The organism is Streptomyces sp. NPDC056231, from assembly GCF_048270745.1.
Classification (GTDB): domain Bacteria; phylum Actinomycetota; class Actinomycetes; order Streptomycetales; family Streptomycetaceae; genus Streptomyces.
Window position 1 is genome coordinate 1 of sequence record NZ_JBLVKW010000028.1, and the last position, 55932, is coordinate 55932.

General features: G+C 69.4%; 51 protein-coding genes and 10 pseudogenes (1 of these 61 only partly in view). 34 read left to right on the forward strand and 27 right to left on the reverse strand.

What is annotated here, in order from left to right; genetic code table 11:
• Window positions 1–425: 425 nt before the first annotated feature.
• From ACNPQM_RS21705 to ACNPQM_RS21730, 6 genes and pseudogenes are all read left to right on the forward strand, one after another.
• A complete protein-coding gene (locus tag ACNPQM_RS21705; RefSeq protein WP_418085361.1) occupies window positions 426–1559 on the forward strand; it encodes a PP2C family protein-serine/threonine phosphatase in 1134 nt (377 codons plus the stop codon).
• A gap of 119 nt (window positions 1560–1678) precedes the next feature.
• Window positions 1679–1936, forward strand: a complete 258-nt coding sequence (locus tag ACNPQM_RS21710; protein WP_418085362.1) for a hypothetical protein — start codon at window positions 1679–1681, stop codon at window positions 1934–1936.
• Between the two features lie 8 nt (window positions 1937–1944).
• Complete coding sequence (locus ACNPQM_RS21715) at window positions 1945–2313, forward strand: hypothetical protein (protein ID WP_418085363.1); 369 nt, start codon at window positions 1945–1947, stop codon at window positions 2311–2313.
• Between the two features lie 355 nt (window positions 2314–2668).
• Window positions 2669–3052, forward strand: a pseudogene (locus ACNPQM_RS21720) (transposase family protein); the annotation flags it as partial.
• Window positions 3053–3403: 351 nt separating this feature from the next.
• A complete protein-coding gene (locus ACNPQM_RS21725) occupies window positions 3404–3742 on the forward strand; it encodes a hypothetical protein (protein WP_418085364.1) in 339 nt (112 codons plus the stop codon).
• 186 nt (window positions 3743–3928) lie between these two features.
• Window positions 3929–5749, forward strand: a complete 1821-nt coding sequence (locus ACNPQM_RS21730; protein WP_418085365.1) for a phosphatidylglycerol lysyltransferase domain-containing protein — start codon at window positions 3929–3931, stop codon at window positions 5747–5749.
• A gap of 176 nt (window positions 5750–5925) precedes the next feature.
• Here the strand turns inward: ACNPQM_RS21730 and ACNPQM_RS21735 are convergent, their stop codons facing one another.
• The 3 genes from ACNPQM_RS21735 to ACNPQM_RS21745 all read right to left on the reverse strand — a co-directional run bounded on the left by ACNPQM_RS21735 (window position 5926) and on the right by ACNPQM_RS21745 (window position 7033).
• Window positions 5926–6369: an ISAs1 family transposase gene (locus ACNPQM_RS21735; RefSeq protein WP_418085366.1), complete on the reverse strand. Its 444-nt coding sequence runs from the start codon at window positions 6367–6369 to the stop codon at window positions 5926–5928.
• Window positions 6370–6478: 109 nt separating this feature from the next.
• Complete coding sequence (locus ACNPQM_RS21740; protein WP_418085367.1) at window positions 6479–6745, reverse strand: ester cyclase; 267 nt, start codon at window positions 6743–6745, stop codon at window positions 6479–6481.
• A 48-nt stretch (window positions 6746–6793) separates the two neighbouring features.
• On the reverse strand, window positions 6794–7033 hold the full coding sequence (locus ACNPQM_RS21745; protein ID WP_418085368.1) for a hypothetical protein: 240 nt from the start codon (window positions 7031–7033) through the stop codon (window positions 6794–6796).
• 184 nt (window positions 7034–7217) lie between these two features.
• Here ACNPQM_RS21745 and ACNPQM_RS21750 point away from each other — a divergent pair, with 184 nt between their 5' ends.
• Window positions 7218–7502, forward strand: coding sequence for a helix-turn-helix domain-containing protein (locus ACNPQM_RS21750; protein ID WP_418085369.1), 285 nt, complete (start codon window positions 7218–7220; stop codon window positions 7500–7502).
• Between the two features lie 81 nt (window positions 7503–7583).
• On the opposite strand, the pseudogene ACNPQM_RS21755 reads toward ACNPQM_RS21750, so the two are convergent.
• The 4 genes and pseudogenes from ACNPQM_RS21755 to ACNPQM_RS21770 form a co-directional block, all read right to left on the reverse strand.
• Window positions 7584–7769 (reverse strand): annotated as a pseudogene (locus ACNPQM_RS21755) (transposase); the annotation flags it as partial.
• A 98-nt stretch (window positions 7770–7867) separates the two neighbouring features.
• On the reverse strand, window positions 7868–8368 hold the full coding sequence (locus tag ACNPQM_RS21760; protein ID WP_418085370.1) for a DinB family protein: 501 nt from the start codon (window positions 8366–8368) through the stop codon (window positions 7868–7870).
• Between the two features lie 230 nt (window positions 8369–8598).
• Entirely contained in the window at window positions 8599–8847 is a 249-nt protein-coding gene (locus ACNPQM_RS21765) for a hypothetical protein (protein WP_418085371.1), read from the reverse strand.
• Between the two features lie 44 nt (window positions 8848–8891).
• Window positions 8892–9667 (reverse strand): annotated as a pseudogene (locus ACNPQM_RS21770) (integrase); the annotation flags it as partial.
• A 161-nt stretch (window positions 9668–9828) separates the two neighbouring features.
• On the opposite strand from ACNPQM_RS21770, the gene ACNPQM_RS21775 reads away from it, so the two are divergent.
• Window positions 9829–11919, forward strand: a complete 2091-nt coding sequence (locus ACNPQM_RS21775) for a pentapeptide repeat-containing protein (RefSeq protein ID WP_418085372.1) — start codon at window positions 9829–9831, stop codon at window positions 11917–11919.
• A gap of 71 nt (window positions 11920–11990) precedes the next feature.
• Here the strand turns inward: ACNPQM_RS21775 and ACNPQM_RS21780 are convergent.
• Window positions 11991–12488, reverse strand: a pseudogene (locus tag ACNPQM_RS21780) (integrase); the annotation flags it as partial.
• Window positions 12489–12787: 299 nt separating this feature from the next.
• On the opposite strand from ACNPQM_RS21780, the gene ACNPQM_RS21785 reads away from it, so the two are divergent.
• Window positions 12788–13141 (forward strand): hypothetical protein, encoded by a 354-nt coding sequence (locus ACNPQM_RS21785; RefSeq protein ID WP_418085373.1) that lies wholly within the window; start codon window positions 12788–12790, stop codon window positions 13139–13141.
• On the opposite strand, the gene ACNPQM_RS21790 is transcribed toward ACNPQM_RS21785, so the two are convergent.
• A complete protein-coding gene (locus tag ACNPQM_RS21790; protein WP_418085434.1) occupies window positions 13045–13281 on the reverse strand; it encodes a tyrosine-type recombinase/integrase in 237 nt (78 codons plus the stop codon). The genes ACNPQM_RS21785 and ACNPQM_RS21790 overlap by 97 nt on opposite strands.
• A complete protein-coding gene (locus ACNPQM_RS21795; RefSeq protein WP_418085374.1) occupies window positions 13282–13590 on the reverse strand; it encodes a hypothetical protein in 309 nt (102 codons plus the stop codon).
• A 125-nt stretch (window positions 13591–13715) separates the two neighbouring features.
• On the opposite strand from ACNPQM_RS21795, the gene ACNPQM_RS21800 reads away from it, so the two are divergent.
• The 4 genes from ACNPQM_RS21800 (at window position 13716) to ACNPQM_RS21815 (ending at window position 17664) form a co-directional block, all read left to right on the forward strand.
• Window positions 13716–14021 carry a hypothetical protein gene (locus ACNPQM_RS21800; protein WP_418085375.1) on the forward strand — a complete coding sequence of 102 codons (306 nt, stop codon included), beginning with the start codon at window positions 13716–13718 and terminating at the stop codon, window positions 14019–14021.
• A 324-nt stretch (window positions 14022–14345) separates the two neighbouring features.
• Window positions 14346–15089: an IclR family transcriptional regulator gene (locus ACNPQM_RS21805; protein ID WP_418085376.1), complete on the forward strand. Its 744-nt coding sequence runs from the start codon at window positions 14346–14348 to the stop codon at window positions 15087–15089.
• On the forward strand, window positions 15086–16123 hold the full coding sequence (gene hisC / locus ACNPQM_RS21810; RefSeq protein ID WP_418085377.1) for a histidinol-phosphate transaminase: 1038 nt from the start codon (window positions 15086–15088) through the stop codon (window positions 16121–16123). The genes ACNPQM_RS21805 and hisC overlap by 4 nt, the downstream gene beginning before the upstream one ends.
• A gap of 74 nt (window positions 16124–16197) precedes the next feature.
• Window positions 16198–17664 carry a purine-cytosine permease family protein gene (locus ACNPQM_RS21815; RefSeq protein WP_418085378.1) on the forward strand — a complete coding sequence of 489 codons (1467 nt, stop codon included), beginning with the start codon at window positions 16198–16200 and terminating at the stop codon, window positions 17662–17664.
• Between the two features lie 223 nt (window positions 17665–17887).
• Here the strand turns inward: ACNPQM_RS21815 and ACNPQM_RS21820 are convergent, their stop codons facing one another.
• Window positions 17888–18598 carry an IS6 family transposase gene (locus ACNPQM_RS21820; protein ID WP_418085435.1) on the reverse strand — a complete coding sequence of 237 codons (711 nt, stop codon included), beginning with the start codon at window positions 18596–18598 and terminating at the stop codon, window positions 17888–17890.
• A gap of 77 nt (window positions 18599–18675) precedes the next feature.
• On the opposite strand from ACNPQM_RS21820, the pseudogene ACNPQM_RS21825 reads away from it, so the two are divergent.
• Together ACNPQM_RS21825 and ACNPQM_RS21830 are read left to right on the forward strand one after the other, a co-directional pair.
• Window positions 18676–18849, forward strand: a pseudogene (locus ACNPQM_RS21825) (IS701 family transposase); the annotation flags it as partial.
• 294 nt (window positions 18850–19143) lie between these two features.
• Complete coding sequence (locus ACNPQM_RS21830; RefSeq protein ID WP_418085379.1) at window positions 19144–19377, forward strand: hypothetical protein; 234 nt, start codon at window positions 19144–19146, stop codon at window positions 19375–19377.
• A gap of 55 nt (window positions 19378–19432) precedes the next feature.
• Here the strand turns inward: ACNPQM_RS21830 and ACNPQM_RS21835 are convergent, their stop codons facing one another.
• Complete coding sequence (locus tag ACNPQM_RS21835; protein ID WP_418085380.1) at window positions 19433–20212, reverse strand: TetR/AcrR family transcriptional regulator; 780 nt, start codon at window positions 20210–20212, stop codon at window positions 19433–19435.
• An 88-nt stretch (window positions 20213–20300) separates the two neighbouring features.
• Here ACNPQM_RS21835 and ACNPQM_RS21840 point away from each other — a divergent pair.
• Window positions 20301–21155, forward strand: a pseudogene (locus tag ACNPQM_RS21840) (alpha/beta fold hydrolase); the annotation flags it as partial.
• Between the two features lie 15 nt (window positions 21156–21170).
• Here ACNPQM_RS21840 and ACNPQM_RS21845 read toward each other — a convergent pair.
• The 7 genes and pseudogenes from ACNPQM_RS21845 to ACNPQM_RS21875 form a co-directional block, all read right to left on the reverse strand.
• Window positions 21171–21482: pseudogene (locus ACNPQM_RS21845) on the reverse strand (alpha/beta fold hydrolase); the annotation flags it as partial.
• Between the two features lie 252 nt (window positions 21483–21734).
• Window positions 21735–23450 (reverse strand): ABC transporter substrate-binding protein, encoded by a 1716-nt coding sequence (locus ACNPQM_RS21850; RefSeq protein WP_418085381.1) that lies wholly within the window; start codon window positions 23448–23450, stop codon window positions 21735–21737.
• Window positions 23451–23545: 95 nt separating this feature from the next.
• A complete protein-coding gene (locus ACNPQM_RS21855) occupies window positions 23546–24379 on the reverse strand; it encodes an ATP-binding cassette domain-containing protein (RefSeq protein ID WP_418085382.1) in 834 nt (277 codons plus the stop codon).
• Window positions 24376–25416, reverse strand: coding sequence for an ABC transporter ATP-binding protein (locus ACNPQM_RS21860; RefSeq protein WP_418085383.1), 1041 nt, complete (start codon window positions 25414–25416; stop codon window positions 24376–24378). The genes ACNPQM_RS21855 and ACNPQM_RS21860 overlap by 4 nt, the downstream gene beginning before the upstream one ends.
• Before the next feature lie 76 nt (window positions 25417–25492).
• The gene (locus ACNPQM_RS21865) at window positions 25493–26419 is read right to left on the reverse strand and encodes an ABC transporter permease (protein WP_418085384.1); all 927 of its coding nucleotides are present in this window, start codon (window positions 26417–26419) and stop codon (window positions 25493–25495) included.
• On the reverse strand, window positions 26419–27477 hold the full coding sequence (locus ACNPQM_RS21870) for an ABC transporter permease (RefSeq protein WP_418085385.1): 1059 nt from the start codon (window positions 27475–27477) through the stop codon (window positions 26419–26421). The genes ACNPQM_RS21865 and ACNPQM_RS21870 overlap by 1 nt, the downstream gene beginning before the upstream one ends.
• The gene (locus ACNPQM_RS21875) at window positions 27474–29120 is read right to left on the reverse strand and encodes an ABC transporter substrate-binding protein (protein WP_418085386.1); all 1647 of its coding nucleotides are present in this window, start codon (window positions 29118–29120) and stop codon (window positions 27474–27476) included. Before ACNPQM_RS21875 ends, ACNPQM_RS21870 begins: the two co-directional genes overlap by 4 nt.
• Window positions 29121–29568: 448 nt before the next feature.
• Here ACNPQM_RS21875 and ACNPQM_RS21880 point away from each other — a divergent pair, with 448 nt between their 5' ends.
• The 7 genes from ACNPQM_RS21880 to ACNPQM_RS21910 all read left to right on the forward strand — a co-directional run bounded on the left by ACNPQM_RS21880 (window position 29569) and on the right by ACNPQM_RS21910 (window position 37699).
• Window positions 29569–30261, forward strand: a complete 693-nt coding sequence (locus tag ACNPQM_RS21880) for a pyroglutamyl-peptidase I (RefSeq protein ID WP_418085387.1) — start codon at window positions 29569–29571, stop codon at window positions 30259–30261.
• Window positions 30262–30268: 7 nt separating this feature from the next.
• On the forward strand, window positions 30269–31639 hold the full coding sequence (locus ACNPQM_RS21885; protein WP_418085388.1) for an amidohydrolase family protein: 1371 nt from the start codon (window positions 30269–30271) through the stop codon (window positions 31637–31639).
• 74 nt (window positions 31640–31713) lie between these two features.
• Window positions 31714–33309 (forward strand): dihydroorotase, encoded by a 1596-nt coding sequence (locus ACNPQM_RS21890; RefSeq protein ID WP_418085389.1) that lies wholly within the window; start codon window positions 31714–31716, stop codon window positions 33307–33309.
• Window positions 33297–34346, forward strand: a complete 1050-nt coding sequence (locus ACNPQM_RS21895; protein ID WP_418085390.1) for an aminopeptidase — start codon at window positions 33297–33299, stop codon at window positions 34344–34346. Before ACNPQM_RS21890 ends, ACNPQM_RS21895 begins: the two co-directional genes overlap by 13 nt.
• Window positions 34343–35113: a (S)-ureidoglycine aminohydrolase gene (allE, locus tag ACNPQM_RS21900; protein WP_418085391.1), complete on the forward strand. Its 771-nt coding sequence runs from the start codon at window positions 34343–34345 to the stop codon at window positions 35111–35113. The genes ACNPQM_RS21895 and allE overlap by 4 nt, the downstream gene beginning before the upstream one ends.
• Window positions 35100–36425 carry an amidohydrolase family protein gene (locus ACNPQM_RS21905; RefSeq protein WP_418085392.1) on the forward strand — a complete coding sequence of 442 codons (1326 nt, stop codon included), beginning with the start codon at window positions 35100–35102 and terminating at the stop codon, window positions 36423–36425. The genes allE and ACNPQM_RS21905 overlap by 14 nt, the downstream gene beginning before the upstream one ends.
• Before the next feature lie 236 nt (window positions 36426–36661).
• Entirely contained in the window at window positions 36662–37699 is a 1038-nt protein-coding gene (locus tag ACNPQM_RS21910; protein WP_418085393.1) for a LacI family DNA-binding transcriptional regulator, read from the forward strand.
• A 385-nt stretch (window positions 37700–38084) separates the two neighbouring features.
• Here the strand turns inward: ACNPQM_RS21910 and ACNPQM_RS21915 are convergent.
• Window positions 38085–38216: pseudogene (locus ACNPQM_RS21915) on the reverse strand (IS701 family transposase); the annotation flags it as partial.
• Window positions 38217–38402: 186 nt separating this feature from the next.
• Between ACNPQM_RS21915 and ACNPQM_RS21920 the strand changes: the two are divergent.
• The 5 genes and pseudogenes from ACNPQM_RS21920 to ACNPQM_RS21940 all read left to right on the forward strand — a co-directional run.
• Window positions 38403–38570 (forward strand): annotated as a pseudogene (locus ACNPQM_RS21920) (IS6 family transposase); the annotation flags it as partial.
• 320 nt (window positions 38571–38890) lie between these two features.
• Window positions 38891–39793: an IS5 family transposase gene (locus tag ACNPQM_RS21925; RefSeq protein ID WP_418085394.1), complete on the forward strand. Its 903-nt coding sequence runs from the start codon at window positions 38891–38893 to the stop codon at window positions 39791–39793.
• Between the two features lie 60 nt (window positions 39794–39853).
• Window positions 39854–41506: an IS1182 family transposase gene (locus ACNPQM_RS21930; protein WP_418085395.1), complete on the forward strand. Its 1653-nt coding sequence runs from the start codon at window positions 39854–39856 to the stop codon at window positions 41504–41506.
• Window positions 41507–41790: 284 nt separating this feature from the next.
• The gene (locus ACNPQM_RS21935) at window positions 41791–42927 is read left to right on the forward strand and encodes a BTAD domain-containing putative transcriptional regulator (protein WP_418085396.1); all 1137 of its coding nucleotides are present in this window, start codon (window positions 41791–41793) and stop codon (window positions 42925–42927) included.
• Window positions 42928–43103: 176 nt separating this feature from the next.
• Window positions 43104–43607, forward strand: a complete 504-nt coding sequence (locus ACNPQM_RS21940; RefSeq protein ID WP_418085397.1) for an NUDIX hydrolase — start codon at window positions 43104–43106, stop codon at window positions 43605–43607.
• 143 nt (window positions 43608–43750) lie between these two features.
• On the opposite strand, the gene ACNPQM_RS21945 is transcribed toward ACNPQM_RS21940, so the two are convergent.
• The 3 genes from ACNPQM_RS21945 to ACNPQM_RS21955 all read right to left on the reverse strand — a co-directional run bounded on the left by ACNPQM_RS21945 (window position 43751) and on the right by ACNPQM_RS21955 (window position 46946).
• A complete protein-coding gene (locus ACNPQM_RS21945) occupies window positions 43751–44128 on the reverse strand; it encodes a hypothetical protein (protein WP_418085398.1) in 378 nt (125 codons plus the stop codon).
• A complete protein-coding gene (locus tag ACNPQM_RS21950) occupies window positions 44125–46143 on the reverse strand; it encodes a hypothetical protein (protein ID WP_418085399.1) in 2019 nt (672 codons plus the stop codon). Before ACNPQM_RS21950 ends, ACNPQM_RS21945 begins: the two co-directional genes overlap by 4 nt.
• A 101-nt stretch (window positions 46144–46244) precedes the next feature.
• Complete coding sequence (locus ACNPQM_RS21955) at window positions 46245–46946, reverse strand: hypothetical protein (RefSeq protein ID WP_418085400.1); 702 nt, start codon at window positions 46944–46946, stop codon at window positions 46245–46247.
• 332 nt (window positions 46947–47278) lie between these two features.
• Here ACNPQM_RS21955 and ACNPQM_RS21960 point away from each other — a divergent pair, with 332 nt between their 5' ends.
• Window positions 47279–48460 (forward strand): alpha/beta hydrolase, encoded by a 1182-nt coding sequence (locus ACNPQM_RS21960; protein WP_418085401.1) that lies wholly within the window; start codon window positions 47279–47281, stop codon window positions 48458–48460.
• Window positions 48461–48502: 42 nt separating this feature from the next.
• Here the strand turns inward: ACNPQM_RS21960 and ACNPQM_RS21965 are convergent, their stop codons facing one another.
• Window positions 48503–48712, reverse strand: coding sequence for a hypothetical protein (locus ACNPQM_RS21965; protein ID WP_418085402.1), 210 nt, complete (start codon window positions 48710–48712; stop codon window positions 48503–48505).
• Window positions 48712–50532 (reverse strand): hypothetical protein, encoded by a 1821-nt coding sequence (locus tag ACNPQM_RS21970; protein ID WP_418085403.1) that lies wholly within the window; start codon window positions 50530–50532, stop codon window positions 48712–48714. The genes ACNPQM_RS21965 and ACNPQM_RS21970 overlap by 1 nt, the downstream gene beginning before the upstream one ends.
• On the opposite strand from ACNPQM_RS21970, the gene ACNPQM_RS21975 reads away from it, so the two are divergent.
• From ACNPQM_RS21975 to ACNPQM_RS21985, 3 genes and pseudogenes are all read left to right on the forward strand, one after another.
• Complete coding sequence (locus ACNPQM_RS21975) at window positions 50498–51178, forward strand: trans-sulfuration enzyme family protein (RefSeq protein ID WP_418085404.1); 681 nt, start codon at window positions 50498–50500, stop codon at window positions 51176–51178. The genes ACNPQM_RS21970 and ACNPQM_RS21975 overlap by 35 nt on opposite strands.
• A gap of 269 nt (window positions 51179–51447) precedes the next feature.
• Window positions 51448–52367 (forward strand): annotated as a pseudogene (locus ACNPQM_RS21980) (hypothetical protein).
• A gap of 58 nt (window positions 52368–52425) precedes the next feature.
• On the forward strand, window positions 52426–53073 hold the full coding sequence (locus tag ACNPQM_RS21985; protein WP_418085405.1) for a fumarylacetoacetate hydrolase family protein: 648 nt from the start codon (window positions 52426–52428) through the stop codon (window positions 53071–53073).
• Here ACNPQM_RS21985 and ACNPQM_RS21990 read toward each other — a convergent pair.
• Together ACNPQM_RS21990 and ACNPQM_RS21995 are read right to left on the reverse strand one after the other, a co-directional pair.
• Complete coding sequence (locus ACNPQM_RS21990) at window positions 53027–53419, reverse strand: integrase core domain-containing protein (RefSeq protein ID WP_418085406.1); 393 nt, start codon at window positions 53417–53419, stop codon at window positions 53027–53029. The genes ACNPQM_RS21985 and ACNPQM_RS21990 overlap by 47 nt on opposite strands.
• Window positions 53420–53594: 175 nt before the next feature.
• A complete protein-coding gene (locus tag ACNPQM_RS21995) occupies window positions 53595–54398 on the reverse strand; it encodes an MBL fold metallo-hydrolase (protein ID WP_418085407.1) in 804 nt (267 codons plus the stop codon).
• An 811-nt stretch (window positions 54399–55209) separates the two neighbouring features.
• On the opposite strand from ACNPQM_RS21995, the gene ACNPQM_RS22000 reads away from it, so the two are divergent.
• Window positions 55210–55374 carry a DUF3892 domain-containing protein gene (locus tag ACNPQM_RS22000; protein ID WP_418085436.1) on the forward strand — a complete coding sequence of 55 codons (165 nt, stop codon included), beginning with the start codon at window positions 55210–55212 and terminating at the stop codon, window positions 55372–55374.
• A gap of 421 nt (window positions 55375–55795) precedes the next feature.
• A protein-coding gene (locus ACNPQM_RS22005) for an LLM class flavin-dependent oxidoreductase (protein WP_418085408.1) crosses the window boundary here: on the forward strand, window positions 55796–55932 show its start. 745 nt of this gene lie beyond the right edge of the window; only the first 137 of its 882 coding nucleotides appear in the window; its start codon is at window positions 55796–55798; the stop codon falls past the right edge of the window.

The following is a 55932-nucleotide window of genomic DNA, read 5'->3' on the forward strand; positions in this document are numbered from 1 at the left end:
CCCAACAACATCAACAACGTCCGCCTGAAACTCAAGAGGCTGGCCAAGCGCGGAATCCTGACCGAAACCGAGCAGGGCTTGTTCACCCAGCCGCGGCCATAGCCACCCAGCGAGCCGCGACCAGTCCGCCTGAATCGCCGAAACAGACATCAGCTCACGTACCGCCCTCTGAGGAGGGCCAGGTCCTCGGCAAGGCGCAGGACCCGGCCGTTGAACTCGTGGTCGTCCGGCTTACTTCTCGGGCAGGCTGCTGGCCACGGGCCACGTCAGTGGCCGCGTGCACAGCCGGTCGGCGGCGCGGTGGGTAAGACCCGCCTCGTGCTCGTCGGCTGGCTGGGGGTGCGCTACCGATGGAGCATAAGGGGTATATGGGTGTGCGACGTGTGTGGGATCACTTCCGGGAGCATCCAGCCGGTGGTGGGCTGGTGGCGGTCCCGTTTGTGCTGATTGTGACGATCGCCGCGCTGGATATCTACACCGGGCGCGATGTCCATCTGGGCCCACTGCTCGTCATCGCGCCCGCTCTGACCGCCTCCCTCGCCGGGCCACGGCTCACTGCTCTCGCCGGGGTCCTGGCAGTGGCGGCCCAGGTGTTCATCGCTGTCTTCCTCGGCGAACTGGCCACGACCAACCACTTGGCGCAGATCACCGCGCTGACCGTGCTCTCCGCCCTGGTGTTTTGCATACGGTTTGTGCGGGAGCGGCGCGACCGGGCGCTGAGCCGGGCACGCTCTGTGGCGGAGGCGGCTCAGCGGGTTCTGCTGCGGCCTCCACCACGCCGGATCGGGCCGTTGCGGGTGGCATGGCTGTATATGTCGGCGGAGGACGAGGCCGAGATCGGGGGTGATCTGTTTGCGTTCGCCCGCGCCGCGCATGCCGCGACGCGGGTGGTCATCGGCGATGTCCGGGGCCATGGGCTGGCCGCCATCGGTGAGGCCTCGCTGGTGCTGGGGGCATTCCGTGAGGGCGCTCACCGGTATGCCACTCTCCCCGGGTTGGTCACAGCACTCGAAGACAGCGTCTCCCGGAACCTGGAGGACGTGACGGACACCGAGCACGACCCCGGCGAGCACTTCATCACCTGCCTCGTCCTGGAGATCCCCGACGACGGCCTGCCGGCCGCCGAGATGATCAACTGCGGACATCCCCCGCCTCTGCTGGTGCACGATCAGCGGGTCACGGTCCTGCACGCCCGACAGCCCCTGCCTCCGCTGGGCGTGTGCGAACGACCGATCGAGGACAACCGCATCGACCCGTTCACCTTCAAAGGCGGTGACATGCTCGTCCTCTACACCGACGGTGTCATCGAAGCCCGCTCGCCGTCCCGAGCGTTCTACCCGCTCGCCGAACGAGTCGCCTCCTTCCCCGCCACCAACCCCGACACCCTGCTGCACCACATCCACCGCGATCTGCTCGCCCACGTCCGCGGCCACCTCGCCGACGACGCCGCCCTCCTCGTCATCGAACGCACCCCATCCCACCGGCCGCACCTCACACCCCATCCCATCGGTCACCACCGGCACCACCTCAATGGACCGACCCCGCCCCCAGACCGCTGAACCCAGGAACCGGGCGCCGGCAATGGTTTCGGCAGATTGACGCCCGCCGCGCATCCGACGCATCGGTTCGGGTACGTACCCGTACCCGTACCCTTGGGGGCATGGGAAGGAGTACGACGATGTCCGATGCCAATGTCCGTATCCCCAAGGAAGCCAAGGACCGGCTAGCCGCGATCGCGGCCGCCGAGGGCCTGTCGCTGCGCGCTTACCTGGCACGCCTGGCCGAGACCATGCTGACCCCGACCGAGCGTGCCGAGCGTGCCGAGAAGGCCAGGGCCGCGCTGAAGGAGTGGAACGGCTACGCCCCCACCCCGGCTGAGCAGGACGACCTGGACAGTGAGCTGGACCGGCGCCTGGCCCGAGTGACGGCCCGGTGAGCGACGCCATGCACATCGTTCTGGACGACACCGCGATGGCCGCGGCCGGCCAGGGCAACGTCCTCGCATCCCGCCTCATCCACCGGGCCCATGCCGAACCCGGCTGGTTCCTCTACGCCCCGGCGTGCGCGCTCGTCGAAGCCGACCGCGCACGCCCCGGCACGGCGGAACACTTGGCTTCTCTGCCCGGCATTTCTGTCCTGGACCTGGACCTGCCGGCCGCTCTCGCGATCGCGCAGCAGGTGACATGGGCCGCAGCACACACTCACTACGCCGCACAGCCCACCGCGGACCGTCCCGACGGGGCGATCGTCGCGACCACCGCGCCGAACCGGTGGGACGGAGAGCCGGTCCGTGTCCTGGACCTCACGCCCTGACCGATCAGCGAACGTGAGGGCCGGGCCGGAGGTCCGGCCCTCACGTCACGCCGGACGGGGAAGCCGCCGTGATTCGCCGGCATGGGCGGCAGCGTCCCGGGCCAGACCGACAGTTGGCCAGTGAGCGCGGCCTGGTTGGCAAGCTGGTCCAGTTGCTGCTGGCGGCGCCCGCCGGCCCCGGCAAGCGACACGTCCCCAGCGGACTCGATCAGGTGACCAGCACGCGTACTCATCAGGTGACTCCTTCGTGGAGAGTCCACACCTGATTCATGACTCTGTTCCGTAGTCGGTGGTGACGGCAGGTAACTGGCGTCGTTGACGTTGTATGCGAGATGCCAACTCCCTTGTGGCAACGGTGTTTTCAGGGCTATCGGCACTGGTCATCGATGATGTGGCGGACGACGGCGAGGTGATCCGGGTCTTGGCCCGGACCAGGGATGTTCCTTTTCCCTGCCCGATGTGCGGGGTGCCGACGGGGAAGGTGCACGGATACCACGTCCGGACGGTTGCGGATGTGCCAGTCGATGGCCGCCGGGTCGTGGTCAACGTCCGGGTACGACGTCTGGTCTGCCCGGTCCTGGGCTGCCGGCGGCAGACCTTCCGCGAGCAGGTCCCTGGGCTGATCGAGCGCCTTCAGCGCCGCACCACGCGTCTGACCAGCCAGGTCTCGGGGGTGGTCAAGGAGTTATGCGGCCGGGCGGCCGCCCGGCTCACCCGGATACTGGCCGTGCCCGTCGCCCGCCCGGCGGACCGCCAGGCGGGCTTCTTCCCGCGGACCCCGTTCACCGTCTGCCTCCCAGGGGCCGCTGTCGGTCAGTTCTGCGCAGCGGACCGGGCGAGCTTGATGCTGAGCCACAGCAAGCTCACCGGCATCCCGATGCCACTCGCGTCGGCCAGGGCGAGGTCACCGGTTCGGCGGCTGGCAGCAGCTGCCGCAGACCACGCTCGGTGACCGCGGGAACAGGGAAACGGGGCAGCGTGATGGTGATCGGGCCCGCGGCACGTCGCCTCGCCGCAACGACAGCCGGTTTCGCCCGCGGATCCAGCACTACGTACTGTAGGATCCGGCTCGCCGTCCACAGGGGATCCCATGCAGGAAGCGCATTATCCGGGGCCGGTCGCGTCGCCCGGCGAGGAGGTCGAGGGCGGGCTCGGGCCGACCGTCGCGCTGGTCGTCATGAGCCTGACGACCGCGGCCGTCGGGGTCTACCAGCTGTGCGGTTTCGGACTGCACATCCTCAACCCGCGCCCCCATCTGTTCAACGGTTTCGCCACTGCGGGAGTGATCGCCGCCACGGTGGCGGCGGGCGCCGCGATCGGCAACCTGGCGTGGCTGCTGACGGCGTCCCGCAGACGGGCGGCGGCCCTCGGGGGCGGCTGCGACTCCGCCGGCGGCGGCACCGATCCCACGCCCACCTCCGGCGAGTAAGGGCCCGCGCACCCGTTCCTTACCTTTCCCCGCAACAGTGGTGGGCGGCCGGCTCGGCTCGCCAGACCCCGTTACCCTACAAGGCGTAGGGTCAGCGACAAGGGGGCGCGGCGAGCACTCCACTCTCGGCTGTCCGCTCGCTGTCCACTCCATTTGCACCGGTCCTCTCGAGGTGACGTGTCACCCATGCCCATACAGAAGTCGGCCCTCGTCCGCCCGCAGCCCGGTTCCCGCGACGCCACGCCCTCCTCCCCCGGCCCCCGGCTGCGGCCCCGCGCCGCCTCGGCCACCGTCTGGTACCTGCGGCTGCTCGCTTTGCTCAACATCGTCGCCGTGGTCTCGCTGCCGTTCCGCGAGGAGGTCCACGAGCACAATGGAGGCGGGTTCTTCACGCCGTACCTGGCCACCGCCGGCCTGGTCTCGGCGGCGCTCGCACTGTTCCTGGCCATGGTGATGCGACGCCGGAAGCGGGCGGCCTGGGTGTTCAACCTGCTGCTCGCCGGACCCCTGTTCGCGCTCTACGTCCTCGCGCTGACCCAGGACCGGTACCAGGACCACGTCTTCAACTGGGTGTCCGCCGCGCTCACCGGCCTGTTCGTGACCGCGCTGCTGATCGGCCGGCGCGAGTTCCACGCCGTCGGCGACCGCTCCAACCCCAGACTCGCGCTCGCCGTCGGCGCCGGCGGCATCCTCGTCACCGGCTCCATCGGCACCTGGCTGGTCGACATCACGAACAAGGCGCACGGCGGCGCCTCCCTCGCCGAGAAGCTCTTTTACGCCCTGCTGCGCGGCATCAGCGTTGGCCCGCTCGCCGACCGCGTCCCCGACGTGCACGCGCCCCGCTGGGTCGACATCGTCATCAACGTCCTGATGGCGGCCACCTTCCTGCTCGTCCTCTACGCCTGCTTCCGTTCCCCCCGCGGCCGTGCCCTGCTCACCGAGGAGGACGAGAAGCAGCTGCGGGAGCTGCTCGACAGGCACGGCGAGCGGGACTCCCTGGGCTACTTCGCGCTGCGCCGCGACAAGGCCGCGATCTTCTCCCCCACCGGCAAGGCCGCCGTCACCTACCGCGTCGTCGGCGGCGTCAGCCTCGCCTCCGGCGACCCCATCGGCGACCCCGAAGCCTGGCCCGGCGCCATCGACGCCTGGCTGGCCGAGGCCCGCCGGCACGCCTGGACACCCGCCGTCATGGGTGCGAGCGAGGAGGCTGGCACCATCTACGCCCGGCACGGTCTGGACGCCCTCGAACTGGGCGACGAGGCCATCGTCGACGTCGCCGACTTCAGCCTCGAAGGGCGCGCCATGCGCGTCGTACGGCAGGCCCACAACCGGGTCCGCCGGGCCGGCTACACCGTGTGCATCCGCCGGCACGAGGACATCCCCGACGACGAGATGGCCCGGCTCGTCGAGCTGGCCGACGCCTGGCGCGACGGCGCCACCGAGCGCGGCTTCTCCATGGCGCTCGGGCGGCTCGGCGATCCCGCCGACGCCCGCTGCGTGATGCTGGAGTGCCGCGACGCCGACGGCCGGCCGCGCGCGCTGCTGAGCTTCGTCCCGTGGGGCGAGCACGGGCTGTCCCTGGACCTGATGCGCCGAGACCGCGACTCCGAGAACGGCCTGATGGAGTTCATGGTCGTCGAACTGCTGCTGCGTGGTGCGGAGATCGGCGTACAGCGGGTCTCGCTCAACTTCGCCATGTTCCGGTCGGTCTTCGAGCGCGGGGCGCGGCTGGGGGCCGGGCCGGTGCTGCGGCTGTGGCGCTCGGTGCTCACCTTCTTCTCCCGCTGGTGGCAGATCGAGTCCCTGTACCGGGCCAACGCCAAGTACCGGCCCTACTGGGAGCCCCGCTTCCTGCTCTTCGCCAAGAGCGCGGACATCCCGCGCATCGGCATCGCCAGCGCCCGCGCCGAAGGCTTCCTCACCCCGCCCGCGCTGCCGTCGTTCACCCGCCGCAAGGAGCAGCCCGCACCGGCCGTCGCCGAGGCGGCCGTCAAGTCCCTCAACTAACCAGTGATTCTTGATGAGTTCGGCGAGTTGTGCCGGGTCGGCCTGTTCGGGCGGCAGGCTCACGTAGACGGTCTTCGTCTCGGCTTTGCCAGTTTTGCGGTGGATGCGGCGGCGCTTGATCTCCAGGGCCTGGACGGCGTGCGGGAAGAGTCGACCGGGACGGACAGTACAGACCTTCAGACGGCGGATCTCACGGCGACCGTGCCCGGCCTTGATGGTGCGGTGCTGCAGCGGGATCTGCTGCCAGGGCAGGCGCCGCAACACTGCTTGTGCAGCTTCTTCTGGTTCCCCTTGACCACCAGGAGGTAGTAGCCGCCGGCGGTGACGACATGCTCGGCGTGGGCGCGCTGGGTGTGCATCGCGTCGGCGGTGACGACCACGCCGCGTAGGTCGATCCGGTCCAGCAGCGGGGCGAAGGCGGGTATTTCGTTGCTCTTCGCGGCGATTTGGCGCTGGGCGATCACGGTCTGGCAGGCGTGGAGCGCGGCGGCGAGCAGGTGCACGGCGCCGATGTCGGTGCGAGAATCCCGCACGGTCTTGCCGTCGACGGCCAGGCCGATCAGCCGGTCGCCCGGTTCGTCGACCGGGTCCGCGGTGTACCGGGCGAGCCAGGCGCCCACCGCGTCGTCCAGGGCGTCGAATGCCGCTGCTCCGGTGAGGGCTGCGGCTCTCCTGCGCGTTACGGAATCGGCGAGTGCTGCGGGAAATGCGCGATCGCTCGAAGTTCTGTCAGGAGGTCTTACCGCTGATCGTGTCCAGGAACCGGCCGAAGTTTCCCTCCGACCAGTGCTCCACGGACTGCAGGCCCTCGACACGGTCGATGGAGATGCCGGTGAGGTGGACCTCCAGGCCGGACGGCGGGATGCCGAGGATCGTCCCCGTGTGGACGCCCCCGAGGCGCCAGCGGGAGACGACTTTGTCGCCCTGGGCGATCTGGTCGTAGACGTCCATCTGGAAACCGGACAGTGACGACTGAAGTTCGAGGTCGCCCGCCATCCACGCGTCACGCGTGTTGGGCCCGTCGAACCCGTGCAGGATCAGGTCCTAGATGTACCGCGCGAAGCCACCGGCCAGATCACCGTTGTACGTGGAGTAGAACGCCGCCATCAGCCGCCGCGGCGACGAGGGACGGAACCCGCCCGTTTGCTCCTTGGGCGCTCCCTCGCCCTGCGCCATCGCCGGAGTGGCCATCGCCGCGAGTGTCGCGGCGGAGCCGAGGGCGGCGAGCGTGCCGATCACCGCGCGGCGACCGGGCGCGGACGCGGCGGGCTTGTGCTCAACCATGAGAACTCCTTGCTGGTCTCGAGTATTGGTTGGTGCCCCGACGGGTCCGTGGTCAGGCCGCGCGCAGCGGGGCGAGCGCGTTCGACCAGGCGACGACCTGGTCGAGGGTGGTGGTGAGGGTGGCGCCCTGCGCGTCGATGGCTTGGGGACGCTGAAGTTCTCGAAGTCGTGGAAGAGGGAGAGGGTGACCTGTGAGGATCGTCCTGCACGCAGCACGGGGCGCTCCAACGCGCGCATCGCCCGCGAGACGGGCCTGCACCTGGACACGGTCCGCGCCTGGCGCGACCGGTTCGCCCACGGCGGGCTGCCGGCCCTGGCCGACCGCAAGCGCACCGGGCGTCCCGCCGGCTTCACCCCCGTGCAGGTCGCCGAGGCCAAGGCGCTGGCCTGCCAGTTGCCGGCCAAGACCGGTACGCCCCTGTCGCGCTGGTCGTGCCCGGAGCTGACCGCGCGCGGGATAGACGGATGATCATGCCGCCTGAGAAGGCCACCACTCAACCTGACAACGCCCCTGCTGGAGCAGGTACTCCCAGGTTCCGTCGGCCGACTACAGCCGGTGCCGTTCGTAGATCGTCTTCCGCGGCCCGAGCCGTTCGGGCAGGTCACGCCACTGCACGCCGGTCCGCACGCGGTGCAAAATCCCGTCGATCACCTGTCGATGGTCCCGCCACCGCCCACAACGCCTGTTACTGACCGGCAGGAACGGCCGCAGCCGTTCCCACTCGGCATCACTCAGATCACCCCGCCCACGCCCATATCAACTGCCTGGATACGCGGTAGTCACACCGTCCCCGGAGCAACTCCACGAGGTTTCCCAGGCCGGGTTCCAGACGATCAGCCCTGTGGGTGGTCGCCCGTTCGCCCGTCCACAAGTTCCCGCACGATGTCCATGTGCCCGACGTGGCGCGCGGTTTCCTCGATCATGTGAATGAGTGTCCAGCGCAGGGACACCGATTCGCCGTGCCATGCGGTACCCAGGCTGTCGATCTCCAGCTCGTCGATCACCTTGTCGGACGCGGCACGGGCCCGACCGTAGAACGCAACGATGTCCGCAGCCGTTTCCGAGGATGTCGGGCGCAGATCGGCTTCCGGGTCGTCATCGTCGAACGGAAGAGGCTCCGTCTCACGCCCGAAGGTCTCGCTGAACCAGCCGTACTCAGTGGCTGCCAAGTGCTTCACGAGCCCCAGCAGGGAGGTCCCGGACGGCGTCATCTGCCGTCGTACCTGGTCCTCGTCTAGACCCTGCAGTTTCCACAGCACGACATCGCGGTGCCGATCAAGACTGATGCGCAAACTTTCCTTTTCGCCACCTGTGGCGGGAACACGTTGAGTCATTTGCGGACTGTAACAACCGGACGCTCGCTCCGTGCACTACCCCAGGGGCATCGAATGCCCCAGCAGCGGACGGGGGACTGCTGCAGTCCTCACCAGCCGGGCCCGAACATGACCGGCCGGACAAGCTCGACGCGAAAGCCGGGCAACCAGCATGCCCACCCTCACCTTGAGCAGCCGAAACGGCCCGCCGGAGTATCCGACGGACCGTCACGAAATATCGAGGCTAACGATCAACTACCGGCGCAGGACACTAGCCGGGCTTCGGAGCCCTGCTGATCGGTGCCCGAGGCGCGGGTGAAGTCGCTGACCTCGGCGACCTCCGGGGCGCCGGCGGCGGAGTCCGGCGCGTACAGGTGTGCCGTGATGGAGGTGATGGCGCTGTCGGACGAGGCGTACACCGAGACCAGGCCGGAGGCCGGCGTGCCGTCACTGCCCGCTCCGTACAGCACGGGTGCCACCGCGGCGTGCGCGGCCGGCACCGGGCCCAGCAGGACTGCGGGTGCCGATTAATCATCCGACCTGCTCAGGCGGCATGTTGGTACTCATGCAGGTTTCCGCCGAGCCGGTCTCGTCGGTGGACCTCCAGATGTGCGATCTGTCCTGGTTCGGTGATCGGTTCAGGTAGCGGGCGGAGCGGGGCGGCTTGGCCGGGGGCCCGGTGCGGCCGATGCCCGTTGTCGAACGATTCGAACTCTTGGAGTACGTGCAGGAGGTGGCTTTGGTTCCAGATCAAGGTGCGGTCCAGCAGCTCCCTGCGGCAGGTCTGTATCCAGCGCTCCATGATGGAGTTCATTCGGGGCATCCGGACACCGTTGGTGACGACCTCCAGCCCGGCGTCGGCGAGCACGGCGTCGAAGGCCTGTGTGAACTTCGAGTCCCGGTCGCGGATCAAGAACCTGGCCTGGCTGCCCGCGTCCTGGAGATCCATGGCGAGATTGCGTCCGACCTGTACCACCCAGTCCGCGGTGGGGTGTGCGGTGGCGCCCAGGATCCGGATCCTGCGGGTGGTGTGCTCGATGACGGCGAAAACGTACAGGCGTGCCCCGGCCAGGGTGCGGGTCTCGAAGAAGTCGCAGGCGAGGAGCGCGTCGGCCTGGCTGCGCAGGAAGTCGGCGCAGGTCGTGCCTTCGCGTTCGGGGGCGGGCGGGATGCCGTGCTCCTTGAGGATCTCCCAGACGGTGGAGGCGGCGATCTTGATGCCGAGCGCCGCGAGCTCACCGTGGATGCGCCGGTACCCCAGGAGCTGTTCTCGCGTGCCAGGCGCAAGACCGGGCTGCGGATCGAGCGGGAAGGCCTGCCAGTGACGCTCAAGCTCCTGACCTGGCCGGATGATTTGTCGGCACCCGCAAGGCCAGCCAATTCGGTGTGAGGCGTGATCAGTTCTTGAGAGAGTGGCTCCCCACGTCAGGACCTGATGCCCCCAGCCCGCTATGAGCCGACAAGCCACTGGAGTCACTGTCATGAGCACCCCACCTGCCCCCATGCGCATCCCGCCGGGGTGGCCTCATTGCGGCCACGGCTCCGACCCGGCCACCGATCCCGTCGGCTGCCCCGGCATCCACGTTCCCGGCCACACCGCATGTCTGGCCCACCTGGACGACGACGACCGCACCTTTTATCTCGACGGTCTGTTTCCCGGCGCGGACGTCGATCACCGCGGCACTCCTTTCACCTCAGCCCTCGTCCTCGCCCTCCGCGAGGCCCTCACGGACCCCACCACCAGAAGCATTCATGTCGGAGAAGCCTTGTTCAGCGGGGCGCATTTCTCCGGCGATGCCGGCTTCGCCGCGTGGAAGTTCACCAGCGAGGCACTGTTCGATGGGGCGCACTTCTCCGGCAGGGCGAGTTTCGGCTCGGTAACGATCATCGGCGAGTCCATCTTCGACGGGGCCCAGTTCACCGGCACGGCCGACTTCAACGATGCGCACATTTGCATGTCCCACTTCACCGGGGCGCAGTTCTTCAGCACCGCCACCTTCGAGCAGACTCAGTTCGCGGATGGCACCGGGTTCCATGGGGCGCACTTCAACGGCAGGGCCATATTCGACAACGCGCAATTCTCGATGGCCTACTTCGGGGAGGCACACTTCTCCGGCGAGGCCGACTTCAACGGGGCACAGTTCACCGACACCGCCAACTTCACCGAGACGCAGTTCTCCAGCACCGCCAGCTTCAGAGACGTTCAATTCACGAGCGACGCCCATTTCTTCCAGGCACAGTTCAGCGCCGCCGAGTTCTTCCAGGCACAGTTCTCCAGCGCCGCAGTCTTCGGCCATACCCAGTTCTCCGGCCCCGCCAGATTCGGCGACGTGCAGTTCTCCGGGCCCGCCCGATTCGTCGGGGTGCACTTCTCCGACGACGCCGACTTCCGTGGAGCGCAGTTTGCGGTCACGCCTCGACTAGAGGCGATGGTGTGTGCGGGCGTGATGGATCTGTCCGGCGTGGTGTTCAAAGAGCCGGTAGCGCTAGAGGTCGCTGGCCGTGAGGTTCGCTGCGAAAGGACGCGCTGGGAGTCAACAGCGACTCTGCGCCTGCGCTACGCGACCGTGGACCTGAGCCACGCGGTGCTGTCGTTCCCCGTGGCGGTGGCTGCCCATCCCACTGCCTTCCGCGTGAGCAATTTCACCGGTACGTCCATGGCAATGTCGGAGAGCCTGCTGGCTGGCCACCTGCCCGCGGTGCAAGTGACCTCGGTACGCGGCGTGGACGCCGCGCACCTCATGTTGACCGACACCGACCTGAGCGACTGCTTGTTCTCCGGTGCCTTCCACCTCGACCAGCTACGCCTCGAAGGTCGCTGCGCGTTCGCCCCTACCCCTACGGGCCTCCACCGCCGCAACCACATATGGCCCTACCGGTGGAGCCGCCGGCGGGCCCTGGCCGAGGAACACCACTGGCGCGCCCACACAGCCAACCAGCCCACCTCGCCCAGGGGCCAAGTGCCCTCCCCACGGGACTGGCGCACCGGTCCGGACCACCCCGACCCAGACCTCACCCCCGATCCGGAGGACGTGGCTGCGCTCTACCGGCAGCTGCGCAAGGCGTTCGAGGACGGCAAGAACGAACCCGGGGCCGCCGATTTCTACTACGGCGAGATGGAGATGCGCCGCCACGACCGTATCGACACCCCTCCTGGCGAACGGGCCCTGCTGTGGGGGTATTGGCTGCTCTCCGGTTACGGCTTGCGCGCGTCCCGAGCCCTGGGCTGCCTGTTCGCTGCCGTGGCGGCCACCATTGTGCTCATGATGGGACTCGGCCTCCCCGACTCGTCACCCCAGCAGGTCGCCACGGGTACCGTCCCCGCCGGCGGCGGGAAGGTGACGCTGGTCGTCGACAAAAAGGACCCGCGGCTGACGTTGCCCGTCGCTGACCGATTCACCGTGGAACGCTTCGACAAGTCCATGCAAGTGGTACTGAACTCCGTCGTGTTCCGCACCAGCGGCCAGGACCTCACCACCTGCGGCACCTACACGGAGATGGTCAGCCGCTTCACGGAACCTGTCCTGCTCGCACTGGCCGTCCTCGCTATGCGCAGCCGCATCAAACGCTGACACTCAGGCGCTCCGTACGGGGAAGCTTCACACCGCCCAGCGTGGCCGTACCCGGCCGCTTACGTGCAGCCGGAGGAGCGCTGGGGCGCGGGATCGGTCCCGGCTTCCTTCAAGATCTCCCAGACGGTGGACGCGGCCACCTTCACCCCCAGCACGAGCAGCTCGCCATGCACCCTCCTGTAGCCCCAGCTGGGGTTCTCGTTCGCCAGGCGCAATACCAGGGCCCGGATGAAGTGCACGGTCCGCGGTCGTCCTGGGCGCTTGGGTCGGGAGGCGGCGCCGTGGCGGCGTGCGAGAAGGTCGCGATGCCGGCGCAGTAGCGTATCCGGGCGTACCAGCAGCCGCACTCTGCGGAGCACATCCCTCGGAAGTCGGTGCAGTGGCGCCGCCAGGAACGCCCGATCGCTCAGGGTGAACCGCACCCTCTTCTCGCCCAGTTGGCGTTCCAGGACCGTGATCTGATGGCGCAGGGCGAGGATCTCCGCGTCCTTCTCTCGATCGCTCATCGGTAGCAGGCGCAGCCTGGCGAACGCGTTCGCCATGCCCAGGTAAGCCAGCCGAAGCAGCATGGTCGATCATCATGCCGTGGTGATCGACAACCACGCGAGGGCACTGGCTCAAGCGACCGCCGTGGACATCGCCTACATCGCGCACACCGGCTCCCACCAGCGCGGATGAGTTTTCGGCAGGCGCAGTGCTCGGCCCGGAGCCGATGCCCGGGGGCGGGCATCCGGCCACGGTCGGCGTGGAATCTCCGGGCCCAGGCGGTCATCCACTGCTCCAGCGGCCGGTCGGCGAAGGAGGCGACGTGCGGGTGCCGTGCGATAACGTCAGTGGCGGTGGCCGCCCAGCGATTCCACTCGCTGGCATGGGCCTGCCGTTCGCCGGTGCGCGCGCAGGTCGCCAGCCACCAGCCGACCTCGCGGCGCATCACCAGCGGCAGGGCAGTGATGTCCAGCCGGACCTGCCGCGATCCCCGCATGAAAACCCCGGCCAGCCGCGGATCGCGGTCGTCAAACAGCGACCCGGCGAACACCGGGTCAATGCCTTCCAGCAGCGCGGCGCTCTGGGCCAACCGGTCCACGGCGGTCGTGCCGCCGACACTCGGCGGAACGTGGTGATCGGTCACGACGATTTCCCCTCCAGGCCAAGCCAGTTGGTGGTGAACGACTTCCAGTTCGCCAGGGTCTTCAGTTCGGCATCCTCGGTGACCCAGCCGTAGAGGCTCAGCGTGGTCTGCACGTCGGCGTGACCCATTCGCCGCATCCCCACGTGCTCGTGGGCCCCGGACAGCAGCAGTGCGGTCGCATGGGTGTGGCGCCACCAGTGCGGTGTCCATGCAGACGGGACGGCTCTGCCCAGTCAGCGCTTGAGGTCGTCGACCAGGTCATAGACGGTCTCCGGACGGAGCGGCGCGAGCCACTCACCTCTGCGCAGGTTGACGAACACCCACCAGTTCTCCAGGTGGGCGTCGCCGTCGCACAGCTCCCACACGTACTTGCTGTGCAGACGCTCCAGGTCGTCGCTGATGTAGATGCGGCGGAACCGGCTGTTCTTCACCCGCACCCCGGCCGGGTGGTCCTGTCGGGGCACGACCTCGACGAACGGGGTCCTACCCTGGCCGACGTTCCACTCGCAGTGTTTGAGCGACAGGCACTCGCCCAGTCGCATCCCGGTCTCGCTCTGCGTCGCGAACAGAAGCCGGTCCCGTACCGACCCCGACCACTGTCCCGAGACCGCGTCGAACCGCGCGCACCCATCAAGGATCGCCTCGGTCTGGGCCGGTGTAAGTACTGGTGCTGGCCCGCGATCGCGCGGTCGTGGCCGCCGGCACCGGTGTGGAGCCTGGTGGCTTCACGCAGGGAACCGTCTTCGTCAACACGCTGTTTGCGGTAGGCGACGACAAGGGCGACGAGAGCACCAGCTCCAGCGACGACGCCGAAGGACAGCTTGATCATGTCGAAGAGGGTGCTGGCTGTCAGCACGGTCCCGGTTTTGATCCTGCTGACGCTCAGGACTTGTGTGAGCGTCCAGAAGACGCTTCCTGCGATGACAATCGCGCCGACAAAGACGAGTGTCAGGGCGCTGCCGACGGGCCATAGCCGTAGGCCTCGCTCCCCGTTACCGCGCCGTCATATCCAGGTAGTTGGGCTCTCCACAGGCCGTGACTCTAGAGCGCTGCGCCAGGTGGGCGGGCAGCTTCTGAAAGTTCCGGGTCTCGACCGTAGCTGACCACGAGCTCCGTGCGCGTCACCCAGGACAGCCTCGGCTCACGCTGCCCGGGACCGCAAACATCCGGCACGGGCATCTGACAGTTCGAGAAGAACCGAGTATCGCCCATTGACAGTCAGAGGAGCGGACCCTAGCCTCCGGGCATTCGAATAAGCGATCGTCGTTCGTATATACGAATGGCGAGAGGGGGGCACGTGAGCGATACATCGGTGGTCCGCGCCATGCGGATCCTGGAGTTGCTGGCCCACACGGAGAAGCCGGTGCCGCTGAAAGACCTGGCAGCGGCGTTGGACATCCCCAAGAGCACCGCGCACGGCATCCTGCGCGATCTGGTGCAGGAGCGCTTCGTGGACCTGAAGGAGCCTGCGGCCTACACGATCGGCCTCAAGGCGTTTGAGGTCGGTTCCGCCCACCTGCGCGTGGCCGGATTCAGCGGTGTGGTCGCGTCGGAGCTGGGACGCCTTTGCCGGGCGCTCGACCTGACCGCGCACTACGCGGTGCTGGACGGCACGGACGCGGTGTACCTGTACAAGCAGGACCCGCCGGGCCTGGGTGTGCAGCTGGCCAGTTCGGTCGGGGCCCGGCTGCCGTCCCACCTGACCGCGGTCGGGAAGAGCTGCCTGGCCTGGCTGGAGGTGGCTACGGTCGCCGACCACGTCGTCTTCGCGGGTGCAGCGGACTCGTCGCGGGGGCCGGAGGCGGACGCGCTGGCGTGCGAGCTTGCCCGGGTCCGCGAGCGCGGGTACTCCACCGACCACGGGCAGGTGGCGCTGGGCATCGAGTGCGTGGCCGCCCCCGTGTTCGATGCCGGCGGACCCCGCGGAGCGCTCGGGGTCAGCTACCTGCACGGCGCCTCCAGCCAGGTTGACGATGTCGCGGGCGCGGTGCGCGAGTCGGCCGCACGGCTGACCTCCATGCTCGGAGGTACGGTCCGATGATCGAGGCACGACCGTGGCTGGACCGGATCCAGCCGTACCGGCCCGGCCGGCACGCGACCAGCGCCGACGGATCGATGGCGTCCAACGAGTCCCCCCTCGGCGCCAGCCCCGCGGTCGCCGAAGCCGTCGCCGCCGCTGCCGTGGAGGCCCACCTCTACCCCGACCCTCTTGCACTGGCCCTGCGCGAGGAGCTCGCCTGCCTGCACGACGTGCATCCTGATCAGATCCTGTTGGGCAACGGCTCCGACGAACTTATCTTCCTGCTCGCCTGGGCCTACCTGGCCCAGGGCGGGCACGCTGTGTGCGCCGATCCGGCCTATCGCATGGACGAGATCAGCAGCCAGGTCGTCGACGCCCAGCTCACCAAGGTGCCGCTGCGTGACTGGACCCACGACCTCGACACCATGGCGGCCATGCCGGCCGACATCGCCTACGTCGTGAACCCGCACAATCCCACCGGTACCGTGGTTGGCCGCGGCGCACTGGAGCGGTTCGTCGCGACCGCCCGGGCCCGACTTGTCGTCGTCGACGAGGCATATATCGATTTCACCGACGACCCGGACGCGACCACCGCCCTGCCACTGGCCCGCAGAGGCCAGGCCGTCGTGCTGCGGACCTTCTCCAAGGTCCACGGCCTGGCCGGTCTGCGGGTCGGCTACCTGATCGGCAACCAGGAGATCGTGGCCACGCTGCGCAAGATCCGCGCCCCCTTCTCCGTCAGTGCCCTCGCCCAAGCCGCAGCCCTCGCGGCGGTCCGCGACCCGGACCACACGGACGCGGTGCGACGGCACACCCGCGACCACCGGGCGGCCCTGACCGACTTGATCAGCAAGGCCGGCTACCGGGTCGTCCCTTCCCAGGCCAACTTCGTGCTCGTGCAGACCCCCGACGAGCAACGGCTGATCGACCGGCTGGCCGCGCACGGCATCACGGTCCGCCCGGGCAGCTCGCTGGGTGTGCCCGGCACCGTGCGGATGAGCGTCCCCACCGCCAAGGGACTCGACCTGGTGGCACGGGCCCTGGCCTCCGGCTGAACCATCCCGGACGAACAACCGCACAACAAAGAACGACCGGCAGTCTCGAGAGCACCGTCACCCAAGGAGCGAGCATGGCACAGTCGGAAAGACCCGCCGCAGTTCTCGAGCGGCGCACGATCGACGTGGTACCGGAGGCGGAGCGGCACGGGACGCCGCTGAGTCAGTTCACGCTCTGGTTCGGGGCGAACATGCAGATCACAGCCGTGGTCAATGGCTCGCTGGCGGTCGTGTTCGGCGCCGACGCGCTGTGGGGCATTGTCGGGTTGCTGATCGGCAACCTGGTCGGCGGCGTGGTCATGGCGCTGCACTCCGCCCAGGGCCCCCGCCTGGGGCTCCCGCAGATGATCTCCAGCCGGGCGCAGTTCGGCGTGCTGGGCGCGGTCGTGCCGCTGGTCCTGGTGATCGTGATGTACCTCGGCTTCGCCGCCACCGGAACGGTACTGGCCGGTCAGGCGGTCGACGACATCCTGCACACCAGCACACCCGCAGTCGGCATCGTCGTGTTCGGCGTCCTGACCGCGCTCGTGGCGATCCTGGGCTACCGCTACATCCACGCACTCGGACGTGCGGCGACCGTGCTGGGAACGATCGGCTTCGCCTACCTCGCCATCCGTCTGGCCACCACCCACGACCTCGGTGGGGCCTTCCACAGCACCTCGTTCGGCGCCGCCACGTTCCTGCTGGCGATCTCCCTGGGCGCTGGCTGGCAGCTCACCTACGGCCCCTACGTCGCCGACTACTCCCGCTACTTGCCACGCGACACCCCCGAGCGCACCACCTTCCACTGCACCCTGTGGGGAAGCGTGGCCGGCTCGCAGCTGTCGATGACCCTCGGTGTGCTGCTCGCCTCGATACCGGCCTCGCAGGGCGGCGGATTCCTCGACAACCAGGTCGGCTTCCTCGGCACGCTGGCCGGTGGCGGCTTCATCGCCGTCCTGATCTACCTGGTCGTCCTCGTCGGGAAACTGACCGTCAACTGCCTGAACGCCTACGGCGGCTTCATGTCCGCGCTCACCACCGTGTCGGCCTTCACTAACGCCCGGCGTATCTCCCAGGCCGCCCGCGGCGCTTACATCGGCGGTTTCATCGCCGCTTCGATGCTCATCGCGATCCTGGCCAGCCACGACTTCCTGAGCAACTTCAAGAACTTCGTACTGACCCTGCTGATGGTGTTCACCCCCTGGAGCGCCATCAACCTGGTCGACTACTACCTGGTGTCCAAGGAAAAGGTGGACATCCCCGCCCTGTACGACCCCTCCGCACGCTACGGCCGATGGAACATCATCGCGCTGACCAGCTACGGCATCGGCATCGTGGCCCAGATCCCGTTCCTGGCCCAGTCGTTGTACACCGGCCCGATGACCAAAGCCCTTGGCGGCGCCGACATCTCCTGGATCGTCGGTCTCCTGCTCACGGCGGCGCTCTATTACGGATGGATCCGCAAGCGCTCCACCGCGCCAACCGCGATGATCTACCCGGAGGACGCCGACGCCACCGGGCCCCGCACCGACTCCCGCGCCGAGATGAACAGCCTGTAGTACACCGGCAGCCCGCCGAACGCGTACCCGCCCGCAAAAGGGGCGGGCACGCGTTCGTCACCGATGCAGGAAGGCCTTTGCTTGCGGGAACCCGCGATTGCTGCGAGCGTGGCAGCGTTCAGCGAAGTGGCCTTACTTCTGCAACGGGCGTTGTCACGTTGTCGAGGGTGTTGGCGCTCGGCGGGGCGTCGGGGCGTGCTGGGGTCGGGTTCCGGCTCCGCGCTCAGGCCGTGGCGGGCAGGCCGGCGGTGCCGGTGATCTGCTCCCAGATCGCGAAGCGGACGGTCATTTCGGCGCGGTGGTCGGTGGCGGTCATCAGGTGGCGTCGGGGTCGGAAGTGGGGTGAGATGCCGCTGAACGCGGACAGGAACCGCCTGGCTCCGCCGACGCTGCGGAAGCCCTTCATGGCGCGTTCTCGTTGCCGGGTCGGCTGGTGGGAGTTCTCGGCCCGGTTGTTGAGGCCCTTGTGGGAGCGGTGCTCGACGGAAGGCATTACCTCGCGGTGGGCGGCCCCGTAACTGCGGAGCTTGTCCGTGACCACCACCCGCGGCACCGAGCGGGTCTTCTTGAGGAGCTTGCGGAAGAAACGCCTGGCCGCGGCCTTGTCGCGTCTGTTCTGCACGAGGATGTCCAGCACGTTGCCGTCCTGGTCCACCGCGCGCCACAGGTACTGCAGCTCACCGTTGATCTTGATGAAGACCTCGTCCAGGTGCCATTTGTCGCCGGGACGGGGACGTCGGCGACGCAGCGCGTTGGCGTAGGCCTGACCGAACTTCAGGCACCACCGCCGGACGGTTTCGTAGGAGACGACCACGCCGCGCTCGAGCATCAGTTCCTCGACCTCCCGGAACGACAGCGGGAACCGGTGGTACAGCCACACGCAGTACGAGATCACCTCGACCGGGTACCGGTGACCCTTGTACGACGGCGACATGCCCTCCACGGACGATCCCCTCCACCAGCAATCAACCCGAAGATCATCTCACCCTGCCAGCCAACATGACAGTGCCCCGCTGGCGCATCGAGCACGACTACCGGGAGATGAAACAGGCCCTGGGCCTGGCCCACTTCGAGGGCCGAACCTGGGGCGGCTGGCACCACCACGTCACCCTTGTCTCTGTCGCGCACGCCTTCTGCACCCTGCAACGACTAGCCCAAGCCCCAAAAGACGCGGCGCCGGCCTGAGCCTCTACCAAGTCGTCCGCGAACTCCAAGACCCTCCTCGCAGTCTGGACCGGCGCCTGCCCCACCTGCCACCGCGACATACCCACCCCTATACCGACCTGACCAAGCACTCCTACTTCGCCGGCTCCTGCGGCGGCGCACCGCTCACCGTGATCCGCCAGTACATCGAAGGCCAGAAGCGGACCACCTGACCGTCACCGACGTAGACGCAGAGACTCCGGCGCTCCGCGCCTCCGCGCTCAGGATGCGTTTCCCTCCCCGGCTGAAGCCGGGGATACCCACGCAAGATCAGGGATGGACCCGTGCGCGGTCGCTGGCGTCGCCGTCCACCACCGCTTCGACCCGGTGCTGCGCCTGGCCTGGTCCGGTGACGCCCGCGCCTACCGGCTCTCCCACACGGCCGGTCTGCACCCGCTGATCCGGTCAGATCTCGGGGACGGCCAAGTAGAGGCCGCAGGCGCAGTCTGGGGATCTTCCGGGGTGCCGCCGAAACTGCCTGTCGCCACTCTCACAGATGGTCATTTGTGAGGGGGCGGAGCGTCGCAGGAGGTGAGAGCTCGGGCATGACTCTCCCGATGAGGCATCAGGAGGTTGCGGTCGACACCGGACTGGCCGCGGGTGGCTCTGCCTCCGCGCGACCGCGCACGGAGGTCGCTCCGATGTTGTCGGACTGAAGGAGCCCGGTGAGTACACGGGTGAGGATGCGGGCCAAGAGCGAGTCCGATGAATCCTCGGCCTCGGGCGGCTGCCCCAGGGCGGTGGCGAGGTGCGGGTGGTGGCCTGCCATGGCGACCTGGGTGAGGTATTCCGCCTGGGCCTGCTGCCACTGCGGGATGGTCTGCCCGGCGAGATGCTGGATCACCTCGGCGCGGGTCAGAGTGGAGACGACGGCGTTGAGGATGGCGATGGCCTCCAGTTTGGTCCGGGGGCTGACGTCGAGGTCGGCGAGCGCGGCCAGGGCGTGCTCCAGGTAGGTGACCGCGTGCGGCCCCAGCGGGGTCCTCGTCGCGGTCGCGTCGAGCAGCCATGGGTGCGCGAGGTAGACGCTCCTGCTCTGCCGGGCCAGGGCGAGTAGGTCGTCGAGCCAGTGTCCGGAGCCGAGCCCGGCGTAGGAGATCTCGCCGTTGACCTGGTCGATCATCAGTTCCAGTAGTTCGTCGCGGGTGGCCACATAGCGGTAGAGGGATGCCGGTCCGGCCCCGAGGGCGACCGCCACGGCCCGCATGGTGACGGCGGGCAGGCCGTCCGCGTCGGCCAGGGCGATCCCGGCGGCGGCGATGCGGTCGCGGTCGAACGTGGGCGTCGGGCCGCGTCCGGCGCGTTCGGGGCGCAGCCAGATGCTGTGGGCGGAAGGCTCGGTCATGGCCCCTCCTGTTCTGCGAACGGCGTATGCAGTACCTTAGGCCATATGAACTGCGAACATAGATCGCAGTAAATGAAAGAGAGCCGACATGCCCCAGCCGCAGCCGCAGCCGCAGCCGCAGCAGGAGTGGACGCCGACCCGGTACGCGCACAACGGCGACGTGCAAGTGGCCTTCGACCAACTGAATGGCTCCGAGGGCGAACCGCTGCTGCTCATCATGGGCTTGGCCACCGCCCGGTTCTGGTGGCCGGCCGGACTGTGCCAGGCCTTCGGAGACGCCGGGTTCGCCGTGGCCCGCTACGACCAGCGCGACGCCGGCCAGTCGACCCGGATGCCGGACACCGCCACCACCAACCCCTTCAAGGCCCTGTTTGCCAAGCGCGGGGACGCCTACACCTCCGAGGACATGACCGACGACGCCATCGCTGTGATGGACGAACTCGGCTGGGAGCGAGCCCATGTCTTCGGCCACTCACTGGGCGGCGCGATCGCCCAGCGGATCGCGCTGCGACACCCCTACCGGGTGCTCAGCGTCACCTCCTCGGCGGCCCTGCCCAGCGACGTCTCCGGTCTGGGGGTCCTGCGCTACCTGCGTTTCGGCCTGCTCGCCAAGCTCGCCCGGACCAAGTTCCCCGAGGGACGCGAGGGCGACATCGAGGCCGCCCTCACCGTCTGGCGCGGCATCGCCTCCCCCGGCTACCCCTTCGACGAGGCCGCGGCCCGCGCCTGGGTCGAGGCCGACGTGGACAGCGGCCCGCGCGACAACAAGGCGCAGAGCCGCCAGATCGGAGCCCAGTGGCACGGACCCAGGCTCAAGGAGCTACGCCGACCCGCCCTGGTCCTGCACGGCGAGCAGGACCCGATCCTGCGTGTCAGCGCGGGCCGCGCCACCGCCCGGGCCATCGACGGCGCCCGCCTGGTGACCTACCCGGGCGTCGGCCACGACCTCCCCGCCGCCCTGTGGACCGACGTCGCCCGCCAGGTCAGCGACATGGCGGTGGACACCGCCGCTGGACCCTCCGACGAGCACGGCCCGGCCGATCCCGACGCTGTCCATGAAGGCCAGCAGGCCGGCGGCGAAGTCCTCGGGAAGGTAGCCGCCCGGAGGCTTGGCGGCGTCCCCGTGGCCTCGCTGGGTGGGCGCGTACGCATGAAGCGACGGCGGCAGATGCCGTAGCAACGGCTCGAACGTCCGCCAGGAATCCACATAGCCGTGGACCAGGACGACCGGGGTGCCCCCGGGGCGGCCCACCTCGGCGTACGGGAGCACCAGCCCCTGACGCAGGACCGCTTGATGTACAGTGCCGGGTCGCCGACAGTGGTCTGGTCGCCGCCTACGATCTGTTCGTGCTGGAACCTTTCAGCGCCTGGACCGATCCCTCGGTGCCCCGGCCGCGGGCTGTTCCACCACCGCGGCGACGGGACCTTCACCCTGGACGGCTCGATCGTCGATCTGCGGGACTGTATGACCAAGTGGCAGTACCTGCTGTAGCGCCCGGCACCCGGTGCCCGGCGTCAGCCGCTACTTCCTCCCCCCGATGTCGGCCGCCCACGGGTAGGTCAGCTGGACCGAGCTGAGCGGGGCGCCGGTCAGGTCCGGGTTCAGGTAGAGGGGGTTGAAGGGTGTGTAGAGCGGTATCCAGATGGACTGGTCCACGGCGATCTTCTGGGCCTGGACGATGAGTTCGGCACGCTGCTCGTTGTCCGCGGTCGCCTTGGCCTCGTTGATCAGCCGGTCGAACTCCGGGTCAGACCACTGGGCGAAGTTGAAGGTGTCGCCGGTCTGGAGGTACTGGTAGATCGCGGTCGGGTCCGGATAGTCCGCCTGCCACAGCGAGAACAGCATGTCGATGCCCTCACGGGCTTTCGCGTCGCTGTAGAGAGCGTTGTAGTTGTCCGCGGGGAGGGTCTTGATGTCGACCTTGAGCCCGATCGACTCCCCCGCGCGCTTGATCTCCGTACCGATGACCGGCATCTCCGACTGCGATCCGGTGACCGCGATGGTGATCGGCTCGGCGGGGGCTCCCGCCTCGGCCACCAGCTTCTTCGCCTCCTCGACAGGTCCGCTCGGGTCGGGCAGCGCCTCGTACGCCGCCTTCAGTTCGGGCTGTGCGTAGCCCCAGGTGCCGGGTGCGGCGGGGGCCTTGAGGGGTTCGGCGGCACCGGAGACCGCCGCCGAGATGATGCCCTTGCGGTCGATCGCCAGGGACAGCGCCTTACGGATCTTGACATCGGCGAGCGGGCCCTTGAGGTCGGTCACCATGCCGACATAACTGCCCGAGGTCCGCCCGAAGTAGAGGGAGGTGTTCCCCTCCCCGCCCGCGTCGGCCGTCCCGCCGTCGCCGCCCTGGGCCAGCAGTTTCCCGTATCCCGACGCCGGGACGAACCACGATCCGTCCAGCTCCCCCGCGAGCATCGCCGTCGTCCGGGCGGCCGGGTCGCGGATGAACTCGAACTCCACCTTGGCCGGCTTGGCCGCGCGCTTGGCGTCCCAGTAGCCGTCGAAGCGCTCGATGGTGATGGACTTGCCCGCGGACCAGTCGGCCAGCCGGAACGGGCCGGTGCAGTCGACCCCGCCGTCCGGGCGGCCCAGCTTCTTCCCCGCCTTCTCGGACTCGGCCTTCCCCACGACGCGTCCGGCCGGGGTCGCCATCGCCTGGTTGAACTGCGCGTCCGGCTTCTTCAGCTTGACGGTGATCTCCCGGTCCCCGGTCGCCGCGATCGAATCGACGTTCTTGTACACCGCGTCATGGTAGGAGCCGAGCGACTTGTCGAGGTTACGGCCGAGGCTGTACGCCACGTCCTCCGCGGTCATCGGGGCGCCGCTGTGGAAGGTGACCCCTTCCCTCAGCTGGTACACCCAGGTCAGCGGGTCGGGGTTGGTCCAGGAGGCGGCGAGCGACGGCTGGAAGCTGAAGTCGGGGTCGATCCTCAGCAGGCTCTCGCAGACGTTCGCGAGCACCTCCATCGGCGGGAAGTCATTGCTGTAGATGGGGTCCAGGGACGACGGCTCGGCGTACAGCGCCCAGCGCAGGCTCTCGACGCCGCTCTTCGCCGGGGGCATCGACTCGGTGAGTTCCGGGGTGCCGGTGCGCTTTCCGACCCCGTTCTCCACCCCTCCGCAGGCGGACAGGGCGAGCGCCGTACAGGCGGTGAGCGCCGTGAGGACCGTGGTGGTGCTGCGACGGCGCGGCCGGCCGGGGCGCGGAGCGCCGGGACGCGGAATGCGGTGGGACATGGTTCCTCCAGCGGGCGCCACGTACGGACGCGGAACGAGTTGAGAGCGAGGAGAGAGGCAAGCCAGGAGAACTGGGGGTGTGAGGAGAGGGAGGGTCAGCCTGCCGCGAGGAATTCGCGGCGGGCCTTGGACACTTCGGCCGGGTCCCAGCCCAGTCGCGGCACACTGGACAGCAGCAGCCGGGTGTAGGGGTGTTCGGGGTGTTCCAGTACGTCGGCGGTGGCGCCGCTCTCGATCACCTCGCCCCGGAACATCACCACCACGTCCTCGGCCACCCAGCGGACGACCTCCAGGTCATGGCTGACGAAGATAAGGGCGACCCCGGTGTCCCGGCGGATCTCGGAGAGCAGATTGAGGATCTGGGCCTGGATGGACACATCCAGTGCCGCCACCGCCTCGTCCAGGACCAGCAGCCGGGGATCGGCGGCCAGCGCGCGGGCGATCGCGACGCGTTGCCGCTGCCCTCCGGAGAGTTCCCTCGGCAGCGCCGCCGCCTCCCGGATACCGAGGCCGACCTGACCGAGCAGTTCGGTACGCCGCCGGTCGCGTCCGGCTGCGTCCAGGTCCCGGTGCAGCCGCAGCACCTCGTCGATGGCGTCGCCGACGGTCTGCCGGGGGTCGAGGCTCTGGTACGGGTCCTGGAAGACGAGCTGTACGGTCCGGGCGCGCTGCCGGCGCAGGGCGCGACCGCTGCCCGCGCGGATCTCCTGTCCGTCGAAGACGATACGGCCCGCGTCGGGTTCCTCCAGTCCGACGATCAGCCGGGCGGTGGTCGTCTTCCCGGAGCCGGACTCCCCCACGATGCCGAGCGAGCCACCGGCCGGTACCGCGAAGGACACCGCGTCCACGGCGACGACCCGCCCGTGGTCGTAGGTCTTGCGCAGCCCCTCGACCTGGATGACCGGGGGGACGGAACGGGTGGCGGTCATCTCCGCTCTCCCTTCGTGAGGCCGGGGGCGGGCGCGGCGGGCTCCGCCGGATCGGCGGGCAGATGGCAGGTCACCCGGTGTCCGTCGCCCTCCCGGGTCTGCGGCGCGGTGTCATGGCAGTGGCCGATGGCCTGCGGGCACCGGGGGGCGAAGGCGCAGCCGCCTTTCACCTCGTACAGGCCGAGCGGGCGGCCGGACACCGCGTGGAGTTCGGCGCGGTCGGGTGCGGGCCGGGCGGCGAACAGGGCGGCGGTGTAGGGGTGGCGGGGGGCGCGGGCGAGTTCGGTGGCGGAGTTGGCCTCGACGATGGAGCCCGCGTACATCACATGGATGCGGTCGCAGACGGCGACGGCGAGGTCCAGGTCATGGGTGACCAGGACGATGGACAGTCCCCGGTCGCGGCGCAGCCGCAGCAGGATCGACATGATCTCGGCCTGGGTGGTCACATCGAGCGCGGTCGTCGGCTCGTCGGCGAGCAGCAGTTCCGGTTCACTGGCCAGCGCGGCGGCGATCATCACCCGCTGGAGCATGCCGCCGGAGAGTTCGTGCGGGTACTGGCGCAGATGGCGGTCCGGGTCGGGCAGGCCGACCTCGGCGAGCAGGGCGGCGGCGGTGCGGCCGGCCTCGGACTTGGACAGGCCCTGGTGGAGGCGGAGAACTTCGGTGAGGAAGGTGCCGATGCGCTGGAAGGGGTTGATGTGGGCCCGGGGGTCCTGGAAGATCATCGACGCGGTACGGGACCGTACCTCGGCGAGATCCTTCGGGGACGCGCCCAGCATTTCCCGGCCGGACACATGGACTTGCCCGCTGACCTCGGCGTTCGCCGGGGTGAGCCCGACGGCGGTGCGCAGGGTCATGGACTTGCCCGACCCTGACTCGCCGACCAGGCCGACGATCTCGCCCTTGGCGCAGGTCAGGGACACCGAGGCGAGGATCGGCTTACGGTCCTGGCCGCGCCGGACGGTGAGCGACAGGTCGGCCACCTCCAGCATCGCGGTGCGCGGTGGGTCGGTGTGGGGCACTGCGGCGGTGGTCATGGGAGAAGCCTTTCTGCCGAAGCCCGGGCCGAGGCCGAAGCCCACGACGAAGCCGAGGCCGACGCGGTGCGGATGCTCATCGGTCCGCCCTTCTGATCCGGTCCGCCACACCCTCGCCGATGAGGCTGAAGCCGACGACGGCGATGACGATGAGGACACCGGGAGCGAGCGCCGACAGCGGTGCGCCCTGGAGCAGGGCGACCTGGCCCTCGGAGATCATGGCGCCCCAGTCCGCCTGGGGCGGCTGGACACCGAAGCCGAGGAAGGACAGTCCGGCGAGATCGATCATGGCGTAGCCGAAGCAGAGGGACGCCTGGGCGAGCACCATGGGCGCGATGTTGGGCAGCAGATGCCGGGCGATGATGCTCAGGGCGGAGAACCCCTGGATCTCCAGGGCGCGGATGTACGGGCGGTGCCGTTCGCTGAGAGCGGCGCTGCGGGTCATCCGGGCCATGTAGGGGGCGTAGGCGATGGCGAGGGCGAGGACGGTCGCCTTGAGTCCGGCGCTGAGGACGGCCACCAGAAGGATCGCCAGCAGCACTCCGGGGAAGGCGAAGATCAGCTCGACCACCCGGGACAGTACGGTGTCGACCCAGCCTCCGCGCCAGGCGGAGACGACTCCGACGGTGACCCCGAGCAGGGTGGCGCCGACGACGACGCCGAGCGGGCCGAGCAGTGAGGTGCGGGCGCCGTGGATCAGCCGGGACAGTACGTCACGGCCGGACTGGTCGGTGCCGAGCAGATGCTCGGCGGAGGTGCCCTGGAGGCTGTCGGCGAGGGACACCGCGTTGGGGTCGTGCGGGGCGAGCCAGGGAGCGAACAGCGCGACCAGCACGAAGAGGGTGAGGACCGCGACGGACACGGTCACCGACTTGCTTCCGCCGATCCGGCGCGGCCAGATCCGGCGTCGTACGAGTGCGGTCTTCTCAGGGGTCGCGGGCGGGGTGCCCTTGGCGGAGGGCCCGGACGGGGTGCCCGGCGGGGTGTCGGTCATGGCCGGCATCAGGCGCCCACCTTTCCTCGGACCCGCGGATCGACCAGCGGGTGCAGCAGATCGACCAGCAGATTGCAGAGCGCGAAGACGCCGACGATGATCAGCACGATCGCCTGGGTGACCGGGAAGTCCTTGGCGTTGACAGACTGGACCAGCAGCGATCCCATGCCGTTGAGGCCGAAGGCGGTCTCCACCAGGGTGGTGGTGACCAGCAGTCCGGAGACGACGAGTCCGGCGAGGGTGACGACGGGGACGAGGGCGTTGCGGAAGGCGTGCCGCCAGATGACCCGGCGCTGCGGGATGCCCCGGACCCGGGCGGTCTCGACATACTCCTTGCTCAGTTCGGCGAGCATCGAGGAGCGGGTGGCGCGGGCCACCAGGGCGGCCGACGACAGGGCGAGGGCGACGGCGGGCAGGGTGAGATGCCAGATCCGGTCGAGGAAGCCCTCTCCCGCGCCGAAGGCCGGGAACCAGCCGAGGGTGACCGCGAACAGCGAGGTCAGCCCGATCGCAATGACGAAGGACGGGGTGCCCATCGCGATGGTGGTGCCGATGATGGCGGCGCTGTCCGTCTTGCCCCGCTTGACCGCGGCGATCACACCGATGACGACACCGGAGACCAGGATCAGGACGAAGGCGTAGGCGACCAGGGTGACGGTGGTGGTGACCCGGGAGCCGATCAGATCGCCCACCGGCTGGCGGAACTGGAGGGACTGCCCGAAGTCACCGGTGAAGATGCCGCCCAGCCAGGACAGATACCGCTCGAAGAACGGATCGTCCAGGTGGTACTGGTCGCGGATGGCCTGGAGGGTGTCCGCGGTGACGGAGTTGCCCCGGACCAGGAAGGACTCGGGCGAACCGGGGGCCAGATACATCGCGGAGAACACGATGAACGAGGTCACGAGCATCAGCAGGGCCAGTGCGGAGAGCCGCTTGGCGAGCATGATCAGTACGCCGGTCACGATCCCGCTCCTGACCGACGGCGACTTGGGGCCGCTCGGTGCTTCGGGGTCCTTGGCCAGTTCCACGGTCACTCCGCTCGCCAGGTCCACGGGTGCCCGGGTCACGAGGACGCTCCCAGGTCGGCGGCCCACGGGTAGTGCAGCTGCACGTACGAGGCCGGGGTGCCGGTCAGCCGCTTGTTGAGGAAGAGGGTGTTGTAGGGGGCGTAGAGGGGGATCCAGGCCAGCTCGTCCACGACGATCCGCTGTGCGGCGGTGACCAGCTCGGCACGGCGGGCCGGGTCCTGGGTGCGGCCGGCCTCCTCGATGAGGTCGTCGTACTTGGGGTCAGAGAAGCTGGAGAAGTTGTAGAAGTGGCCGGTGGTGAAGTACTGGTACATCTGGAGCGGGTCGGGGAAGTCGGTGCCCCAGCCGGTCAGATAGAGGTCGATGCCCTCGCGTGCCTTCGGGTCGGTGTAGACGCCGTTGTACTGGTCGGCGGGGATGGACTTGACCTCGACATTGAGACCGATCTTCTTGGCGGCGAACTGGATCTCCGCGCCGATCACCGGGACCTCTGCCTCGGCACTGGTCGTCGCGACGACGATCGGCCGGTCGGGCGCCCCGGCCTCCTTCACCAGCTTCTTCGCGGCGTCGAGGTCACGTTCGGTGACGGTGAGCCCGTCCCATGCCTTCTGGTAGGTGTCCTCGGCGTAGCCCCAGGAGCCGGGGACGGCGGGTGCCTTCTGGGGTTCACCGGCGCCGCTGATGACGGAGTCGATGATGCCCTCGCGGTCGATCGCCATGGACAGCGCCCGGCGGATCCGGAGGTCCTTCAGCGGTCCCTCGGCGTCCATCACGATGGCGTTGAAGCCCTGGGTGGACTCGCCGTAGTAGACGGTGCCCTTGCCGCTGCCGGACAGCCGGCCGAGCGCGGAGGGCGGCAGGAACCAGCTGCCGTCGATGGAGTCGGACAGCAGTCCGCTCACCAAGGCGGCGGGGTCGCGGACGAACTGGAACTCGATCTCCTTGGCCTTGGCCCGGTGTTCGGCGTCGAAGTAGTCGTCGTCGCGGGTCAGGGTCATCGACTGACCCTTGTCCCAGGCGCTCAGCTCGAAGGGCCCGACGCAGTTCACCCCACCGTCGGGGGTGCCGTACGCCTTGCCCTTGGAGGTGACCGTCGCCTTGCTGTCGACGATTCCGGCGGGGCTGCTGAGGTAGGAGGTGAACAGGGAGTCGGGCTTCTTGAGGGTGACGGTGACCTCCAGCGGGCCGGTGGCCTTCACCCCGGAGACGTTCTCGTAGGCGCCTGACCAGAAGGAGCCTGCCTTGGTGTCGAGGTTTCGGGCCAGGCTGAACGCCACATCGTCGGCCGTGAGGGTGGTGCCGTCGTGGAAGGTGACATCCGGGCGGAGCTTGAAGACCCAGGTCTTCGGGTCCGGGTTGGTGAACGATTTCGCCAGCGCGGGCTGGACCGACATGTCCGGGCCGAGCCGGAAGAGCCCCTCGCAGACGTTGGCCATGATCTGCCCGGTCTCGAAGCTGGCGTTGTAGATCCAGTCGAAGGACGCCGGTTCGGCCGTCACGGCCCAGGTGATCCGTTCGAGGTCACCGGCGGGCTTGGGGGTCAGTCCGGTGACGGAGACCCCCTTGTGGCCGGCGGGCTTCTTTTCCGGGGGGGCGCCGGAGCAGGCGGTGAGCAGCAGCGCCCCGGCGACCAGGGACACGGCGATCCGTCTGGAGCGCGGTGGGACGGAGAGGGCGTTCAAGGGAGGTACCTCCGCGAGGGATTCGGGGTCACGCAGGGGGCGGGCCCGCAGCGGGGATGCGAGTCGCACAGAACGTCGGGTGTACGGGTCGTGCGGCGGCCTGGGTGGCGCGGGGCGCAACTCAGCCGGAGTCAACGGGTGTTCGCGTGCAGCGGAGGAACCATCCCGGCGGGGTGCCATGTCTCGGCTGTGTCCCGGCTGCGCTGCTAAGAGCCCTCGGGCTCGTGCTTGATGGCGGCAGTCAACACCTGGGGGTACTCGGGGTCAAGACCTTGAAAGAAACGTTTCTTCGAGAAAAAGAAACGTTTCTTTTCTTCGATGTTTCCGTCATGATGCTGAGCCAGGGCGATGAGACGCACTTCCGCCCGCCGGCTTGACGCGTTCCGCCCATCCGGCTTGAGCGCTTCCGCCCACCGGCTTACGCATTCCACCCACCGGAAGATGAACGATGACCCAACCCTGGATTCTGGTGACCGGGAACGGCGCCTTCGGCACGGAGGCCAGCCGGACCGAGCTGCACTACGCCGACAACCCCAGCTCTGCCGTGGCACTCGCCGTGGACGGCGAGGAGATCGGCGGCCACCGGGTGGTCGGACGCGCCCTGCTGTGGAACGAGCGCCCCGAGGAGGCGCTGCTCCCGCTGCTCGCGCCGGACAGCGGGATCGGGCCGCCGCCGGCCGCCGTGGTGTCCTGCGGGGTCTTCTCGGGGCGGACCACCGTCACCGTCGAGCGCACCGCGGTCAATGTGGAGGACTTCCAGTTCGCCGAGGACGGGCGCCGCCCGGCGGGCGAGCCCCTCTACCCCGACGGGCCGGCCGCCTATCTCTCCACCCTGCCGATCAAGGCCATGAGCACGGCGATGCGCGCGGCAGGAGTGCCCGCGCTGATCTCCAACTCCGCCTCGACCCACGGCTGCAACGCCGTCATGTTCACCGCCCTGCATCTGGCCGCCCGTCTCGGGCTGCCCACGCGGTGCGGCTTCGTCCATCTGCCCGACACCCCGGAGCATGTCGCCCGGATCGGCCACAACGGTCCGAGCATGGACCTCACCCTCCAGATCGCCGCCGTCCGGGCGGGCCTGGCGGCGGTGGCCGCGCATCCGGCGGACATCCGGGTCCCCGCCAACGAATGGGAGTGGTGACACCGCCATGCCGTCCGAACGTGATCTCTCCGCGACCCCGCCGCCGCCCGGTTCCGCCCTGCTGATCCGGGGGGCCCGCGTCCATGGCCGTAACGGTCTGGTGGATGTGTATGTGCGGGAGGGGAAGGTGAGCGGGCTGGTTCCCACGGGAACCGGGGAGGCGGTGACCCCGGCCGGGCCCGTCGAGACCGTCGAGCCCCTCGAAGGGGACGGTGACCAGCCCGTCGACGCGCACGGTGGTCTGCTCTCGCGTGCCTTCACCGAGCCCCACTACCACCCCGACAAGGCGTACAGCAGAGACCTGGCGCCCGCCGGAGCCCGGGACGGATTCGAGCGGGCCCGGCTGATCAAGGCCGGTTTCACCGTCGAGGACGTGACCGAGCGAGCGGCCCGCGCCCTGCGGCTGGCCGCCTCGGGCGGAGTCACCAGACTGCGCGCCAATGTCGATGTCGACTCGGTGTCCGGGCTGCGCGGACTGTACGGCGTGCTGGCCGCACGGGAACAGGTCGCGCATCTCATGGACGTGGAGATCGTGGCGTTCCCGCAGGAAGGACTGGCCCGGGACCCCGGGGCACGGGACCTGATCGCCGAGGCGCTGCGCTCGGGGGCCGGCCTGATCGGCGGCTGGCCCAATGTGGAGGATGGCCATGAGGCCCAGCGCGCCGTCGTCCGCGAGACCTTCGACCTGGCGGAACGCTTCGGCGTCGGTGTGGACATCCACGTGGACTGCGCGATCGACCCGGCCGAGACCATGCTGGAGTACATCGCCGAGGAGACGGTACGGCGCGGCTTCCAGGGCCGGGTCCTGGCCAGTCACTGCTGCGGCCTCGAGGTGTACAACGACACCGACGCGGCCCGTGTGGTGGCGGCGGTCGCCGACGCGGACGTACGGATCGTGGTCGTACCGCTGAACCTGGTCGACGGCGGGCCCCGGGGGCTGTCCCGTCCGACGGAGCTGCTGGCGGCCGGGGCGATGGTCGCCGCGGGCAGCGACAACATGAACGACGGCTGGTACGCCCTGGGCACCCTGGACCCTCTCGACCGGGCCCGGATGACCTTCCTCGGCGCCGGGTTTGAGGACGAGAGTGCCGTCGATCTCGCCTGGGAGATGGTGTCCGGCCGCGCGTCGGCCGTGCTCGGCGGGCGGGACGGGGACATCGAGGTCGGCGAGGACGCCGATCTGGTGCTGTTCGAGGCCCCCGACCGGGGGACGGCGCTCGCCGGGGGTCCCGGTACCCGGACGACATTCCGGCGCGGGCGCCTGGTGGGGCGCCGGGTCACCGACGCCCACACCGATCCCGGCTCCGGGTCCCGCCCGGCTCACCCGGCTCATCTGTCTCACCCCGACTCGCGTACGACGCTGGGGGCGGGCCGATGAGCGGCGGGGGGGTTGGGGCTGCCGTCGCTGGTGCTGGGGGTTCCACTGGGATGGGTCCCGCAGGTTCGCCTGGCATGGATGTCACGGGTCCCAGCGGCACGAGTCCCACACGTCCCACCGGCACCGATGCCACAGGCCCCACCAGCACGAGTCCCACACGTCCCACGTGCACTGATGCCACGGGTGGCATCAGTCGTACCGGCACGGATCTGTCCGCTCCCGGCGCCGCTGTCACCCTCGTAGATCTCGCCGTCACCGGCGCCACCGTGCTCGCACCCGAGGGGCCACGGTCCGGGACACTGCTGGTGGACGGCGGCAAGGTGGCGGCGATCGTGCCGCCGGACGCCCCGGTCCGTGCCCGGGGGACCCTCGACGCACGCGGGCTGTACCTCATGCCCGGGGTGATCGATCCGCATGTGCACTTCGATGTCCCGGGGATCTCCCTGGAGGCCGACTTCCACACGGGGACTCGTTCCGCCGCGGCCGGAGGGATCACCCTCGTCGTGGAGCACCCCTTCTCCGACCCACCGACCACGACCGCCGCCCGCTACGCCGACAAGATCCGGCAGGCCGGGGCGGGCACGGTGGTCGACTTCGGGCTGTGGGGCGCACTGACCGAACCGTCACTGGACGAGATGACGGGCCAGCACGCGCTCGGCGCCCCCGGGTTCAAGGCGTTCCTCCCCGACAACGACATGGACTTCCCGCCCGCCACCGAGTCCGATCTGCTCACCGGGATGGCGACGGCCGCGCGCCTCGGCGCCCGGGTGCTGGTGCACGCCGAGGACCGGGCCGCGCTCGCCGATGGCGAGGCCGCGTTGCGGGCCCGGGGCCGTACCGATGTCGGGGCCCTGCTTGAGGCCCGTCCGCCGTCGTCCGAGATCGAGGCCGTACGGGATGTGCTGCGGCTGGCCCGGCGGACCGGCTGCTCGGTACATCTGGTCCATCTCTCCACACCCGAGGCCATCGACCTGGTCACCGAGGCACGGGCCGCCGGCGTGGACGCCACCTGCGAGGTCACCGCCCACCATCTGCTGCTGACCGCCGCCGAACTGCCCGACCTGGGCGGCTTCGCAGTGTGCGCTCCCCCGCTGCGGGACCCGGCGCGGGTGGAGCAGTTGTGGGACCGGGTCGCGGCGGGGGTGGTCCAGGCGATCGTCTCCGACCACTGTCCCTACGGCCGGGCCGACAAACTTGCCGGGACGGACGATGTGTTCGGCTGCCCCTTCGGCATCCAGAGCGTCCAGGAGTACGTCCCGCTGGTGATCACCGAGGCGCTGCGGCGCGGTCTCGGATGGGACCGGATCGTGCCGCTGCTGACCAGCGGGCCCGCGCGGCTGTGTGGCGCGGACGGTACCAAGGGGGAGCTACGGCCGGGCCGGGACGCGGACTTCGTACTGCTCGACCCGGCCGCCCACTGGGTGGTCAGCGCGGAGCGGCAGCAACTCGCAGAGGAGCGATGGTCGCCGTACGACGGCCGGGTCAGCTCGGTGCGGGTGGTCAGGACGGTCGTACGGGGCCGGACCGTCGCGGTGGACGGGGAGATCGTGGTGCCGAAGGGCACGGGGCGATTCCTGGACCTCGCCACGGACCCGACGGACCCGATGAGCCGCTCGGCGTCGAATGCCCCGGCCTCCCCGGCACCCGAGGAGACACCATGCCCGGCGTGAGCGGGCGGGAGCTCGATGTCGTGGGCGGGGCGCGGGAGCTGATCGGCGGCTGCCTCGCGGTCACCGGCGCGGACCGGGTGCTGATCCTGACAGATCGCCGTACCCGGCACCTCGCCCAGGTGATCGTGACCGAGGCCCGCGCGCTGACCGGCGTAGCGAAGCTGGCCGTCATCCCCGATATCGCGGACGGCTATCCGGCGGCCCGCGCGGAGATCGAGCGGGCCCTGGACCGGTACGAGCCGACCGTGACGGTGTTCGCGGCGGCCGATTCCGGTGATCTGCTGGCCTGGGACGCCACCTTCTGGAAGCGCCTGGAACAGCTCGGATCGCGGCACGCCCATATGCCCGCATTGGACGACGCCTGCCTCGGTCTCGGCATGGCCGTGGACTATGCCGAGGTGGCCCGTTTCACCCTCGCGGTGAGGGACCAGCTCAGCGGCTCCCGATCGCTGCGGATCACCAGTGCGACCGGCACTGAACTGTCCCTGACCTGTGGCCTCGACCGCCCATGGACACCCTTCACGGGCCTGTACCAGTGCGCGGGGCAGGGCGGGCGGCTGCCGCAGGGCGAGGTGTTCTGCACTCCGCTGACCGCCGAGGGGGTGCTCGCGGTCTCGGTGGTCGGCTATCCCTTCAACAGTGAGTCGGGGCTGCTCGCCGAGCCGCTGCTGATCGAGGTCGCGGACGGCCGCGCGGTGTCCCTGCGCCACCCCGACCGGGATCTGGAGTCTCGGGTGCGCGACTGGCTCACCGAGGCTCCGCAAGGGTTGCGCCTCGGTGAACTGGCCCTCGGCACCAACCGGGCGCTGTCGGCGCTGACCGGAAATCTGCTGTTCGACGAGAACGTCCCCGGCGTCCATATCGCCTTCGGGCACCCCTTCCCCGAGTACACCGGCGCCGACTGGGCCTCCCCGGTCCATGTCGACATGGTCGTCCAGCGGCCGAGCGTGCAGGTCGACGGCGCGACCGTACTGACCGGGGGCGCCTATGCCGGCGCCTTCGGCGAACCGTCCCCCGATGTGAGGAGTTGCCCATGAGCACCATCAGCACGAGCAGTCCCGTTGTCCACCAGGTGAGTGCCAGCCGGGGACGGGTGCGTCCCGCGTACATCCTGATGTGCCCGGAGAACGTGGTGGAGAACGCGCTGCCGCATCTCACGGGCGTGATAGCCAAGCCGCTGGCCACGCCGCGGTCGATGCCGGCGCGCTTCGGTGAGTATCTGCTGGAGTTCGAGGCGGGCGGCCACAGCACCCAGCGGCTCGGCGCGGGCTTCGAGAACTTCCTCTACGTCCTCGATGGCGGCGCGGTCGTGGAGACCGCCACGGAGGAGTACGTACTGAAGCCGGGTGGTTATGTCTTCCTGCCGGAGGGCGACGAGTTCGGGATCGAGGCGCCTGGGGAGTCCCGGTTGCTGTGGGTGAAGCGCCGGTACGACCGGGTGGCCGGGGTGGCGCTGCCGGAGCCGGTGGCCGGGCATGTGGACGATGTCACCCACCACCCGGACGACACCATCGGCGGCACCTACGCCCCGCTGCTGCCGGACGACGAGCGCTATGACATGGCGATGAACTTCATGCGGTTCGACGTGGGTTCGCGGTTCCGGATGGTGGAGGTCCACCACCAGGAGCACGGCCTCTACATGCTCGAAGGCGAGGGCGTCTACTACCTGGGCGACGACCATGTGGAGGTCTCCGCGGACGACTTCGTCTACATGGCTCCCTACTGCCCCCAGTCCTTTTACGCGACCGGATCGACCCGCCCGTCGTACCTCCTCTACAAGGACATCAACCGTGACGGCTTCTGAGAACCAGACCCATGAGGCGCCCGCCGACCTGATAGTGGAACGCGCCCGACTCGCCCCGGGCACCAACACCGGCACAGGCACAGGCACGGTCGTGGCCGAGCTGGTCGATGTCGTCGTACGGGACGGGCGGATCGTCACGCTCGGCCCCGGAGTGGGCGCGGGTGTGGCCGCCCGGGAGCGGATCGTGGCGGACGGCGGGCTGATCACCGCGCCCTTCACCGAACCGCACAGCCATCCGGACAAGGCGCTGAGCCGCCGTTCGATCGGGCCGCTGGGTCTGCCGTCCCCGCTGACGGACCGGCCGTCCCTGATGCAGCGGCAGCGCGATCTGAAGGCCACCTTCACCCGGGAGGAGGTGGCGGACCGCGCCGGGGCGTTCCTGCGGCTGGCCGCCGCGCAGGGGGTGGGGACGGTCGCCGGGCAAACGGACATCGACACGGTGACCGGGCTGACCTCCTTCGAGGGGGTGATGGACGCCCGGGAGGCCCATGCCGATCTGCTCGACCTGCGGGTGACCGCCTTCCCTCAGGAGGGTCTGGTGCAGGACCCGGGCGCCTACGACCTGGTGGCGGCGGCGCTGGCCGCGGGCGCGGACCGGGTGGGCGGATGGCCCAACAACGAGCGGTCCCCGGAAGACCAACTCACCCATCTCGACCAAGTTTTCGAACTGGCTGAGCGGTTCGGTGTGGGAATCGACATCAACATCGACTACTTCACCGATCCGACCGAGCGGCTGCTGCTGCCGCTGGCGGAACGCACGCTCGCGCACGGTATGCGCGGACTGGTCAACGCCAACCATGTGGGCGCCTTGGAGACCTACGCGGAGGACGACGCCCGGAAGGTGATCGAGAAGGTCGCCGAGGCGGGCATCACGGTCACCGTCTGCCCGACCAACCTGAGCGGATCCCGCCCGTACCGGGGTGTCTCGCGGGCCGCCGACTTGCTGGCCGCCGGGGTGACCGTCGCGGCCGGGACCGGCAACCTCCAGGACAACTGGGAGCCATTCGGCAATCTCGACCCGCTGGACACCGCCCGGCTGGCCTGGCACGCGGTGCCGCTCAGCGACGAGGACGACCAGGGCGTGGAGACGGCGTGGCGCCTGGTGACGGACCACGCGGCCCGGGCCGCCGGCGTGCCCTTCGGCACCCTGCGGCCGGGCGAACCCGCCGACTTCGTCGTCCTCGCCGCGACCTCCCTCACGCACGCGCTGCGCAACGAACCGGGCCCACGCTGGTCGGTCCGGGGCGGCCGGATCGTGGCAAGCTGTAGGGGCGAGATCTGGACGGCTCCCATACCGGAGGGGGTGCGCTGATCCACCGGTGGGTGCGGGGGCGGCCGGGGCCCGTCGTACTGTATGCGTACGCGACGGTCCGGCCGCGGCACCCCGTCCGGCCACCGCCGCCGCCCCGTACGGAACGTGCGGTGTCCGGTATCCGGTATCCGCAGTCCGTTTTCGGTGTTGCGTGTGCGGTGTTCCGTGATGCATCTACCGTTTCCCGTGATCCATGTTCGAAGTCGGGCAGGGCTAGGAGTGAATCTGGTGATCCCGTGGTGAAGGCGACCAGGGCCGCAGGCGGCCGGGTGACGATCCGTGATGTCGCCGCCGCCGCCGGGGTCTCGGTGACAACCGTCTCCGACGCCCTGAACGGCAAGGGCAAACTCCGCCAGGAGACGCGTGAGCGCATCCGGCGGACCGCGGACTCCCTCGGCTACCGGCCCAGCCGGGTCGCCCAGGCGTTCCGGCAGGGCCGTACCGGCACCATCGCGCTGGTCCTCCCGCACCGGGACGTCAGCGGCAACGAGTACGACATGATCGGCCTCGACTACTACATGACGATCGCGTCCGGCTCGGCGCGGGCCGCGTTCAGCGAGGGCTACGCGGTGATGCTGACGCCGAGGATCAGCACGGAGGACGAGTGGCGGCTGATCGGCCCGGACGGGGTGGTGCTCTGCGACCCCACCGCCGGTGATCCCCGGATCGATCTCCTGGAGGGCATGGGCATCCCAGTCGTGTCCATCGAGCGCGACCCCGGCCGCCCCGAGCGCCCCTTCTACGTCTCCGGCGACAACGAGCAGAACATGCGGGACCTGCTGGACCATCTCCACGCCCAGGGAGCGCGCCGGATCGCCCTCCTCTCGGCCAGGTCCACCTGGGCATGGACCCTGGAGGGAACCGAGGCGTACGAGTCCTGGTGCGCCGGGCACGGTATGCGGCCCTTCGTCGCCCATGTGTCGGTGGACCGGCTGGAGGCCGACTCCTACCGCGCCGCCTGCGCGCTGCTCGACGCGGACGAGCCACCGGACGCGCTGATCGCCTCCGCCGAGCAGTACAGCGAGGGCACGACCCGGGCCTGCCGGGAGCGCGGTATCCGTGTACCGGACGATCTGCTGCTCGCCATCGGTATCGACAACCGCTTCGCCCAGCAGTCCGACCCGCCCATCACCGCGATCGACCTGCGCCCCGCCGACCAGGCAGGAGCAGCGGTGGAAATGCTCCTCAAACGCCTCAACGGCAAGCCGGTCAGCCGCCCGACGGTGGTGCGCAGCCATCTGAGGGTCCGGGCGAGCACATTGCGCCAGGGGTGAGGGGGCGCCTACTCGTCTGTGGGGTGAGGGTTGGGGGGCGGGTGCGGGTGAGTGGGGGTTGGTCGCGCAGTTCCCCGCCTAGCACTCCAGCAGCATTTTGCTGTCTGAGCTGCGGGTTTCACTGGGCGGCTGGAGTGTAGCGGGCTGCTGGGTGGTCAGAGGCGGTCTCACGGAGACCGTCCCTCGAGCGTGTGGCGCCGCCGTTGGTAGTGGCAGCGGCGTGCGACTGCTTGGCGTTGTCGGCGCCAGTTCGACCAGTTCATCGCGTGGCGTCGGCCTCGGTGTCCGCACAGGTGCGGGGGCCGGGGACGACAAGCTGCCAGGAGTCGCCGAACCTCCGCCACTGTGAGCTCGATGACCCCGGTTGTCTCACCGGTTCCGCCTCCTATTCCCTGGCCTGGTGGGTTGTGGCGGCCAGGAAGGCGTGCGCGAGCATGGCGAGGGTGATGTGCCGGTACCAGCCCACGTAACGGCGGACTTCGTCCTGGTCCAGGCCGCATTCGTTCTTCGCGGCCTGGTCGGGTAGGACCGCCGCATTGCTGCGGCGGTCCCCCCTCAGAACCGTGCGGGCCCGTTGTCCGAGCACACGGCTCAAGCAAGCCCTGATGGCTCGCGGGCGTATGCAGGGGCGCTGTCACGTTGGCGGGTGGCGTGGGAGGATCCTCGGGTTGATCATGGTGGAGGGGGATCGTCCGTGGGGAGCGTGTCGCCGTCGTACAGGGGCCACCGGTACCCGGTCGAGGTGATCTCGCACTGCGTGTGGCTGTACTTCCGGTTCCCGCTCAGTTTCCGTGAAGTGGAGGAGCCGATGCTCCAGCGCGGCGTGAGCGTCTCCCACGAGACCGTGCGCCGCTGGTGTCTGAAGTTCGGCCAGGCGTACGCCAACGCTACGCTGCGCGATCTTGGTGGTTAATTCCAACTGCCATGCAATGAAGTCGAGTTGGCAGGCGTCGGGATGACTGGCGGAGTCGGTCGTGGGTCTGCCCGTGCGCCAGGGGTAGCAGCGCGACGAGCAGGCGGTGGACCATGAGCGCTGGTGATCACTCGTGGGTCTTCTCGGATCGGAGCGTGTCGTGTCGGTGCAACCCCAGCCTTGGCCTCAGAGCCTGTCGGGTGGCTGACCATGCGTGATGCGTGACGGTCGTGATCTGCCTTCGGGGTATGGCGACGGCCCCGGAATGATCACGTGGTGTGTGCCAGTGCGACAACTCCGAGGCCGTCAGCGGCCCATGCTATCCGTCCAGCCTGACTGATGAGATGTGGGAGATCATCAAGCCGCTCCTTCCAGCGCGTGACCTGCGAAAAGGCGGCGGGATGCGCAAGTACGGAGACCGGTTGGTGCTCGACTCGGTGTTCTACGTGCTGCGGTCGGGCTGCCAGTGGCGGATGCTTCCGCGCGATCTGATGCCCTGGGACGCGGCCCACCGCTGGTTCACCAAGTGGCGCCGGGACGGTACCTGGGACCGCGTCCACGACGAGCTCCGCCGCCGGGTCCGGATCGGGGCCGGACGCGATCCCGAGCCGTCGGCCGCCGTGATCGACGCCCAGTCGATCAAGACCAGCGAGGGCGGCGAGGCGCGTGGATTCGATGCGGGCAAGCGAACGACAGGGCGGAAGAGACACGTGATCGTGGACACGATGGGCCTGCTGCTGGTCGTCGCCGTCACCTCCGCGTCCGTGCAGGACCGGGCCGGAGGCCGCGCCGTCCTGGCCCAGCTCGCCGGCGGCTTCCGCACGATCAGTCTGGTGTGGGCCGACGGCGGATACGCCAACTCCGTTGATTCCACGCTGCTTTCGTGGGCTCGCGACGCGTTGAACATCGTCGTCGAGATCGTTAAGCGGACCGACGACGTCAAGGGCTTCAAGGTCCTGCCCCGCCGCTGGGTGGTGGAGCGAAGTTTCGGCTGGCTGGTCCGAAACCGTCGGCCGGCCCGCGACTACGAACGGCTGACCGCGACCTCCGAGGCCATGATCAAGGTGGCAATGATCCGTCTGATGCTCGTCCGGCTCGCCGGACAGCCATCGCGGTGGAGCCATGAATCCCACCGCAAGACCGCACGAGCCAACACCGTCGAGGACTACATCGCGGCGTAACCAACCGGCCACCCGACAGGCTCTCAGCCGGATCCGCAGATCGCGGCGGCGGTCCGGGCGATGTACTCGGGCCGGCGGGAGGCCCCGCTGGCGGTGCAGGTCCGCGACCGGCTGGGCGAGCTGTTCCCGGACGCTGCCTTCGCCGACGGGTTCGGGCGGGCGGGCAAGCCGGGCTGGTCGCCGGGCCGGCTCGCGCTGGTCACGGTGCTGCAGAAGGCCGCGAACCTCACCGACCGGCAGGCCGCGGACGAGGTCAGGGAGAACCTGTCCTGGAAGTACGCGCTCGGCCTGGCGCTGGAGGATCCGGGCTTCGACCACAGCGTGCTGTCGGAGTTCCGCTCCCGTGTCGTCGCCCATGGGATGGAGGAGCGGGTGCTGGACCTGCTGCTGGAGCGACTGCGCGAGCTGGGACTGGTGGCGGCGGGCGGCAACCAGCGCACCGACTCCACGCACATCGTGGCCGCGGTGCGGGAGCTGAACCGGCTCGAGCTGGTCGGCGAGAGCGTGCGCGCGGCCCTGAACGCCCTGGCTGCGGCCTGCCCCGAGTGGGTGGACCAGGCGCTGGTCGTGGAGGACTGGAGCCGCCGCTACGCGGACCGGATCGACACCTGGCATCTGCCCTCCTCCAAGACCAAGCAGGACGAACTCGCCCTGCACTACGCCAAGGACGGCTACACCCTGCTGGAGGCCCTCTACGCCCCGGCTTCCCCGGCATGGCTGCGCGAACTGCCCGCGGTGCAGACCCTGCGGATCGTGCTGGTGCAGAACTACACCCGCACCCCGGGTGGGGGCGCCAGGCTGCGGATCCGGCGCCGCGAGCGCGACGAGGACGGGGGTGACGGGCTGCCGCCGGGCCCGATACGCCTGGCCTCCCCGTATGACACCGACGCCCGCTGGTCCGCCAAGCGGGACATGTTCTGGAACGGATTCAAGCTGCACGTGTCGGAGACCTGCCACCCACAGGCCGACGGCGACCGTCCCGCCCGGCCGAACATCATCACGAACGTGGCCACCACCGCCTCCACCCTCCCGGACACCAAGGCCCTGGAACCGATCCACCAGGCTCTCGACCGCCGTCGGCTGCTGCCCAATCGGCACTACCTCGACTCCGGCTACCCCAGTGCCGAACTGATCGTGGGTTCCGCCAAGGCCTACGGCGTCGCCTTGATCACCCCGGTCCTCCTCGACACATCCCGCCAAGCCAAAGCCCAAAAAGGCTTCGCCGCACACGACTTCATCATCGACTGGGACAACCAGCAGGCCGTCTGCCCGGCCGGGAAGACCAGCACCACCTGGAACGATGTCGCCCAAGAAGGCGTGGCCAAGACCGTCGTGTCCTTCGCCGCCCTGGACTGCATCCCCTGCCCCTCCAAGGACCAGTGCACCAGCGCCCGCAGCAACCGCCGCCGGCTCAGCCTCCAACCCCGCGAACTCACCGAGACCATCCAAGCTGCCCGCGCCCACCAGCAGACCGGCAACTTCAACCGCGACTACGCCCTGCGCGCCGGCGTCGAGGGCACCATCCGCCAGGCCACCCACACCACCGGCCTACGCCGCGCCCGCTACCGCGGCCTGGCCAAGATCCACCTCGACCACACCACCAGCGCCACGGCTCTCAACCTCATCCGTATCGCTGCCTGGTGGAACGGCCACCCCCTCGACCGCGCCAACCACAGCCACCTCGCCAGGCTCCAACTCTCCCTCGTTGCATGACAGTTGGAATTAACCACCAAGATCGCACAGGGCCGGTAACCGGTCGATCCGGCACGGGCCCTGCCGTACCAGTTCCGCATAGATCCGGGTCTCTTCCTCGGTCAGTCCCAGCGCTTCGAACACCACAATCCTTCCCTGGCCTGGCACGGTCGCTTCAGGTTCTCCGTCTCGCCGGACGCACGGAACCAGCTCCTCCGGCAGGCGCGCGCACAATAACGCCGCAGTAACGCTCAGCCTGTAGGCAGCTGCCGAACAGGTGACATCAGATCGCTAAGGTGTGCGCCATGTCAGTTCCGGCCAAGGTCCCACGCGTACCAGGGCTGTCCCTGCGTCTCCTTGGAGGATTTGCGGCGGTTCGTGACGACGGACTAACGATCCCCCGCCGGTGGCGGCGGAGCACCGCGCAGACGCTGGTGAAACTGCTCGCGGTGGCTCCGGGTCTGCGGCGTCACCGCGAGGAAGTGATGGATCTGCTCTGGCCGGACGCCTCGATGGACGCGGGCATACGGAACCTTCGCGTCACCCTCCATGCCGCGCGCCACGCTCTGGAGCCCGAGTTGGCGCCCCGGGTTCCGTCCTCCTATCTGGTGGCGGAGGGGGATCTGCTGTTCCTGGCACCGGAGCTGGTACGTGTCGATGCCAACGAGGCGGAGGAGGCGGCGCGGGAGGCCCTCAGCTCGGGAAGCCCGGATGCGCTCGGCGCCGCGCTGGCCGCCCTGGACGGGGAGTTGCTGCCGGAAGACAGATTCGCGGATTGGGCCGCGGATCGCCGTCGCCGTATCGAGGTGCTGCGGGAGCAGCTCGTCCCCGCCCTGGCCGGGCGGCTACTGGCCGGGGGACGAACCGATGAGGCGGTCGGTGTGCTGCGTGAAGCGGTGGAACGCTCCCCCGCCGACGAGGAGCTGAACCTGCTGCTGGCCCGCACCTGGTGCGACATGGGCCGACCGCGTCAGGCCATCCGCCAGTATCACGCCTGCCGTGAGGCGCTCGCCGACGAGCTGGGGGTGCGTCCCGGCGCCGCGCTGGAGGCCGTGCACCTCACAGCGCTGTCCGCGCTCGACGCCGCGCCGCTCACCCGCCCCTCGCAGGAGCCCGCACCCCTGCCGCCCGTCATCCGCCGCCCCGAACGGCTGCCCCTGTTCGGCCGTGAGCGGCCACTGGCGCTCCTCGCCGAACACGCATCGGCCGCATCCGGGGACACTCCGCTCGTGGTAGTGCGCGGCGAGGCCGGCATCGGAAAGACCCGGCTGGTCGCGGAGGCGGCCCGCCGTGCGGCGGCGCAGGGCGTGTGTGTGCTGTGGGGTACGAGCCACGAGGCCGAAGGGCAGACTCCATACGGGGTGTTCGCCGACGCGCTCGACGGTCACCTCGCCGGGTGCAGCGCCGAGGAGCGGCGGCAGCGACGGGCGTCGCCGCGGTGAACATACCGACCGCGGGCGGTAGCACTTCCTCCGCTGAGAGTGAGCACGGTAGGTGTCGTATTTGCACGACAACTGTCGTCATCCGTGTCCGGCCTCCTGGTGCAGGTGCTCTCGGGACGCCCTCCACGGGTCGCCGGGAAGCGGCGTTGTCGGTGGGCTCTGCAAGGGTGTGCGTCATGGATGAACTGGTGGAGCGTGTCGACGGTCAAGATCGTGTGCTGGGAGTGGTGGTCACCCGCCGGCAGGCCATCCGGGAGGGTTGGCTGCACCGGGTCGCCGTGACGGTGTGTCGTGATGAGCGTGGGCGGATCCTCGTCCACCGGCGGTCGGAGCAGCTGTCGCGCTTCCCCGGGCTCTACGAGGTCACGGTCGGTGGCGGTGTGCATGCCGGTGAGTCCTATGAACAGGCCGCCGCGCGGGAGCTGGCCGAAGAGCTGGGCATTCGTGTGCTGCCGCGCTCGCTGTTCACGTTCCTCAACCGCAGCGGTTTGAGCCCTCACTGGCTCGGCGTGCACGAAGCCGTGGTGCCGGATGCTGTGGTCCCCGATCCTGATGAGGTCGCCTGGCATGGCTGGCTGACGGAGCCGGAGCTGCGGTCGGCCCTGTTGGAGTGGTGCTTCACCCCCGACAGCCACGAAGCCTTCAGCCGGTATCTCGCGTTCCGGACCTCGCAGTCCTGACCTTGCCCGCCTTTACTTGCAATAAGCGCGGTAGACGCCAAGAACGATGCGAATCTGACGACAGTTGTCGTGCTCAGCGGTCCAGAAACCCCTTGGTCAGGGTGCTGGGTTGACGACAACTAGCTCGCTCCGTCTCATCCGCGCTACCGGCCGAGACGCAATGCCCTGCCAAGGAAGTCGTTCGGCTTCGTGCCGGGGTGCCGAACGAGCCGTGTGAACACCACCCGGCCGTCCACTTCGAACCTCAGCACCTTCGCGCTGCGCGGCCTGATCAGGTGGGGCCTGGTGCCGTTCAGGACGTAGTGGACCGCATGGTGGTCGCAAACGATGACGCCTTCCAGGCCGCGCGGCCCTTCCACGACCTTCCAGGTGATGTAGTCGCCCATGCTGCCGGGCGCTTCGTTCTCAGCGATCCGGGCAACGCGTTCCGTGCGCTGGCTGATCTTCCGGTAGGCGATGCCGCCCCGGGCGCGCAGCAGGCGGGCGATCCGGCCGGGCTCGATCCGTACTTCCACACTCACGAGGTGGCCTCCTCCGGGCACTTGCAGGCGGGCAGTGCGATCGTGACGCGCTGCTCGACACCGACACAGCCGCCCTGCGGGCCGATGGTCTGCTGACGGCCGAGGATGTACGGCCGGCCGCGCCGCCGCCCGCCGGTGGCGGCCAGACAGCACGTGATCGCGTTGAACACGCCGACGGCATCGAGGTGGGTGATGCGGGCGGCGGCTTCGAGGTCTTCACACGACGGCGGGCAGCCGCCTTCGGTCGGGCCGGGCGCGCACCGCAGCACCGTGACGACGAGTTCCACGGCGGTCGACAGCGGCGGCGTGCAGCCACGTACGTTCTGCGCCGTGGTGTCCTCGGCGGGGAATCTCGACGAGGCGTACATGCGGCTCAGGTTGACCGTGAGCTGGCCGCCCGCGTCGCCAGTGCACGGGTCGGCGCAGTCGTCCCAGGCGGGCAGACCCGGCACGAGGCAGCGCCGGCAGGTCGGGCAGCCCGGATAGTCGTCGATCTGCGTGGCCATCTCATCGAGGGTGGCGCACACACAGGCCAGGAGGTCCTGAGCGGCCTCGTGAATGGCCAGCGGCTGGAGCGGCACGGTGTTCCCTCTATACGGCCAGATCTGGGTGCGGGGCCGCTTGTAGTCCGGGCTGAAGACCTGACTCGGCGAGGCCTGCCGGTACGGGTTGACGGCGGTCAGCCACAGGTCGACGGCCGGGATCCCGGTCCGCTGCTCCGAGTACAGAACCGTCGGGTCCGCGAACTCGAGGTCGACGCCCTGCCGGGACAGACGGCTCAGGTTCCGGTTCGACGCGACCTTGCAGCCGCAGCCGCCCGAGCAGTCCTTCACCAGGTGACAGACCATCGCACTGAACGCGGCAATGGCAGCGGCGTCGAGCGGCAGACCCACCCGGTAGGTGACGCAGAACGTTCCCTCCTCGCCGCACGGCGCGGCCATGTCCTGGCAGTCGGGCCAGCATTCGCCGTCCGTCCGCACCAGGAGCCCCGGAGCGTCCACACGGTAGGCCTCGGGCGGCAGGGTCTCGCCGTCGACCTCCACGGCCAGGACGTCGTACACCGGGCCTTCGAGGCGGACTTCGCACAGCTCACCGCACGAGCAGTCGCTGGCGCAGCCGCACACGCTGGCATTGCGCCACACGCCGTCGCGGCCGAGGTACGGGATCCACGGGCCGGCCGTCGCCCCCTGCACGGTGGTCGAGCCCGAGTCGAGGCAGCTCTTCCGGCACGGCCGCACAGTGGTGGGGCAGGAGGGGCCCCACCGCCGCCCGGACAGCGCCCACAGGATGCTCGTCGCGACGGCGCGCTGCCGGTCGATGGTCTCCTGCTCGACTCCCTCCGGGAGTTGGCAGCAGTGGGGCACGAACGGCCACGGCTCGCACGGGCCTACGTGCTGCGGCATGTCAGTGTCGCCTCCGCGTCTCGTACCGGCAGGACTGCGGAAACCGTCGCGGATGAACCGGCCGACAGCCCCGTTGGTGAAGCTGTCCGGCATCGTCGACAGGAACGCGGTGCTCGTGTCGAAGGTGCGGGGCGCGCGGTGCAGGACTTTCACGTCCGCCATGTACTCGCCGCCGATCCCCGCCAGCACCCCGTACGCGGTTCGCTTGTGCAGCACATCCAGGTGTCGCCCGGCCTCCAGGGCGTGGAGCATGCCCGCCTTGTCCACGGGGAGCGGGACGTGGAGCTCGTACGACAGCGGGTCCTCGTGTCCGAGGCTCACCAGGAAGTCACGGGTCTCACGGAGGCCGCGGAGGTAGGCGCCGTTCCCGCGCGTGGCGTAGTGCGCCTCCACGTCCCGCACTGGGCCCCGTTGGTACACCGGCAGTTCCTCCGGCTGGGGCTTCATCACGAAGAAGTCGTCATTGCACAGGATGAACCGCTCGGTGATCTCTGGGTGTTCGATCGCGGCCCGTACCGCCGCCGTCGTGTTGGCGTACTTGGTGCCGGTCTGCCGGATCGGGACGTGCCCCACATCGGCCGCCCACGGAGGCCGGTACCCGATGAGCCACACCCGCCGGTGCGGGAGGTTCGCCGCCCACGACCGCAGCGCATATCACAGCTGCGAGTTGGCGGCGCCCTCCCGCACCGGGCACACGATGTCGTACTCCGCCATCAGGACGCCTTGCAGAAGTCGCCCGCCACAGGGATGTACGTGGTCGACGGCATCGGCGGAGCAATGGACGTGATGAAGGTCCGGCGGTGGCAGGAGGATTCGAGCGGGGTGAACATCGGACCGGGGGTTCCGGCGGCGTCCTGGGCCTGGACGTTGTACGGGCCCATGCCCCACTTGCCGCCCGCCCTGGTCGCGCCGGTCAGCTCCAGGTTCACGGCCTCGTTCGCGAGCTCCAGATCGCCGATGATCCCGTTGGTCACCCACGGCAGCAGGAAGTACAGCCAGGCCCCTTCCGCAGCCTCTTCCTCACAGACGTCTTCGCCGAGGACGTCCGTCCATACCTCCAGTGCGAAACCTGCCTTGCAGGGGATCGAGCAGGAGTCGAAACCGATCGGCTTGCCGTCGTAGTCGAAGTACACGGGGCTGCCGGTCATGATCTCAATCAGCTCTGGCGACGCCTGGAAGAACGTGAACGTGATGTCGTACCCGTTGAGGGTGGGGCAGCCCTTCTTGTACCCGCACTGACGACCGTTGGCCGCCTTGAACGTGATGTCGTCGCCCTCCTCAATGTTGGCGGCCATCTCCACGCTCGCGAAGCACTCGGTGACGTACGAGGCATCGTCGCCGCAGACGAGCCGGCCGCAGCCGTCGACGCGGGTGACGCGGACGGTGGCCGCGTTCGAGATGAGGGGTGCTGGCACGGTTGGCCTCCAACAGAGAGTTGGTTGGCCCGGCCCACAACCAGCGGCATCACAACAAGTCTATCCGGCGGGGTCCTTCACCACGCGGCCGTCACCAGCCACTCTCGCCCGGGTACTGCCGCCGGGACCTACCGGACCCGTCCCGGCGGTCGGGCACGCTGGGGCGGGCTGTCTTCCGGGAGTCGCCCCGCTGACTCGAAATCGCCGACTCCCGGCACGCGAGGCCAGCCAACACCTAGCTAGAGCCACGTGTGTCACCTCCATGACACGGCAACGCTAGGTGAGGAAGTACCGGGAATATTCCCAGAGTTGACAGGGGTACGATCAATACCATGCCCATGGGATACGTGGTGTCGACGGCAATACTCGCCTGGTGCACCTTCTTCGCCGTTGTCGCGCCGCGCCGCCCCCGACTGCTGGCGAGCATGAGTTTCTGGTTCGGCCTGATCCTCAACGAGGTGCCGTTCATCGGCATCTACTTCCTGGTGGCCTCCACCGCCCTGGCCGCCGGCCAGGGCGATCTGGAGCCGACGGGCGCCAAGGTGACGGCCGCGGTGGCTGCCGTCACTTTCGTCGGGCTGGCGGTCTCCGCCTGGCGGGGCGTGCGCTCGGACCGGGTGGTCGGGCAAGCCCTCGATCAGGGCCTCGGGACCGGCTGGCGGGAGCGTGTGCGCGGCGCCGCGCTGCGCCGCCACCGGCCCTGGGCCCGCATCCTGCTGCTGCCGGGCATGATGCGGCGCCGTGATGTGGAGCGGATCCCCAACATCAGCTACGGGGACGCCGGGCGCCGGAATCTGCTCGACGTCTACCGCCGCCGCGGCGGCACGCCGCACAACGCGCCGGTCCTGGTCTACTTCCACGGCGGCAGCTACAGCAGCGGGGACAAGCGGCGCGAGGCGCGGCCCCTGCTGTACCGGCTCGCCAGCCAGGGCTGGGTGTGCATCAGCGCCAACTACCGGCTGCGGCCCCAGACCACGTTCCCCGGCCACCAGATCGACGCCAAGAAGGTCGTCGCCTGGGTCCGCGAGCACGGTGCCGAGTACGGCGCCGATCCGTCGAGGATCTTCGTGGCGGGCAGCTCGGCCGGCTCCAACATGGCGGCCCTGTGCGCGCTCACGCCGAACGACCCGGCGTTCCAGCCCGGATTCGAGTCGGCCGACACCTCGGTGACCGCCGCGATCTGCCTCTACGGCTACTACGGCCACTACTTCGGTGAGGCGCCCGACGAGGCGCCGCCCCCGCCCCAGCCCCAGGGCTATCTCCGCCCGGGTGCGCCGCCGTTCCTGGTCGCCCACGGCACCAAGGACGCGCTGGGCACCGTCGAGGGCGCCCGGCACTTCGTGGACCGGCTGCGCCAGGTCTCGCAGAGCACCGTGGTCTACGCCGAACTGCCGGGCGCACAGCACTCGTTCGACGTCTTCCACTCCCCGCGCTTCGAAGCGGTCGTGGACGGCGTCGAGGCCTTCGCCGCCTGGGTCCTGGCCACCCAGCAGCGCACTCCCGACACGGTCTAGTGTCCTGCGCCGGGAATTCGATCGGACACTGATCACGACGCCTTAGCCGGACGTCCCGAGGAGGTTGATCGCACCTTCAGACTCTGCGGTGACCTCGTACGTGCCGGCCTCCGAGAGCGTGATCTCGCAGCCGGGAACCGGCAGCCACACCCCGGAGGCGGGGGCGACGAGGTCCAGATTCCCGGTGGCCCAGACACGGCCGTAGACCGGCAGGCCCGGGGCGGGCGAGAGGCTGCCGCTAGTGCCGGCCATCAGAGTTTCACCCCCGTCGTCCAGGACACCGCGACGGTGCCCGTGGTGGCGGTGACGGTGAGCGGCCCGGTCAGCCGTGCGTCGGAGTCGCGGGCGACGGACCAGGCGACGGACTCCGAGGCGACGAGACTCGACGTGCCGTCGGCCGTCGTCACCGTGCCCGTGCCCCGGGCAACGGCTGTGACGGACTGGAGCGTCGGCCACGCGGCCGCGTCCCAGGTCTCCCCCGGGGCGAGTTCGACACGACGCCCCTGCACGCCCGTGGCTGACGGCGCACCACCCGTCTCGCACGGCACGGGTGCGACCGGGGTGTACGGGGCGGACAGGTCCGGCGTGTACGTGCCGATACTCGTGAGGCTGCCGTCGCAGTCGACCGCCAGGAGCTCGACGTAATCGATGTCCGATACGCCGTCGCCGTCGGTGTCGTCGCACCGGCACGCCTCGATCACGGTGTTGGCCTGGCACGGGCCTGGCGGCGGGGTCTCACCGCCGCTGGCCGGGGTGCACTGGCCGACGTCGCCGGTCACCTCGTACGGCTCGCCGTCCAGGGTGGTGTCGACGACCGACACGGTGGCCCCGGTGGCACAGTCCTTGACGATCGTGCGCAGGAACTGGCTCTCGCACTCGATCGCAGGGACCTCCGCCGACCATGCGAACTGGTCCACGGTCCATGCCTTGGGCCCGGCGCCGTGGTACGTCTCCAGGTCCAGGACCGCGACGATGTCACCAGCTGCGAGCGCCGCCGCCGGGACGGCCGCGGTCAGGGTCAGGGGGTAGACCGCGCCGACCGGGGCGGACGAGGGCACGCTGACGTATTTGATGCGGGACGGTCCGGCGGACGCGTCCCACAGCGCGAACATGCCGTCACCCATGTAGCCGGGGTTCGGCCCATTGTTCGTGACCCGCAGCGACACCGTCACGTCCACCGTGCCCGTGAGCGACGGAGATCCGGCCGCGAGGTGGACACCGATCACGCGGTGCGTGTCACCGCCCGAGCTGGTCGCGCATTTCGTGTCGGGGCCCAGCACGACGGACCCGCCGGTCCATACCGGTGCGCCCTGCCCCGGCGTGTCGAGGTGGCACCAGGTCGGGGCGCTCCCAGGCCGCCAGTTGTTGAAGCTGGCCGGGTTCGGCTCGTCCGTCGCGGTCGGCTTGATGCCGGCCTGGCACTCCGGGTCGAGGTCGCACAGCAGGACCGTGCTGGTGTCGCGGCATTCCTCCGTCGGGCAGCAGCCGCCGCCGGTCGTGCACTCGCCGACCTTTCCGGTGACCGTGTATGGGTCGCCGTCGAGAGTGGTGTCCGTGACGGCGATGACGGCACCCGTCTCGCAGTCGACCGTGACGGTGCGGAGGAACTGCGGGGTGCAGCCGGTCTGTTCGTAGGCGACGGATGCGGTGAGCCTGGACAGCTTCCACGACGTTTTACGTGGGGTGCCGGGGCATGCCTGCGGCGAGTCGTCGTAGGTGTCGAGCGCCACGAAGTAGGTGATGTTCCCGGCGGCCAGGTCGGCGGCCGGGACGTCCGCCTCCACGGTGAGCGTGCCCGACCAGCCGACCTTGGCGTCATTGGGCGGGAGGACGGTAGCGACCGGTGTCGTGCCGTTGAAGAGGCGCACGGCGCCGGTGATGGCGCATCCGGTGTCCGGGCCGAGCTGGTCGGCGCGGACCGACACTGTGACGTGAGCCGTCCCGGTGTCGCACGCGGGGCGTGGGGCCTGGATCTTCGCGGCGAGGGTGCGCACGGTGCCGGTCGTGCCGGGCTGCGGTCCGGTGCCCGGCGGGAGGGTGAGGTCGCCGCCCGCGCTCACCCTGGCGGACAACACTTTCGCCACCCCGCTGAACTCGCGTCCGGCGGACTTCGGTGTCGACCTGGTCTGGCACAGCGCGACCAAGTACCTCAACGGCCACTCCGACGTCTCCGCCGGGGTGATCGCCGGGCCGGCCGAGCTCCTGAACCGGATCTGGGACGTCGGCCTGCTCACTGGTGCCCCCCTGGGCCCCATCGACGCCTGGCTGCTGCTGCGCGGCATGCGCACCCTGCCCCTGCGGGTGCCCCGGCACAACGCCAACGGCCAGGCGCTCGCGGAGGCGCTCAGCGAGCACCCGGCCGTGGCGAAGGTGCACTATCCGGGCCTCGCGTCGCACCCGCAGCACAAGCTGGCAGCCAGTCAGATGAGCGGCTTCGGCGGAGTGCTCGGCATCGAGTTCACCGGCGGCTTCGAGATGGCCGACGCCTTCCTCGGCAAGCTTCGCTACTCCCTGCGATCGGCCAGCCTCGGCGGCGTCGAGTCCCCGGCCGTGCACCCGGCGTCCATGTGGCGCGGGATGCTCAGCAAGGAGCAGATAGCCGAGTCGGTTCCGCTGGGCCTGGTCCGGCTGGCCGCGGGAACGGAGGACACCGCCGACCTGGTCGCCGACGCGCTCGCCGCCGCCGACGCCGTACACACCACGGCGGCGAGCGCCTGAACCACCGGGAGAGCGCCGGTCACGCGCTGCGGCAACTCCCCGACTCGTAGGCACACATGTGACCGGCGCTGGTTTCACCCCAACCGGCCCTTGAGAGTCCAGCAGCTCAACGAAGAGGCGCACCTCCATGTCCTACCCGCAAGACCATCGTCTCGCCGACCACAGTCCCGCCCACGACACCGCGGGCCCCACACCCGCCCGTGACACCGACGGGGAAACACCCCGCAGCGGCGTCCCGCTTGCCCGTGTTCAAGCAGCGTCACCTGTCGATGATCGCCCTCGGCGGTGTCATCGGCGCGGGTCTGTTCGTCGTCTCCGGGGCCGGTATCGCGGCGGCCGGGCCCTCGATCGTCGTCGCCTACGCTCTGTCCGGCGTGCTCGTCATGCTGGTGATGCGGATGCTCCGCGAGATGTCGGCGGCCAACTCGGCCTCCGGGTCGTTCTCGGTGCACGCCGAGCGGGCGATCAGGCCCTGGGCGGGCTTCACCGCCAGCTGGACGTTCCGGCTGGTTCCCGGGCACCGCGTCCTGGGTGTGGGTCCTGCTGTTCATGGCCGCCTTCTGCGGCACGAACCTGGCGGCGGTGGGGGCAACTTCGGCGAGTTCGAGTTCTGGTTCGCGGCCCTGAAGGTCGCCGCGATCTCCCTCTTCCTGCTGCTGGGCGCTCTCGCGATCTTCGGCGTGCTGCCGGGCGCGGATGCCCCGGGCGCGGCCAACCTCACCGGGGACGGCGGCTTCATGCCGCACGGCACGAACGGCCTGGTCATCGGCCTGCTCACCTCGGTCTTCGCCTACGGCGGCCTGGAGACGGTCACCATCGCCGCCGCCGAGCCCGAGCCGCCACCGCCTTGCGCACCGCGATGTGGCGCATCGCCGTCTTCTACGTCGGATCCATGCTGGTCATCGTCACGCTGATCCCCTGGAGCGACCCCGCGGTCACCGCCAGCGACCCGTACGTGGCGGTCCTGGACCACCTTGACATCCCGGCCGCCACCATCGTCAGCCACGGCCACCCCGGTCTCGTCGACACCGTCCTGGTCGCCGGCCGCGTCGTCAAACGGGACGGAGCCCTGGCCGGCGTAGACCTGCCCGCGCTGAAGACGCGCCTGACCGCCTCCCGTGACCGGGTCGCAGCCGCCGCCGGCGTCCGACTCGACCGCACCTGGCGTCCGCAGCCCGCCTCGAAGTAGCCGCACCGAGCAAACCCTGCTGGCCCACTCGCCCGTGTACATGAAGGGAAAATGGCTGATGAAACTCGCGACGTTCACCGATTCGGGCCGGGTGGCGCTCGGCCGCATCGACGACGAAGGGCAGGTGCGCGACCTGAGCAGTGTCCTCGGCAACCGCACACTGCTCGACGTCATCGACCACTGGGAGCACCTGGGCCCTGTGATCGAGAGCGCGACCGGTCTTCCCGGCGTCACCTCACCTCGGCTGCTCGCACCGATCCCGCAGCCCCGCCGCAACCTCTTCGCGGTCGGCAAGAACTACCGCGACCACGTACAGGAGTTCGGCCGATCCGGCTACGACCAGCCCGAACGCCCCGGGCCCGGGGCCCTCCCGACCGTACCGGTCGTCTTCTCCAAGTTCCCCACCACGGTGACCGGGCCGTACTCCGACATCGACCCTCACCTCACCGTCACGTCCGACCTCGACTACGAGGCCGAACTGGCCGTCATCATCGGCCGCGGCGGGCGCGGCATCCACCGCGACCGAGCGATGGATCACGTGTGGGGCTACACGATCAACAACGACGTCACCGCGCGGGACCTGCAAAAGGACCACCAGCAGTGGCTGCTCGGCAAATCCCTCGACACCTGTCAATCCCCTGGAAACGTAGAGGCCTTCCTTACGCGGCTTGGTCCTTCTGATAGTGCTCGGCGCGTGCTTCGCTGATGGTGCGTTCGAACTCGATTGGCGGCAGGCCGGCGGCCCCGCTGTGGCGGCGGCGCGGGTTGTAGAAGTCCGTGATCCAGGTGGCGATCTTCAGCCGGGCCTCGGCACGGGTGGCGAACTGGTTGCGGTGAATGTACCCGCCCTTGATCGGCGAGTTGAACGACTCGGCGGCGGCGTTGTCCAGGGCTGATCCCACGCGCCCCATAGACTGCACCACGCCTGGTCTGTCGCACAGCTTGTCTTGGGGTCCCGTGCGCGGCCTACCCGGGATCCTCGGCTGCGTCGCCCTCGGCGAGGAAGCGGGAGACGGATGAGTAATAGTCGCTGAGTTCCCGGCCTCGCCCACGGCTGGTGCCTGATGAAGGAGGACGGGCGGCGGGTTCCGCCGACTGCCCTGATCGCAGAGTTTCCCAAAAAGGCCGCTGACCAGGCCCGTTGACGGCAGGGGCGACCCAGGTACCGGGCTCTAGACGGCCGGGCGGCTGCGCGTGCTCGCGGAATGACCGGCCCCGCCAGGTGGGTCAGCGGGCGATGAACGGCTCGGTCAGGTGCGGTGTCGCGAGGTAGAGCGTGCCGACGGCCCGGCTGCGAAGCACCTGTTCCCTTGAGGACCTTGCCTGCTCAATGTCCATCTCGTGGGCGTAGGCGAGTTCGGGGTGGAGCAGCTGGATCGCGTGCACGAGCAGGTCACCGGTGACGACGACCAGGTCGCGCCCGGACTCGACGAGCACGCTCTGGTGCCCAGGTGTGTGACCGGGAGTGGCGAATACGCGCTCGCCGCCGCGCAGCGGGGAGTCGCCGTCGAGCAGCCGTAGCTGGTCGGTCTTCCGGAGCGGGTCAATCACAGCGGACCGCAGCTGCGGGTTGACCTCCTCGATAGCGTCAAGTTCGGCCTGCTGCACTAGGTATTCGGCGTTCGGGAAGAACGGCCGCGCCTGCTCGCCGCCGACGACGGCCCAGCCCACGTGGTCAGTGTGGAGGTGCGTGAGCACCACGGTGTCTACATCGGATGGCTCGATACCCGCGGCGGCCAGCGAGGCCGGGAGCGCCCCGGGCACGGGCGCCCATGAGGCCGCCGGGCTGTCGGCCGGGCCGATCCCCGCATCGACCAGCGTCGCACCCCGGTCGCTGCGGATCGCGAACGCACGGAACTGGAGCCGCCAGCGCCCGTCGGCGTCGAGCGCGCCGGAATCGAGCCGGTCGGCCGCCGCCCAATACTCGGCGGTGGCATCGGGGAACGCCTCCGACCTGGGGGAGAAGAAGGGGCCCGCGCCGTCGGCGAGCGCGATGACGGTGTACGGGCCGACCTGGAGGGAAGGGGGCATCCCGCAGATAATGCCACCGGCGGGCGGCCCACGACCAGGCGGTGCCCTGGAGTTCACTTCAGGTCGTGGGCTGCGACGGTCAGTACCGATAGAAGGGGCATGACCCAGGACGCCAGAAATCCGCCACGAATGATCTTGGAGTCGTGAGGGTCCGCTACGTCTCGGCACCGGGCGTGAGGATGAGAGTAGGGCGAGGCCGAGGAATGTACGACATCCCGCGAGTTCCTCTGAGCCTTGCTAATCGACTGGCCTGCCGGCCTGGGCGTTCTTCCTGGTCGGAGTGTCTTTCCGTCGGCTGACGTAACTTCGGGATTCCTGAAGTGCTCTCACTGTGCCCGATTGGCCATCGGTCGGGGTGAAGGTGAGGATGCTCGGGTTGGCGGCGCTGGCGGTCGTACGGGACGCGTGAGCACTGGGCGCCCGCGCCAGCAGATCCCAGAAGGGGGCGACTCGCCTCTTTGTGCGAGAACGGGTTCTGAGAACCGATCTAAGATCAACGGGGTTCCGGTGACCCGTTCTTAGACCGACCGGCAAATGGTGGGCATGGTTGCCCAGTCGGGCCGCAACGCGAGGCAGGCGCGGGCCTTGAGTGATCATGGAGTTCTTGACGCTCAGTGATCGCCCGGAGGGCTCGTGCCTGCGGTCCCATCATGCCTTCTGGAACCCCCTGTGGGACCAAGTCGCCGCTCCCCTGCCCGTGCAGAGCGAGTACGCCGTATCCGCGCGGGTGCCGCTGCGGTCAGGACGGCTGAGGCGAGGGCGTCGCCGGTGCGGAAGCCGGGCAACATGATGCCGCGCTGCTCGGGCGGAGATCGTCACCTGGATCGAAGACGAAAAGGGTCAGGCCTACACGAGCGACGCAGGCGGGCACCCGGCCGAGGCCGCCGTGGTTACCCCGCCGCGCCGCGAGAAGTACCTGCGGACCCACGCCGACGGTGTGTGGACCAACAACTTCCCGGCTCTTCCCCGCCGCTGAGCAGTCCCGCTCCGGCGCGAGCAGAGCGTCGGGTGCCGCTTCTGGAGTGCGCGGCCCCAGTGGCGGCCAGCCTCCCGGCTCGGCCGGCAGATCGTGAAAGCGACACGCGGGCCACCGGAAGGGCCGAGTCGACCACCCAGATGGCCTGGGCGGAGTCGCCGATCGTGATCAACTGGGCGTGGCCGCGCTGGGCGAGGAAGATCTGTTCGACGACGGGTCGGTGGCCTGGGCTTCGTCCAGCAGCACTGCTCCGCTTCGGCCCCGACTTCGCTGCCGAAGCTAACCGCTGGCTGCGCACCGCTCCGCCTCGCCGGCACTCCGGCCGTGGCCACCGAACTCGGCCCCGTCACCCAGACGGACACCGGGTTCGCCGAGGGATGGGCCGTTGATCCGCTTGTCGTCAGCCACATAGGTTCCCCCCATGACAAACGTACGAATTGGTGTGATGCACGACCGTGACTGGGCTCCGGAGGGGTTGCCCGAGTTCGCGCGGCGGGCCGAGGCGCTCGGTGTGGACGACCTGTGGGTGGTGGAGGACCTGGGCTGGAACGGCGGCGT

What these genes read in the sequence shown, in the direction of transcription:
- ACNPQM_RS21775 (WP_418085372.1), top strand. Translation starts at nt 9,829, where the DNA reads ATGAGCACCCCACCTGCCCCCATGCGCATCCCGCCGGGGTGGCCTCAT.
- ACNPQM_RS21885 (WP_418085388.1), top strand. Translation starts at nt 30,269, where the DNA reads ATGCCGTCCGAACGTGATCTCTCCGCGACCCCGCCGCCGCCCGGTTCC.
- allE (WP_418085391.1), top strand. Translation starts at nt 34,343, where the DNA reads ATGAGCACCATCAGCACGAGCAGTCCCGTTGTCCACCAGGTGAGTGCC.
- ACNPQM_RS21850 (WP_418085381.1), bottom strand. Translation starts at nt 23,450, where the DNA reads ATGTCCCACCGCATTCCGCGTCCCGGCGCTCCGCGCCCCGGCCGGCCG.
- ACNPQM_RS21895 (WP_418085390.1), top strand. Translation starts at nt 33,297, where the DNA reads ATGCCCGGCGTGAGCGGGCGGGAGCTCGATGTCGTGGGCGGGGCGCGG.
- ACNPQM_RS21830 (WP_418085379.1), top strand. Translation starts at nt 19,144, where the DNA reads ATGGACCCGTGCGCGGTCGCTGGCGTCGCCGTCCACCACCGCTTCGAC.
- ACNPQM_RS21785 (WP_418085373.1), top strand. Translation starts at nt 12,788, where the DNA reads ATGGGCCTGCCGTTCGCCGGTGCGCGCGCAGGTCGCCAGCCACCAGCC.
- ACNPQM_RS21860 (WP_418085383.1), bottom strand. Translation starts at nt 25,416, where the DNA reads ATGACCACCGCCGCAGTGCCCCACACCGACCCACCGCGCACCGCGATG.
- ACNPQM_RS21760 (WP_418085370.1), bottom strand. Translation starts at nt 8,368, where the DNA reads ATGACTCAACGTGTTCCCGCCACAGGTGGCGAAAAGGAAAGTTTGCGC.
- ACNPQM_RS21935 (WP_418085396.1), top strand. Translation starts at nt 41,791, where the DNA reads ATGTCAGTTCCGGCCAAGGTCCCACGCGTACCAGGGCTGTCCCTGCGT.
- ACNPQM_RS21880 (WP_418085387.1), top strand. Translation starts at nt 29,569, where the DNA reads ATGACCCAACCCTGGATTCTGGTGACCGGGAACGGCGCCTTCGGCACG.
- ACNPQM_RS21985 (WP_418085405.1), top strand. Translation starts at nt 52,426, where the DNA reads ATGAAACTCGCGACGTTCACCGATTCGGGCCGGGTGGCGCTCGGCCGC.
- ACNPQM_RS21730 (WP_418085365.1), top strand. Translation starts at nt 3,929, where the DNA reads ATGCCCATACAGAAGTCGGCCCTCGTCCGCCCGCAGCCCGGTTCCCGC.
- ACNPQM_RS21820 (WP_418085435.1), bottom strand. Translation starts at nt 18,598, where the DNA reads ATGTCGCCGTCGTACAAGGGTCACCGGTACCCGGTCGAGGTGATCTCG.
- ACNPQM_RS21960 (WP_418085401.1), top strand. Translation starts at nt 47,279, where the DNA reads ATGCCCATGGGATACGTGGTGTCGACGGCAATACTCGCCTGGTGCACC.
- ACNPQM_RS21835 (WP_418085380.1), bottom strand. Translation starts at nt 20,212, where the DNA reads ATGACCGAGCCTTCCGCCCACAGCATCTGGCTGCGCCCCGAACGCGCC.
- ACNPQM_RS21710 (WP_418085362.1), top strand. Translation starts at nt 1,679, where the DNA reads ATGTCCGATGCCAATGTCCGTATCCCCAAGGAAGCCAAGGACCGGCTA.
- ACNPQM_RS21795 (WP_418085374.1), bottom strand. Translation starts at nt 13,590, where the DNA reads ATGCGACTGGGCGAGTGCCTGTCGCTCAAACACTGCGAGTGGAACGTC.
- ACNPQM_RS21725 (WP_418085364.1), top strand. Translation starts at nt 3,404, where the DNA reads ATGCAGGAAGCGCATTATCCGGGGCCGGTCGCGTCGCCCGGCGAGGAG.
- ACNPQM_RS21740 (WP_418085367.1), bottom strand. Translation starts at nt 6,745, where the DNA reads ATGGCGGGCGACCTCGAACTTCAGTCGTCACTGTCCGGTTTCCAGATG.
- ACNPQM_RS21940 (WP_418085397.1), top strand. Translation starts at nt 43,104, where the DNA reads ATGGATGAACTGGTGGAGCGTGTCGACGGTCAAGATCGTGTGCTGGGA.
- ACNPQM_RS21865 (WP_418085384.1), bottom strand. Translation starts at nt 26,419, where the DNA reads ATGCCGGCCATGACCGACACCCCGCCGGGCACCCCGTCCGGGCCCTCC.
- ACNPQM_RS21715 (WP_418085363.1), top strand. Translation starts at nt 1,945, where the DNA reads ATGCACATCGTTCTGGACGACACCGCGATGGCCGCGGCCGGCCAGGGC.
- ACNPQM_RS21995 (WP_418085407.1), bottom strand. Translation starts at nt 54,398, where the DNA reads ATGCCCCCTTCCCTCCAGGTCGGCCCGTACACCGTCATCGCGCTCGCC.
- ACNPQM_RS21890 (WP_418085389.1), top strand. Translation starts at nt 31,714, where the DNA reads ATGGATGTCACGGGTCCCAGCGGCACGAGTCCCACACGTCCCACCGGC.
- ACNPQM_RS21855 (WP_418085382.1), bottom strand. Translation starts at nt 24,379, where the DNA reads ATGACCGCCACCCGTTCCGTCCCCCCGGTCATCCAGGTCGAGGGGCTG.
- hisC (WP_418085377.1), top strand. Translation starts at nt 15,086, where the DNA reads ATGATCGAGGCACGACCGTGGCTGGACCGGATCCAGCCGTACCGGCCC.
- ACNPQM_RS21965 (WP_418085402.1), bottom strand. Translation starts at nt 48,712, where the DNA reads ATGGCCGGCACTAGCGGCAGCCTCTCGCCCGCCCCGGGCCTGCCGGTC.
- ACNPQM_RS21815 (WP_418085378.1), top strand. Translation starts at nt 16,198, where the DNA reads ATGGCACAGTCGGAAAGACCCGCCGCAGTTCTCGAGCGGCGCACGATC.
- ACNPQM_RS21745 (WP_418085368.1), bottom strand. Translation starts at nt 7,033, where the DNA reads ATGGTTGAGCACAAGCCCGCCGCGTCCGCGCCCGGTCGCCGCGCGGTG.
- ACNPQM_RS21930 (WP_418085395.1), top strand. Translation starts at nt 39,854, where the DNA reads ATGTACTCGGGCCGGCGGGAGGCCCCGCTGGCGGTGCAGGTCCGCGAC.